Raw genomic sequence first — 57,671 nt, 5'->3', positions numbered from 1 at the left:
TTGAGCATTGATATTTGTATTAAAACCAATAGTAATATTTGTGTCTACTTTAGTGTTTTGGTGCATAGGGCCATAACTTATAACCGTAGGTTCAGAGTTAAACCACATTACTGTTATAATAATAATTACCGTTAATAAAATGTAGTAGAAAGTTTTCATATTAAATCACCCCAATGAAGTTAATATAACATATATATAGAGTTAAAAAAAATAAGAATTATTAAAACGTGTTTAATAATTACCAAATTAAATAAGCTAAGAACTTATAATGTAGTGCTTATTTATGTTATTATAATAATATATCCAGAATAATATAGGAGTGAAAACATGGCTCGACCACCTAAACAAAGAAGAATAGAAACAATACCTCAGTTTATATATTTTAAACCGGCAGGTGTTGCTAAATCGAGACTAAAAGAATACACAGTATCTTTTGAAGAGCTCGAATCCTTAAGGCTTAAGGATATAGAAAATTTAGATAATGAACAGTGTGCTGTAAAAATGAATGTGTCAAGAACAACCTTTCAAAGAATACTAGCATCAGCCAGAAATAAGGTTGCAATGGCCTTAATTAATGGTGGAGCAATTCGTATTGATGGTGGTAATTATCGGCTAGCAGACGAGCTATTGCAGTGTCCACATTGTACATTTAAGTTTAAAGAAAATGTTAGATGTGATAAAGAAGATAAAGATATAAATTGCCCCAAGTTTATTGCCAGTCAAAAATAACAACAGTACTACGTATTAAATATTCAATACCATAAAATCAAACCCCCTTCGTAGTGGCAGGCCTTGTGTCTGCCTATTTAATTACAAAGATTTAATTAATAATTATAGTAAGAATTTTCATTATACGGACTAGCAATGTCAGGCCCTGCAACGTAAAAATTTTGCTCGTAATAAATAAATATATGGACATATGCACATTAAGGCGTTATAATTATAGATGACATATGACTAATATGGAGGTGTAAAAATGAAAATTGCAATACCTGTAAAGGGTAGTAAACTAACAGACGTAATTAATGAACGCTTTGGTAGGTCTGAGGCCTTTATAATTTATAACGATGGTGAGTTTAAAGTTATCAATAATGAGGCCGCTAATGCCCCAGGCGGAGCAGGAGTATCTACTGCTCAACTTATGTGTGATGAAAACGTAGAAGTTATTCTTGCAATGCGCGTTGGGCCTAAGGCCTTAGATGTTATTAATACAGCTGAAATTAAACTATATGAAGCCAAAGAAGGAACAGTAGCAGAAAACATACTGGAATTTGAGGCAAAAAAACTAAAAAAGTGTAACTAAGGAGACTTAAACTATGATAATTGCAATACCAACAGATGGAACCAATGTTGCAGCCCATTTTGGCCGCTGTGAAAAATATACCTTATTTAACTATGCTAATAACACTGTTAGTGATGTAAGAAATTTAGCCAATCCAGGACATGAACCTGGTTTTTTACCAAAGTATTTAGCAGAGCAAGGAGTTAATTGCATTATAGCTTCTGGCATGGGTGGAAAGGCTCAAGATTTATTTAACCAATATAATATAAAAATGATTTTAGGATGCCAAGGTGAAATAAACAACGTTATAGAATTGTACTCAGCTAATAAATTGGTTGCTGGCGAAAGTACCTGCGATCACGACGAGCATGAGGATCATTGTCAGTAGAGGGTGATTATAAAGTGCGCATTGTAATTGCTAGCGGCAAGGGGGGTACAGGTAAAACATTTATCTCTACCAACCTTGCTTATAGCTTGGGCCAAAATAATAGAGTTCAATTAATTGACTGTGATGTAGAAGAACCAAATAGCCATATTTTTATACCAGTAAGTGATAGCGAAACAGAAATTGTAAAAAGCTTAGTGCCTGTTATTGATAATGATAATTGTTGTCATTGTGGCTTATGTGCTGAGCGTTGTCAGTTTAATGCTCTATCGGTACTAAAAAATAAAGTACTTTTGTTTACAGATATATGTCATAGCTGTGGGGGCTGTATATTATCTTGCCCTAATAATGCTATAACTGAAGGAAGCAAAGAAATTGGCACAATTGAGTCGTATCATAATAAAAATATAGATATGGTAATTGGAAAACTTAAAGTAAGAGCGATACAGGCTCCAGAGGTTATTAACGAAGCGTTAGCTAAACAGCAAAAAAACTATTTAACAATAGTAGATGCTCCACCAGGAACATCCTGTACAGCAATAGCTGCTGTTAGTGAGGCAGATTTTTGTGTATTGGTCTCTGAACCTACTCCCTTTGGATTACATGATTTAGAGCTTGCTGTAGATATGGTTAAGGCACTTAACGTTAAAGTTGCTGTTGTAATAAATAAATATGAAACCAGCGATAGCTTAACAGAGCGTTATTGCAAAAGAAATAATATACCTGTAATTGCCAAAATACCTCAAAAAAGAGAAGTAGCACAGGCCTATGCTAGTGGTAAGTTAATTACTGAAGTTAACCCTAAGTACCAGCTTAAGTTTCAAAATCTTTATAGCAATATAGAGAGGATGATTAAAAATGACTGAATTAGTAGTGTTAAGCGGTAAAGGTGGAACAGGCAAAACTAGTATTACAGCAAGTTTAGCAGTTATGGCAAAAAATTCAATATATGCAGATTGTGATGTAGATGCAGCCAATTTACACTTATTATTAAACCCCCATATTCACGAAACATATAACTTTGTGGGTGGAATAAAGGCTCAAATAAATCAGGACAAATGTATAAAATGTAATGCCTGTGTGAATAATTGTCGGTTTCATGCCATAAAAGACTACACTGTAAATCAAATTGCTTGTGAGGGTTGTGCTGTTTGTTATTATAGTTGTAAAAATAATGCTATAACTATTGAAGACCATGAATCTGGAGAGTATTACTTATCGGAGACAAAGTATGGTCCTATGGTTCATGGTAGATTGGGTATTGCAGAGGGTAATAGTGGTAAACTCGTAGCAAAAATAAAACAAAAGGCCTATCAGCTGAAAACTAAAGATACCGAACTAATACTTATTGATGGTCCGCCAGGCATTGGTTGTCCAGTGGTTTCAGCTCTTACAGGTGCAGATAAAGCACTAGTTGTTACAGAACCAACTCTTTCAGCAATACATGACTTAGAGCGAATTTTACAGCTTATTAAACAGCTTAAGGTTGAGGCCTTAGTATGTATAAACAAAGCCAACTTACACCTAGAAAACTGCAAACTAATTGAAGATATATGTACAAAAAATAATATAAAAATAGTAGGTAAAATTGACTACGATAAAATATTTATTGAGTCTGTTGTAAATAATACTCCTGTTGTAGAATATGCACATAATACATTAATAAATAAACAGCTTGAAGATCTGTGGATAAACATTAAAAAAAATTAAAAAATAAATTCTTTTATTGTTGACATATGCACATAATAGTATTATAATGTGCATAAGCACATAAAAGGGAGGTTTTATAATGCCTAGATTTGATGGTACTGGTCCTAATGGTGAGGGCCCAAAAACAGGACGTAATAGAGGAAATTGTGAAGGTAGTGTAGCATATGGTTTCGGTAGAGGTCGAGGTTGTAGAGGCAATCGAACACGTGGTTTAGGTTTTGGTAGAGGCTATAACAGCTTTAATAATAATGAACAAACTTTAACAGAAAGAATTAGCTCATTAGAGAATCATCTAAGCCAACTTAAAGAATTAAATAAAGAACAAAAGAACTAGTGACTAAATATTAAGTACTAACTTTAGCAGGATTTTATTAAAGTTAGTACTTTAATATTTTAAAGCAGTTTGTTATGTTATAATTTAAATAAAGTAGGCAAATTTTAAAGTAGATTTTCAAATGACGTAAAGGCTAATAAACTAAAACTATATAGTAGTTAATTGAATAATTGCTTTAGGTTACAGTAACAATAAAACGTAGATTTTAGTTAATACTAATCTTAAGTTTAACGACTAAGGTTATGTAAAACATACATGTAAGGAGAGATAAATATGATTAGTGTTGGTAAACCAGCCCCTAACTTTTCTGCCCCTGCTTATATTAAAGGTGAGTTATCTAAAGTTGATTTTAGTTCTTATAAAGGTAATTGGGTATTATTAGTTTTTTACCCAGGAGATTTCACCTTTGTTTGAGCAACAGAAGTTGCAGCAGTTGCTGACAAATTTAAAGAATTACAGAAACTTGGTGTAAAAGTATTAACAGTTAGTGTTGATAGTATTTTTGTACATAAAGTATGGGACGAACAAGAGCTAAGCAAAATGGCAGAAGGTGGAGCCCAGTTTCCAATGTTATCTGATCAAGGTGGTAAAATTGGTAGCATGTACGGAGTATACGACGAAGAAAAGTTTGTTAATAATAGAGGCAGATTTATAATTGATCCTGATGGTAATGTACAGGCCTTAGAAATAGTAACACCTTCAGTAGGTAGAAACCTATCAGAAACAATTCGTTTAATTCAAGCCTTACAGCATGTAAGAAATAGTAAAGGAAAAGAAGCGACCCCAGCAGATTGGGTACCAGGTGAAAAAACCTTAAAACCTAATGCCGAACTTGTAGGTAAAGTGTGGCAAGAATGGAAAGTAAAAAAGTAAACAAATAAAAAGTATAAAGGGCAGTCAGCTAATGGATTTTTTATTACTGGCTGCTTTACTGTTTACATCATATTATGTGTTCAATACCTTAGTACAAAGCAATAACACTGAGTTATTTGTGCCTTATAGCTTTTAAGTATGTTGAGTTTTTAAATATGTTATAATTAATTTATGTCAATTAAGTAGTATAAATGTCAATCAAAATGTGAGCATTATTACAATCTCAAATTAAGCAATTATTATAATAAACTTAAAGCACAAATCAGCAATAATCCTTAACACAACAGATTCACCTCGTCCTGACTATAAGGTGTTAATAAATCTCCCTAAAGCATGATAATAATTAGCTTGATAACATTTGTTTATAAAGATATTTCTTTTTTTATATTTTGAGATATAAAAATATAAATTCTCACTGCTATTGAATTTGAGTTTTGTTCAATTTGAAATAAAAATTTACTATTAGGAGACACACATGAAAATTACTGTTATAAATGGAAGCCCTAAAGGCAACTATAGTGTAACCTATCAATCTGCAAAATACTTGCAGGCTTTAGCTAGTACAAAACATTGCTTTACAGTGCATCATGTGGCTCAGCGTATTATTAGCTTAGAGAAAAATAAAGCATATTTAAACGAGGTTTACTCTTCTATGGTAAACAGTGATGTTGTTCTGTGGATTTATCCTGTATACACATTTTTAGTACCCTATCAGCTAATTAAGTTTATTGAACTTTTAACAGAGAATACCGATGTTTGCAAGCTTAAAGGCAAGTATACTAGCCAGTTATCTACATCTCGCCATTTTTATGACCACACAGCCTATAATTATTTACTGCAAATATGTGAAGACTTTAATATGAACATTATTCCAGGTCATATTTCAGATATGGAAGATCTTAAACGGGTTGAGGGTCAAAAAAATCTAGCTACCTTTTTAAAAGAAATTGAACTACATGTAAATAACAATTTTACATCTAGTAAAAAATATCTAGCGGTTCAACACGATATAAATAAGTATCAATCAAATAATCTAAAAGAAATTACGCCAAAAGAAAAAACGTATAAAATTACACTAATAACTGATTGTAATGAAGCAAACTCTAATTTACAACAAATGATAGATACATTTATTAAGTTAATGCCAAATAGTGTTCAAGTTTTAAACCTAAATAATGTAGTTATCAAAAGTGGATGTATTGGGTGTATGCACTGCACTATTGAAGGAGTTTGTGTTATTAAAGATGATCACAAAGAGGCATTTAATACCTATGTGACAGGCAGCGACTGTGTCATTTACGCTACTAACATAAAAAAACATTCTTTTGGTAGTTTATTTAAAAAGTTTACAGACAGACAATTTAGCAATGGTCACCGTATTAGCTCTATGGGAAAACCTATAGCCTATTTAGTTTCTGGAAACCTAAGTGCGGAGCCGAATCTACGAGAAATTATAGAGGCTCGTTGTGAGGTAGGAAAACTATATTTATGCGATATAGTTACTGATGAAAATAATTCAGCTACTATAAGCCATAATATAGAGTCATTAACAAAGAAAATAATGTGGGCTTTAAATAATAAAGCAGAACGCCCTGTGAATTTTTTAGGGGTAGGAGGAATGAAGGTTTTTAGAGACTTAATATACTCTATGCAGGGTCTTATGTTAGAAGATCATAGGTTTTATAAACGGTATAAACTATACGATTTTCCTCACAAAAATAAGCTTTCAATTATGCAATCCTATTTAATAGGTTTAATGATGAAACCTAAAGCAGTTAGAAAAAAAATTATGCCTCAATTAAAAAAACAACTTATTAAAGAACATCAAACAATAATAAATAAAGTAACCAAAGATAAATCAACAATAAATAAAAAAGACTAGCTTAGCTAAAGCTAGCCTTTTAAACCTAACCGTTCTTTTTCATGCAATACATATCATACATTGACATGCAGTGACGATAGTGCATATTCATATCTCTATTCATATTCATCATCATATCTTTTGAACACTTTGTTGGAGACATATTCATGATTTCCTTGCACTTACTCATCATCTTTTGCTGATCCATCATATATGATTTCATCATTGAGCAATACTTTTTCATTGTGATAATCTCCCTTCTAGGTATCAGCCCTCTCGTTGCATAATATGAGAGTTTGTACCAAAAGGTGATAACCCAAAAAAGCTTTATCAAGTAGCATCATTAAACTTGGCAGTGCTTTTTAGCTAAACACTTTAGGGCTAAATAACAGTCATATTCATTTTTAGCATATGTAAGCATTTTCTTCTTAACTTTTTCATTAGGGGCTGAGCCGGCAATTTTGCAGTATTTTTTATATGATTCGTATTGTTGCTTTTTAGCTTCTTTTAAAAGTGTACAGAATTTGCTCAAAGCATAAACCTCCCTTAGTCTTAATTTAACTCTTGTTTATAAATATGAGTTAAACATAAATTGGGTGAATGACTTTAGATATACTAAAATATAAGATATAATTTAGATAAAAATAATAGTAAGTTTTTAGTAGTAAAATAGGGAGCCTTCTTATGCAGAAAAATAAACTCTTAAAAAAATACTTTGGATACGATAAATTTCTAAAGGGTCAAGAACCACTTATAGATAACATATTAGTAGGAAGAGATTGTTTAGGAATAATGCCCACTGGTGGCGGTAAATCGCTTTGTTTTCAGCTACCATCATTAATGTTTAAGGGTGTGACTTTGGTTATCTCGCCCCTTATTTCACTGATGAAAGACCAAGTAGATAGTATGAGTGAAATGGGTATTAGTGCAACTTTTATTAATAGCAGTGTTAGTGGTGAGGTCTTATATAAACGAAATAGAGAGATAATTGAGGGTAAGTATAAACTAGTTTATGTTGCTCCAGAGCGCTTAAATACTATGCAGTTTTTGGAGTTAACTAGGCTTATTGAGATACCTTTTGTGGCCATAGATGAGGCCCATTGTATTAGCCAGTGGGGGCATGATTTTAGACCCAGTTATGCTCAAATACCCAGGTTTATTAGTAGTTTTGCAAAACGCCCTGTTGTAGCAGCTTTTACAGCTACGGCAACCAAACACATTGTTAGTGATATAAAAAGACTACTAAACCTAATTAATCCCTTTGAAATAACTACTGGCTTTGATAGACCTAACCTGTTTTATAGAGTGATTAAGCCCAAAGATAAATTTAAATATACCCTAGAGTACTTACAGGAGAATTTTATAGAGCAATCGGGAATTATTTATTGCTCTACTCGTAAAACAGTAGATACCTTGGCGGAAAGACTCTTTGAAAAAGGCTTTAGTGTAGATGGTTATCACGGTGGTATGAATACAGAGATACGTAAACAAGTACAAGAAAACTTTATGTTTGACAAAACCCGTATTATAGTAGCTACCAATGCCTTTGGTATGGGTATAGATAAACCAGATGTACGGTTTGTAATTCACTATAATATGCCTAAAAATATGGAGGCTTATTATCAGGAGGCAGGAAGAGCAGGGCGTGATGGTGAAAGAAGTGAGTGTTTATTGCTGTATTCTCCTGCCGATATAGTTAAACAAAAGCTCTTAATAACTAGTAGTTGTAGTGATGAAAATCGTTTAGAGATAATGAATGCTAACCTGCAGCATTTAGTTAATTACTGCCATACAAATAACTGTTTACGTAAGGCAATTATAGAGTATTTTGGAGATTTAACAGACTATGATAAATGTGATAATTGTGGAAATTGTTTAGATCAATCTGAGCTAGTAGATGTTTCGGTTGATGTCCAAAAAATACTATCCTGTATTTATAAAACAGGGCAAAATTATGGGGTAACAACAATCATAAAAACCCTTCGTGGTTCTAAAGAGAAAAAGCTAATGCAAATTGGACTAAATGAAAACTCAACCTATGGCATAATGCAGCAGCGTAGTGTTGGAGAAATACGGGAGCTAATTATGACCCTAATTGCAGAGGGTTATTTGCGCATGACTACAGATAATTATCCAGTATTAAAGATTTTAGAATCTGCCAGAGATGTGTTAAAAGGACATAAACAGGTGTATTTAAAACAGGCTCGTTTAAGCCCCCTTAAAGAAAAAGCAAGAGATAAAGCTAAATTACCTATGGCAGATGACTTAAAATACAATGTGGATTTATTTATTAAGCTAAGTGCCTTAAGAAGAGACCTAGCCCTAGACAAAGACATACCTAGCTTTATGATTTTTCATAATAGAAGCCTGCAAGCAATGGCCTATTATTACCCCCAAACAAAAGCAGAAATGCTTAATATTAAGGGTGTGGGTGACCAAAAATATGAAAACTATGGTGAGCAGTTTTTAGGGCTAATTCAAGAGTTTTGCTTAGAGAATAATATTATAAAAACGAACAATGAACAGCAAGAATTACAAAAAGCTAAAACTTATAGATCATTAGCTACCGAGCCAAAGCAGGACAGATATGAACAGACCTATCAGCAATACTTAACTGGTAATAGTCTAGAGCAAATTGCCAAAGAGCGTAATTTAACTGTTAATACAATCATAAAACACCTAGAAGTTTGTTTAAAAAAAGGTTATGAACTTGATTTCACTGAGTTTGTAGCTATAGAGAAAATGGAGCATATTCAAGATGTATACCACAAACATAAACCTCAATCACTCAAACAATTAAAAGAACTTTTACCAGAGGTTTATAGCTACAACGAGCTTAAATTAGCCCTATTGCAAAATCAATTGCATTAAAGAGCAGGAGATAAAAATGAAAATTATTCATACCAGTGATTGGCATATCGGTAAACTAGTGCACGGTGTCCATTTAACTGCCGATCAGCAATACTTGCTTAACCAACTTACTAAATTAATAGAGGAAGAAAAACCCCAAGTTTTAATCATTGCGGGAGACATTTATGACCGCTCTGTTCCACCTATTGAGGCAGTTTTATTGTTAGATGAAATTTTATCTCAAATACTGTTGCAACTAAATACCAAGGTAATAATTATAGCCGGGAATCACGATAGCCCTGATAGATTAGGTTTTGCTAATAAAATACTAAAATCTAAGGGACTAACTATTGCTGGTAGTTTACCTTACACAGTTGAGCCAATTATTATAAATGATCAATACGGTGAGGTGCATTTTTACCCTATACCTTATACAGATTACCCAGTAGTACGTAACTTATATGAGGATAAAAATATAAAAAGTCATGATAGCGCAATGTTGAAAATACTGAGTCATATAAATAAAAAACTTAATCCTCAAGTACGTAATGTATGTATAACTCATGGTTACTTACTTGGAGGCAGTGATCTAATTACAAGTGATTCCGAGCGTCCTTTGGCTATTGGGGGCTCAGAGTATATAGATGTTGAGTATTTTAAACACTTTAATTATGTGGCTTTGGGTCACTTACATCAGGCTCAAAAGGTAAAATATAATCATATTAGATACGCAGGTTCTCTGATGAAATACTCCTTTTCGGAGGCAAAACAACGTAAATCAGTTACCATAGTAAACCTAGCAGAAAACGGTGAGGTTAACATAGAGTTAAAGCAGCTTAAACCCTTGCGAGACTTAAGGGTAATTAAAGGTGAGCTAAAGCAACTTTTAGTCGAAGAAAGCTATAAAAATACTAATATTAATGATTATATTAAGGCTGATTTAACAGATAAAGGTGAGTTAATAAACGCTATGAGTAAGCTACGGGCTGTTTATCCTAATATTCTAAAACTGGAGAGAAAAATTGCCAATGATGATGCTGGTGATAACAAAACCTCAGCTAGTAGCGATATTTTTAAAAAGAATAGCTTAGAATTATTTAAAGAGTTTTATGAGAATATCAGTAAACAAGAGTTTACTGAAGAAAAACAGCAAGTTATAGCCTCTGTAATTAATGAGCTAAATATTGAGGGGAGGCAGCAATAATGAGACCCCTAACTCTTACTATGACAGCCTTTGGTCCTTATGCCAATAAACAAGTTATAGATTTTACAAAACTACAGAGTAAAAATCTTTTTTTAATATCTGGAGCAACTGGTTCTGGAAAAACTACAATTTTTGATGCCATTTGTTTTGCCTTATATGGTGAAAGCAGTGGTTCAGCTCGAACAGCAGAAAGCCTTAGGAGTCATTTTGCTAGTGCCCATACTTTAACAACAGTAAGCCTATTATTTGAGCTAAATAATGTACAGTATCTTGTTGAACGTATTCCTAAACAGCTTAAACCAAAATCCCGTGGCGAAGGATTTACCGAGCAGAGTGTGCAAGCAAACTTAACAGTTATTAAAAATGATGAAAACAAAGTATATACAGGTTCTACTACAGTAACCAAAAAGCTACAGAGTATTATTGGCTTAAACGCCGAGCAGTTTAAACAAATAATGATGATTCCACAAGGTGAGTTTCGTAAACTACTAGTTTCTGATAGTAAAGAGCGTGAAAAGGTTTTACAAAAGCTCTTTGATAGCAAAGTATATAATCGTATTCAGTTTAAACTTGAGCTACAAGCCAAAGATATTTACGCCTCAGTTAAAGAAAAAACAATTAGAAGACAAGAAGCACTTAAAAACATAGATTATGGAGATAATTATGTACTAAAAGAGCTTATTGAAAGTTTTGAAAAGGTAAGTTTTATTGTAGAGCTCACAAATAAAGTAATATCTCAAGATAATATAATACTCAAAGAGCTTAAAAATAATATAAATACTCAAAATAATTATCTTAAACAACTCGAAAATGAAAAACGAGAGGCAATAGAGAATAATAATAAACTACTAAAAAAACAACAACTTATGAGCTCTGTTATGCAGCAACAACAGCAGCAAAACAACTATAATCAACTGCAAGTTAAAGCCGAAAAAGCTGAAAAGGCCTATAGATTAATAGCCCAAGAAAACAACTTATTAATTCAAACAAAAGAGCTAAATGAACAAAGAGAAAAGCTAAGTATTTTGAATCAACAACTGGATACTGTAAAAAGTAATTACCAAGTAGCCTGTTCTCGCTATGAAAAAGAGCAATCTTGCAAGGCTGTAGAGTTTCGCAAAAGTATCTATGCCGATATCTTATCTTTAGAGTCATTGGTTGAAAAAGTAACTAATTTAGCCAGCTTTGAACAAGAAAAAGAAAAAACAGAAGATAAAATTACTAGCTTAAACCAACAAATTATGATTACCGAAGCAAAAATAACTAACACTAAACAGCAAAAAGAGAAGACCCTAAAAGAGTTAGATATTTGCAAACAGAGTACTATACAGCTAGAACAAAATAAAAATGAGCAGTTAAAAAATACAAACTTATTAAGCTTAGTAACTAAAACCCTGGCTTTTAAAAATGATTTTAGAAACTATAAAAGCAAAGAGCAAGAGTTTATAAATAAAGTAAAATTAACTCAAAATATCTTAACGGATAAAGTCAATTTTGTTAAACAGCAAAAAATTAACTTTTTACTCAACCAAGCGGCTGTTTTAGCCAAACAATTAAAACAGGGAGATAAATGCCCTGTATGTGGCTCAGAAAAACACCCTCACTTAGCACAGTTTTCAGCTGAGGTTGTTAGCGAACAAGAGCTAACAGAGCTAGAGAAAGAGCTTGAAGTTTTTACTAAAATAGCCCATAAAGAAACTGAAGAATTGGCCCAAATTAAAGGGCAACTACTACAAAAACAACAGCAGTATAATAGTGCTTTTGAAGAGTTAAAGAATAGCTTAACCATGAATATTCTTACAGACATAAAAGAGGCATTTAAAATTAAACAAGATCTTGAAAGTAAACAAAGCATTTTAAAATCTACTGAGAAAAAACTAATATTAATTGTTAATAACACCAATAGCCTTAATAGTAAAAATAATGAACTAAGTAACAGACTAATAGTTGACGAAAAGAAGCTTAAAAGACTTAATCAAGAGCTCTTAAGTAACTCAAATATATTAGCAAAATTAAAATCTACTATAGAGAATATTTATCAGGATTTACCCCCAAATGTTAGAGATTTAGCTAGTTTAAATAATAAGCTCAAGCATAAACAGCAGCAGTATAAACAGTGTGAAATTAACTTAGAGCTTGCTAACAATGCCTATTTTAAACTAAACAAAGAACTTGCTTTAGTAAGTTCTCAAATAGAGCAACTAAATACGGTCATTAGTGGTAAAACTGCAAACCTACAAGAGTTAAAACAAGATTTTGCTTTACAGATAACTAAACACGGGTTTTTAAGTGAAAGTGAGTATCAACAGTCTAAATTAACCGAACAGCAAATAGCCCATATAAAACAACAAGTTACAGACTATTTTAACGAGCTATACTCCTTACAGGAGCAGTTAAAAGATATTAACAAACAAACAAATAACATTGTAGAAGCTAATATTACAGACTTAGATCAACAAATACTTACTCAGGATAAAAAACTGCAGGAATTACGAGAAAAAACAAGCCAACTAAATCACAAAATAAACAATAACAGCAAGGCTTTAAAACAAATTAATGAGATAACAGAGCAAATACAACAGCAAGAACAGCGTTATGAGCTAATAGGACATTTAGCTAAAATAGCAAATGGAAAAAGCAATGAGGTTGCTAAAATTACTTTTGAAAGATATGTATTAGCGGCATTTTTAGAAGATATTTTACAGGCAGCTAATTTGAGATTGCAAAAAATGACTAGTGGTAGATACCAGTTAGCACGCACCGAGGAAATTGACCGTAAAAACAAACAAAGTGGATTAGAGCTAGAGGTTTTCGATAACTATACAGGCTTAACTCGCCATGTAAAAACCCTTTCGGGTGGAGAAAGCTTTAAGGCCTCACTCTCAATGGCCTTGGGTCTTTCGGATGTAGTACAAGCCTATGCAGGTGGTATAAAGCTAGATACCATGTTTGTAGACGAGGGCTTTGGCACACTCGACCCCGAGTCTTTAGATAACGCTATAAACTGCTTAATTGATTTGCAAAATAGTGGTAGATTAGTTGGCATAATATCTCATGTACCCGAGCTAAAAGAACGGATAAGTGCTCGATTAGAGGTAACAGCAAACAACACAGGTAGCAGTGCTAAGTTTATTGTTTTTTAATAACATAGTAAATAGTGTATTATGGGTAAGGTTTTTTATATTGAGCAGTGAGTAGGGAGTATAAATGATAGATACTAAAAAGCTAATTAATAAAGATAAACAAATATTTAAATTCAGTTTGTATGGTTTACTTAAAAACTTAAAGTTCTTTGAGCCATACTTAGTAATTTACTTAATGTCTTTGGGATTAAACTTATTTAAAATAGGTGCGTTATACTCTATAAGAGAAATAATTGTCTATTTATTTGAGGTGCCTTCCGGATTAATAGCAGATAACTATGGCAAAAAGAAAGAACTAAAAATGTGTTTTGTGTTTTATATTATTTCATTTGTCTTATTTTTCTTTGGCATTAATTACTTTATTTTAGTAATAGCCATGGTTTTTTTTGGGTTAGGTGATGCCTTTAGATCTGGTACTCACAAAGCAATGATTTTAGCTTATTTAGAGCAAAAAAATTGGTTTCAGTACAAAGCCTATGTATATGGTAGAACTCGCTCGTTTTCACTAATTGGCTCTGCTCTATCTGCATTAGTATCAATTATATTTGTTTTAAATCTGCCTAATATGAAGTGGATTTTTTTAATTTGTATCTTACCTTATATTGCAGACTTTTTGCTGATAAGTTCATATCCAGATAGCCTAGATGAACGGCATAAGTCAACTATAGATATTAAAGAGTTTTTTATAGGCGGAGTTAAACAGTTAGCCAGTATATTTAAAAGAAAAGAGCTACGTAAAGTACTAGTGAGTTCATCATTATATGACAGTATCTTTAAGTGTACTAAGGACTATATCCAACCCATATTACAGGTTGCTATCTTAGCAAATTTAGGTTCTTCAATAAGTACAATAACAGCTGAAAAAACTCTTAAAATTTGGCTAGGTATTATCTACGCTATATTTTATGTTTTTAGCTCTTTTGCCTCAAAAAATGTACACAAACTAAGTGAAAAATATAACTCTCAAACAATAATGAATATCTCTTTTGATATTACCGCTGTTTTAGCAATAGTTATGGCTTTAGGCATTAAAAATAATATAACTATAGTAGTTGTATTTATACAGTTTATATTATACCTATTTAAAAATGCTCGCAGACCATTAGTAGTTGATGTTTTAGGTGAATACATGCACAAAAAAGAGCGAGCAACTGTTTTATCTGTAGAGAGTCAATTTAGATCCTTTTTTACTATAGCTTTAGCACCCTTATTTGGCTTTATTGCAGATAACCTATCATTAACTAGTTTATTTATTATAATAGGGGTAGGAAGTTTTATTATTAATAGAGTTGTTGCAATACAAAAATTTCAACAAAATGAAAAGCTCCCTATCTAGTTAATAGGGAGCAGTGTAATAAAGAGAATATGTTTACAAACCACGAAGTCAACCCCGTATCCCAAAGGGATAGCTACACCGCGAAGCCCGCAGGGGAGCCCACTCCGTAATTGCAATACGTTTTATGGAATGCAATGTAATAAAACTACATTATAGTCCAATAGGCAATTACCCAAACCAAGGAGCGACAGCTCCTTCACTACCTTTTTTTACTAGGTTTTTTGCTACTCTTATTTTTACTTCTGCGGGTTTTACTTTTTTTAGGTTTATCAGTTTTATTTCTTTTATAAGGTTTTTTATTAAGTCTTTTTTTAGGCTCTTTTTCATCTACCTCTTTTAAAGCAGTTTTTTTACGCCTTAAACTCTTAGGCTGAGGAACTCCCGATACAGAAATTTTTCGACTAGGAATATCAAACTCAATATCTTTTTCAATATTGCTGAGATTTATACTATCTTTAGGGGTAACAAAGGTTACTGCAATTCCCTGTTTACCAGCCCGGCCGGTTCTACCAATGCGGTGAATGTACCATTTTGTGCTATCTGCTATATCGTAGCTATATACATGTGTTACTCCATCTATATCCAAACCCCTAGCAGCTAAGTCTGTGGCCACTAAGAATTGAGTTTTGGCACTTCTAAACCTTTTCATAATAGCTTCTCGTTTTACCTGTGATAAATCTCCATGCAAAGCCTCACAATTATAACCCTCTCGATGTAGGTCTTCATCTAACTTCATAGCTCTTTTTTTAGTGCCACAAAAGATTATAGCCATAAAAGGATTATGAGAGTCAATTACAGACTTTAAGTCATTATATTTATTTTCATCTACTGTTTCTATTACTAATTGTTCAATGTTTTCTAAAGTAACTCGCTCATTTTCAACTGAAATATATAAGGGATTTTGCATTATTTTTTGGGCAAGTTTTTTAACATGATTACCCATTGTTGCAGAAAAACAAAGTGATTGTTTTCTTGTTGGTGATTGCGCAATAATAGTTTCAACTTCGCTTAAAAATCCCATATGCAACATTTGATCTGCTTCATCTAAAACCAAAGTATTTAAGTGATTAAAATTTATTGTACCTCTAATAATATGGTCTAATAATCTACCTGGAGTGCCAATAACTAATTGTACATTACCTTTTAGTTTATGTAGCTGAGAATCTATACTCTTTCCACCATAAACAGCTAAAATATTAAGAGGTTTAGCTTCAGTTAACTTTTCTGCTTCATTGGTAATTTGAATGGCCAACTCTCTGGTAGGAGTAACAATTAAAGCCTGTACATAATTTTGATCTACAGACATGTTCTCAAACATCGGTAGTAAAAAGGCTAAAGTTTTACCTGTGCCTGTTTGTGCTTTTGCGATAATGTTTTTGCCGTTTTTAATTAACCTAATCGTCTTTTCTTGAATTGCAGTAGGTGTTGTTATGCCATGTTTAGCTAATACCTCAACTAAAGCAGTACTAACCCCTAATCTACTAAAATCATTCATGTTATCACCCTTCTATATATAAACATATAATTGTTATTATTATTTTTAGAACTAATTAAGTATACCAGAATTATAGAAATATGCAAAAAAACTTTGTAGGTATGGGAATAATAGTGTTACTTTGTAACATGAAGTCGCTTTGGAGCTGTAGGAATTAATACTACAAAGTGAGACCTAATTAAAAGTAAACATGAAAAGGAGTTAAAAGACTACCAATACTAATCTAAATGATAGATAAAAGAATAGTACAAGAATACTTAAGGGGGCAAGTAAAAGGTTTTTAATACATGGTACTTACGTATCCACAGAAATTACCTAGATGTGATTCCCTACATACGGACAAGGGAAAAAATATAATTTAAAATTTAATGTAGTAATTTAATTTAGTAAATTATTTGCCTTTTGCAATTTTTTAAAAACATGAATGGACTATTGATGAAGGTGCTGAGGCACGGAATTATCGATAAGCAATACCATCTTCTTTTCTCTTTGTGTGCTTTGTGGTTAAACAAAAAATATAACAATTATGAAAAGATATACTTAAGCGATAGCTCCTGATATTGTAGCTTAAGACGATTGCCAAGTTATTAATAGGGTTACATATAATTTTGAGGCCAGACCCCACCGTGAGTTAATTCAGATGTTTTTAGGTGGAGGTGCTACTTGCAAGTTGTAAGGATTTGCAGAATTGCATTGCATTTTAAGCTTTAAAACAAAAAAGACGCACAAGGTACGTCCACATAAACAATTCTAATTCTCACAAATCCAACCAAATGATTGTGTTCTTTTAAACCAACCCCACTTGTAAGTGACTGTTATTAATCCCGGAACTTTAGCAGGATCTTCTGTTATCTTAAAGACAAATACTAGGTATTCAACTTCACCTTCCTTGCGCGGTAATGGAAGCAATTTTTGCCCTTTATAATCCTTAAGTAAAAGTAGCATATCTTGATATTCCTTTTCATCTGCAATCATAAATGGTAAATCATCATAGTTACCTTTATAAAATGAGATACACTCTAACTCTGCACCAGCATATCCTTCAACTTTAATGTCCTCTAAAGTAATTGCACTACTTTTATTTGCGTAGGCTTTGAGGGTGTAGACTCTGTATTTACCAATGGAATTTGTAATTTTATTTTCATAAGTACATAGGTCTAATCTATCTCCAGCTAGAAAATTGCCAACTCCTAAAATTAATAAGATTATAATAAATATAAAAACTAATAATAGTAGGAATCTGTATTTGTACATGTAAATTCCAAGTTGTTTTTTCAACATTAAATGTATTCCTCCTACCTAAAACTATTACTATTTCCTGATTAATTAAAACATTATATATATTAGCTAGTTATCTAGTCTAACATTACAACATTATTATACAATACAAGTATCACAACATAAGCAAAAAAATTATTTTTTAGTTTGACAAGTCCTATCTAGGACTTGTCAAAAGACGGTAGTTTAATTTTTCAAACGAGATTAAGCAAATCTATTAAAATCTGTTATTCACTTTTTAATGATATGTACCAAATTAACAGATTGTTTTCTGGTGCATAAAGCCAGAATGATTTAGTTGCATGATCAGTAGAGTATGTCAATTTAAAGTTAGAGTTATATGATGCTTGGATTTTAATTCCGACCCCATCAATTTCCCAACCAGCTTCATTAATATAGGTGCCCATTAAACTTTTGCTCCATGAATTACCTTTAGTAAGGGTACTTATATTATAAAGACTATTACTTGGATCTGATATACCATCTTGATTTGTACTAGAATCAACGCTTGAACCCTTTAATAACCCTCCATTATAGGATAAGGGAACCATCTCCTCCCATTTATCTACTTCAACCCATTTTTCATACACATCATCATGCAGTTCTTCTCTAACCCAGTATTCATGGGCGAATGAATGAGGGGCCTCAATATAAAATGAATTTTCTGTAGATCCCGATTGTAAGGTTCCTCCCATTGAGCCTTTAATAGCTACCGAGGAATTAACATTGGGAGCCCAAGAATATCCACTTTTAATTGCTGTTGTTATTTTGATTTTTTTTGAGTTTTCATACTCACAGAAACCTTTTGAGTCAGGCATAACATGCATCTCACCAATTATTACATTTTTATTTGTATGGGTAGAATAAGCCTTTCTAACTCTAAATACTCCTGTTCCACTTCTCATTTTTATTGTTTTATTTCTTAATACAGATTTCATAACAATTAATTCAGTATTATTAGTCGCTTTACTTGTTGTAACTTCATTAGGATTTACAGACCAATGCTTAGAAACCATTTGTTTACCATCAGCGAATGCCTTAATATTAAAATGTAATAAATCATTATGTATATATTTATTTAATATGGAGTTACTAACAACTAACTCAAAAATGCCATCTTTAGTCTGGATAATATTTTGTAATTGTGTAGCATTACCATCTATATCATACACATACGCTACAACATCAACATTATGAATTGACATATTAGTAGTGTCTTCGAATCTAAATCTAGCAACATATCCATTCTCATTATATGCAAATGCTGTCATACTACATGTTACCACTAAAGCTATTACAATAATTAAACTAATCCCTTTATTTATCATATTATGTTTCTCCTTCTAAGTATTTTTACTTTTTAATCACGTTACTAACTTAATAACATTATTTACCTATTAATCCGTTATATAATTAAACTACCACTAATACAGTATTATACAATAATTGAATGTGTGTGTAAATATAATATTAATTTACATTAATATTATATAGATGTTGTCTTAAAAGATAAAAATACAATTTTCTAGTTCATAACAAAGGATAATTTATGCTATTATTTATTAGTGTTGCATATTAAAACATTTACCCAAGCATTAAAAATAATAATCAGGCATTTTACATACAACTAATCAAGCAAAATAGATGACCATATGTCTAAAAAAATATTGACTCTACTAGAGCACCTTACTATACTTATAGGTAGGGAGTGATACATAATGGGAGAAAAAATTAAAGTTGCTATTATCATCTGTAACAGGTACCATACCTGTGCTGGTGGAAAGTGTTTTAGAGCCTTGCAAAACAGAGAAGGTGCCTTTAGCTTGTATAAAGGTCAAGATGTAGAATTAGTAGGTTATACCACCTGTGACGGTTGTCCAGGCGGTAATATTGAGTATGCCCCTGCTGAAATGAAAAAGAATGGGGCTCAAGTTATTCACTTGGCAACTGGTTTAGTTGTTGGTTACCCACCATGTCCAAGAATAACTAAATTTAAAGAGTTTATTGAAACAAAGTATGGCATAAAAGTAGTAATAGGAACCCATCCAATTCCACAAAAATATTATGACACCCATAAAGAACTAAAAACATGGCAGTCAGATAGGTGGCAGGAGCTTATTAAAGATGTTATTTGTGATGAAAAAACAAGGTTAGCTTACAACTAAATAGATAGGTATTTAAACTAAAATATGCTGTAGTGCTTAGATTCTATATTTAGAAGCTAAGCACTTTAGTTTTTCATGTAATCTTTTAGCTTAACAATTTAAATATATTGACAGTTTATAGTGGCAGTGTTACTATATAAATGACTCATAACTGAGTTTTGGTCATAGCTCTTATTTTTTTATGCAACCAATGACTTTATTGTAGCTATTGGTCATAGTATTACGATGAATAACAAGAGCTTAATTGAGGTAGTGGGGGGCAGTTCTATGGCAAGAGCATTTACCGAAATAGAAAAAGCTGAAATTAAACAGAAAATCATTACAGTTGCAAGTGATTTATTTAAACAAAAACCCTACAAAGAAGTTAAGATAAGTGCTATAACTAAAAAACTAGGTATTGCCAAAGGTAGTTTTTATAATTTTTTTAGCTCTAAAGAGGAGCTATTAATAACTATTTTTTCGGAGTTAGAGAAACAGTTTCATAATCAAATAATTGTAACAATGAGTAATTCAACAAATAAAAAGCAATTTTTAATAGAAATTATGAGCAAGCTAACTTTAGAGTGTCGCCACAATGAACTATTTAAAGCTATACTACAAGGAGATGTTATTCAAGATGTACTGCAAAATATTCCTAAGGGTTTAAAACAGCAGTTATTAAAGGCAGATCAACAGCTTTTAGAGCAATTAATAGAACAAGATTTAATCCTTAAAGTGACACCACAGCTGGCAATTGATATGTTGAGATCTTTATTCTATTTACAAACAACAGCAACTGAGCTTAATAGCAATATAGATATTTTTAATATGCACATGATAAGAGCTGTAGTAAATGAGATATTTGAGTAGGAGGCAGGGCGATGAATGCAATAGAAATGAAGTCTTTAACAAAGTACTATGGAAAAACTTTAGGAGCCAAAGATATTAATTTAACTATCCCAAGTGGTAGTTTTTATGGATTTATTGGACCAAACGGTGCAGGCAAATCTACCACCCTTAGGATGTTGATGAATATAATTTTTCCTACTAGTGGTGAGGGTACTATTTTAGGTAAAAACATTGTTACCAATGCTTTAGATATTAAGCATTTTGTTGGTTATTTACCATCATCAATAAATCTTTATAAAGAACTTAAAGTGTTTCAGCTAATAAAGCAAAGCCTTGAGTATTATCAACATACCTCATGGCTAGATGAGAGTATTGCCCAAGATTGGCAAGATTGTATCTATAAATTAACTCCCTTAAAGCGAAAAGAAATGATGAATACTAAGGTAAACTACCTTGTAGATACTCTACAGCTAGATGTTAATAAAAAAATAGCTGACTTATCATTTGGCAATACAAAAAAAATGGGTATTATCTTAAGTATGATACACAGCCCCAAAATACTCATTTTAGATGAACCTACAGGTGGGTTAGACCCCCTAATGCAAGACAAATATTTCGATCTTTTAAAAGAACAGCATGATTTAGGCTGTACTATCTTTTTCTCTTCTCATATTTTAAGTGAGGTTGAAAAGGTATGTGATAAAGTTGCCATAATTAAAAATGGCGAAATAATAAGAGATGAAGGAGTAGAGCATTTAAAACAAAATAACCTAAAAAAGGTAGCAATATGGGTAAATCAAAGCCATATAAATAGTTTATTAACATCATTTAATTTAACAGTTAACTCTCAGAGCCTTACTATTAATAAAGTGAATAATACTACAAGTAAAATTAGCTTTAATTACTCAGGAAAAGTAAATGACTTGGTGAAAAAGTTAGCGAAATATAGTATTACTAATTTAACTGTAACCGAACCAACACTCGAAGATATATTTAAACACTACTATGAGTAGGGGGGCAATAAATAAATGAATAATCAGTTTAAATCAGAGCTTAAAATGAATTACAAAAAAGTACTCTTTACCGTTTTAATTTTAGGTAGTATGATTTTTTTTAGTATGACATTTTTTCCTACTATTGCAGAAAACATGGATATGTTAGAGGGTTTTATGCAAAATGAGTTTATGAAAAATATGATGACTGCATTTGGCATGAATGCTAATGCCTTTGGCTCTTTAATGGGCTTTTATGCTGCATATTCCTCTATGTGGATTGTATTAGTAGGCTCTATATTCTTTAGCTATTTTGCTGCCGAGCTAATTGCCAAAGAAGAAAAACAAGGCTCTATAGAGTACCTCTTATCACGACCAACAACTAGGTCAAGAATATATGCAAGCAAGTATCTGGTATTATTAGTTTTAATTTTAGTGTTTTCGGTAGTATTAGCTACAGTTGGCTATGTTTCATTAGAGGTTCAAAAAAAGGCGGCTCCTTATCAACTAAACATAAGTAAACATACAACAGAAATAGAAACTAACATACTAAAAAACTCTCAAACTGTTTCTAACTGGCTAAGTTTTATAGAGCAAGACTTTAACGGCTTTGCTTATGACATGTTATTAACAGAGTATAAAAGTAACGAGCAAGAAATAAAAGAGAGTGGTATAAAAAAGCAAGACATAGATGAAATGCTTAAGCAATTGTTAGATTCACCCGAGAGCATTTTTATAGCTATTAAGCAAAACCCTACCAAATTTAAAAAAATGTTTGGGATAACTGATCTTAGTGATGAAGAGTTTTTAGCTTCTGTAAGTGAAAGTGAAACAGAGTTTATAGCTTTTAAAAGTCAATTTTTAGCCTCTAAAAATCTAGTAAAAGACTTTTATGCTATATCACCAAGCTTCTTTTTAAATAAAATAAATAATGAAAACAAAGTAGATGAACTTAATAAGCTACTAAATGGTACAATACTTAAACAAGGGTTATTTACTAAGTACAATCTTAATAGTTTTATTGTGTTAAATATTTATATGTTGTTACTAATAATAGTGTTAGCCAGTTTGAGTTTTGCATTTTCAGCAATAGTTAAAGGCTCTTTTAACAGCTCACAAGTAGCTATGGTTATTATATTAGTTATGTATTTCATGGATTCATTTGGAGGTATTTCTTCAAAAACTAAAATACTAACACAAATAACCCCTTTTGGTTACATTAATAGCAATGTAACAGAGGTTGGCTATGCTTTACAGTCTTCAAATGTTGCTGTGTTAATATCAATAGCTGTATTATCATATATTGTAGGATTAATTAAATATAACAAAAAAGATTTTAGTTAAAGGATAGGAGAACAATGAAAGTAAGTATTTTATTTGCTAGTTTACGCAATAACAGTAACACAAAATTATTATTACAACCATTTATAACAGAGTTGCAAAATAACAATGTAGAGGTAGATTTTTTAACCATAAAGGATATGCACATCGAGCCATGTACTGCATGTTGGCGATGTCAGGATATCTTTGACAAACCTGGCTGTCCTAAAAAAGATGATATGCATCTTATTTATAGCTCTGTATTAGAGTCTGACTGCATTGTGTTTGCTTCACCTATTTACTCATGGTACTGTACCCCACCACTTAAAGCAGTTATGGATAGGTTGGTATATGGTATGAATAAATACTATGGCGAAGAGCCAGGACCTTGTTTATGGAAAAACAAAAAGTTGGCTTTGGTAACAACCTGTGGTTATGAAATAGAAGAGGGAGCAGGGGTATTCGAAGAGGGAGTAAAACGCTACGCTAAACACTCTAATTTGCACTACTTAGGAATGTTAGCAGTGCAAGACTTAGATAGTAAAACAACTTTTACAAATGATAAAGCAGTTGCATTGGCAAAAAACTATGCCTATAAAGTAATTGAATCGCTAAAATAAAAAAAACTGTACACTGCTTTAAGCAAGTGTACAGTTTTTTTATTTACTGTGAACTTATATAACGATTTGTTTTAGCAGTAGTTTTACTTTACGAACGCTGGGGACGGGTGATTTTGTTCGGATAACGAACAAAATCACCCGTCCCCAGCGTTCGTTTCCCTTTCAGTTATGCTAAATTACATAAAATAAGTAATTACAAAAAACGCTTGACAAATTCTCAACTACAAATTAAACTAAAAACATGATATATGTAAATAACATATATATGTATAAAGCATATATATGTATAAAGCAGTTGAGCAATCAAGAAAGGCAAGTGATGTAAATGAATGGCTCAATTCTGTATGGCATAGCAGTCATATTGCTAATAATATCTTTGGTAAAAAGCCGTGAAAAAACCAAAAAAGCTTTAGTTAAAGCAGGCAAATCTGCCTTAAAGTTAGCACCAACCTTAATACCAATGATGATTATGATGGGTGCAATATTAGCTATTGTTAATGCCCAATTTATTTCAAGAGTTTTCGGAAGTGGGTCAGGGGTTTATGGCGTAATATTAGGTTTAATATTAGGGGCTGTTGCTTTTGTACCGAGTTTTGTTGCGTTTCCTTTGGGTGCCAATTTACTGCAGTATGGTGCAGGATACCCACAAGTTGCAGGCTTTATCTCTACCCTAATGGCTGTAGGAGTTATTAGTTTTGGAGTAGAGAGTAAGTATTTTGGGGTTCGGACTTCAATTATTCGTAACTTACTTGGTTTATTTGCTTCAATAGTATTTGTAATTTTAGTATGGGGGTTAATGTAATGAAAATTCTTAAAAAATACAAATGGACTCTTCTAACATCTTTAGTTATTTTAGTTATGTATTTAGTTAATCAACAAAAAGGCCTAATGGCTTTTAACTTATCTATTAGTAATGTTAAAACTGTATTAACTTTATTGCCTCCTATTTTTGTGATTATCGGTTTAATAGACGTTTGGGTGCCCCGTGAAACTATGATTAAATACATGGGTGACAAGTCTGGTTTATTCGGAGGAATTATAGCTGTTTTTATGGGAGCCATAGGGGCTGGACCTCTTTATGTAGCTTTTCCAGTAGCAGCTTTATTACTTAAAAAAGGTGCTCGCTTATCTTATGTATTTTTATTTGTCAGTACTTGGTCGAGTATGAAGTTACCAATAATTATGTATGAATGGGCTTCTTTGGGAGGTAGATTTACTATTATTCATATACTAAGTAGTTTAACAGTGTATGTAACAGGTAGTTTGTTAATGGAACGTTTATTATGTAATAAAACAAAGACTGAAATATATGCTAAAATAGAAGCAGCTTAAAGTATTACTGTAGTGAGAGGGTTAAAAATGAAAAAACATAAAAGAGGTAGGCATGCTCCTGCATTTGTATTATTAATACTGGCTAAAAAGCCTGCCTATGGCTTAGAAATTCTAAATAAGCTAAATAATATATGTACTGAAAATACTATAGATAGTGCTGCAATTTATAGAGCTTTAAAGGCCTTAGAAAACGATAAAAGACTTACTTCGCAATGGATAGAGAGTGAAAGTGGTGCCCCAAAAAAAGTATATAGTATAACTGCTTTAGGTATAGAACTTTTAGCGGAGTATAAAGAAGATATTGTGGCTTGTATAAATAATTTAAATAGTTTTATTTGTTTGTATGATGAACTTAAATTAAATTAACTAGCTTTAAAATAAAACAATATTTTTTACTATTACAAATTGAAATGTAACACTTTAGTTAGATAGCTTTAACACTAATAATTTTTGAAGAATATCCATAAAGAACTCATTTTTGTGTTCTTATGTTTAATTTTAGTAATTTTATCTTAGATATAAACATAAAAAAGCCACTTTAAGTGGCTTTTTTATAAATAAATATAAAAAATATGAGTGCATAACTGTCTTATGCAAGGCAGCCATATATATAATATAACATGTATATGGCACAGAAGCTATATTATTTGTCGTATAAGTTAAGTTTTTATAGTCTCTACCTAAATATTAAGATGTTACTCTTTTTATACTACCATTTCAGTCATAACTTGCCATAATATAGTATATTAAGTTATTATAAATACTAAGATAGTTAAGTTTCTTTAACTAACATACACATATAATAATTATAAGTGATTTATATATAGCTGTGTTTTTTTAGGGAGGTTATAGCTTTTTGCTTAAAATAAAGAAATGTAAATGGCAGATAATTGGGTTATCTATAGTTATATTTTTATTTACGATTAGTTATTTTTTAATAACCTTAAAAGGGTTTAATTTTTATGGAATATACGATAAACATTTGGCTACTTATGATGAGTTTAAAAGCGATAGTGAAAGATATGCTGCAGACTTAGAGTTTTTATATCAGGAAATTAAAAATAACTATGTTAACCTTAAATATAAAGAAGAACTATTTAATTTTAGCTGGCAGCAATTGTATGAAGAGGCTATTAATGAATTAAAAAATATAAAAACAGAAGCAGATTTTTATGAGTTAGCTTGCCAAATGTTATATAAACTACGTGATGGTCACTCTTCTTTTAACGTTTTAGTAGAATATCCTTATAACTTTAATTACTCAATCACTAGTTTATTTAAAGTAAGATACATAGAAAATAGACCGATTATAGTTGCGGCCTCACCTCACTATACCTTAAGTAGCAATAGTGTATTGGGTAAAGAAATAATCTCTATCGATGGTATCAACTTTAATAAAATTGTAGATAACATAAACGAAAAGTATGGTAGATTTGAGGATAAAACATTGGGTCGATCTGATATCGCAGTATTGGGGACTTTTTGGCGGTATTTTTATGAAGATAATTACAAATTACCAAAGACATTAAATATTGAACTAAGAGAATTTAATGGTAGTAAAAGCATATGGCAATTAGACACAACTAAACAATATAATAAGGTACCTCTTAATAATATTCAAGGTGTTAATTTTGGAGTATTTAAATCTCAACTACCCTCCTATAGAAAAATTAATCAAGACATAGCCTATATAAAAATCCCAACCTTCATAAGTGAAAGAAGATTTATCCGAAGAAGATTCGAAGACATAGTTAAAGAGCTTAAAAAAGATAAGATAAAAGCTGTTGTAATAGATATAAGGCATAATAGGGGAGGTAACAGCAGTTTTAGAGATGTACTAAGCTTTTTAGTAACCGAAACTATTGATATTGCTTACTACCGATTGCGAAAATCTGAGCGATTTTTAGATATGTATTATTTTAGAGAAATATATGAAAATATGCGAAGTAGAACAGTTAAAGTTTTTGCTGAAAAAGGTTATAGCAAATGGTGGGCGTGGTCAGTTAAACCCAATGATGAGCAGTATTTAACTTCAATACCTGTTGCACTTTTGGTTAATGAACGTATTTTTAGTTCTGCTTCATTTTTTGCAAAAGCTTGTTTAGATTACGATTTAGCTACAGTTATAGGTAATACAATACCCTTGTCGGGATATGGCTTGCCAACCTCCATAGCTTTACCTAGTGGTAAATATGCGGTAACCTATGGTTTTTTTGAAACTAGAGATATAAATTATAAACATTTAGAGAACACCTATAGCTCTATAGATCTTTATGTAAACTTAAAACTAAGCGATGTTTTACAAGAAAAAGATAGCCAACTAGAGGCTGCAATATGTTTTCTTAATGAAAAAATTAAGTAAATCTAGTATACTAGATTCACACAGACAAATTAATTGAGGAGATGTTAATGAATAAGAATATAAAGGTTTTATTAGTTATAATTTTTCTTACTGTTTTAGTGGGTACTTTTGTTTTTAACCCAATGATGAAATGGTTATTTAGTGGTTTTAATCAAAACAATATTTACAATAACGATAAAATTATTGCTGGTTCAGCAGACTCCTATAGCTACCTTAGTAGGCAAGGTCAAGTTAAAGATAATGTTGCTGAACTAAGCTTTCAACTAACAGGGGTAGATACTATTTGGAGTTTTTCTACAACAGAAAGCAAAAACATGACTTTGCATTATGATATAAAAATAAAACAAGGCCAGTTTAAAGTGGTACTTGTAAATGCCAATAAAGAGGTTATTACTCTACTAGAAGAAGAGGGTAAAGATTCTATAGATTTTAGTTTAGAGCCAGGTAAAAACGTAATAAAAATTGTTGGTAAAAAGGCTTTGGTTGAACTATATCTTAAGACAAATGAGTAAAAAACAGGGTTCACTTTTCAGTGAACCCTGTTTTTATTCTTCATTAATATCTGTATCTTTGGCTATCTCTTCAACTTTTAGGGGCTCAAATGACTTTAAGATAATTAACTTAACCTTAAATAAATCACCATCTATCACAATATTAAACTTACCATGTTGTAATTCTATCAGGCTTTTAGCTATGTTTAGGCCTAAGCCACTGCCTTCACTTGTTCTTGATTCTTCTCCTCTTGTAAAGCGTTGCACTAATTCGTTAGCATCTAAATTAAGCTCGTATTTAGAAACATTTTTAATTATTAACTCAACAGTTTGACTATTTTCTTTTATATCTATATAAACCCGTGAGTTTGGCATAGCATACTTAAAAGTATTAGACATTAAGTTTTCAATTACTCTCCAAAGCAATCTACCATCGGCACTCACCAGTATTTTATCTTTTTTATAATTCAACCTAAAGTCTAAGCCTGAGTCATTAATTTTATCCTCTAGCTCACCCATACCTTGTTTCACCAATGAAATAATATCAATAGTTTCTAGCTCAACTGGAATATTACCTGTCGAGGCTTTAGAGGCCTCAAATAAATCATCGGTAAGATTCTTTAAGCGTAAAGATTTGCTCTCTAAAACCTCAAGATATTTTTCAAAGTTTTCTGAATTAAGACCCTCTTTTTTTAGCAAATCAATATACGTAATAATTGAGGTAAGTGGTGTTCTAATATCATGAGAAACATTAGTTATTAACTCAGTTTTTAGGCGTTCACTTTTTAACTCACTATTAATGGCAGTTTTAAGTCCTTGGCTAATATTGTTAATATCATTAGCAATTTCAGCATAAACGCCATTACCTCTTGTCTTTATAACATAATCGAGTTCACCATCTTTAACCTGCTTTATTCCATTGACAATATTCTTTAGATTATTAGCATTATTGGGGGTTGGTAACATTTTAAATGCTATTGGAAAACTATTTAGTATCATTTTTATTAACTCTATTGCTTTTGAGGTTATAAAGTAAACACCTAAAAAGTTTAAAAAGGATTTATTCTTAATATGTTTTGCTACAGCCAATGATAAACCTAGAACTAGGGTAATTAAGCCAGCTAAATACGAAAACATAAGAACATACTCTGTTTTGGAGCCTAAGTTTAAATAACATGCCTCATTACATATTCCTGCAAAAACTAATGTTATAACAATACAATGTAGTTCAAAGAAAATTTTATCATACAAGTTTAAATGTATTTTATCATCATAAAAACGTTTACCACTTACAATAAACAAATAAATTAACAGTACTAAAAAAATTGCCATTTTCCAAGCAATATTTCTATATAAACCTGTGGTAGCCCCTCTATCATTATCCCAATCATTAGTATAAGCTCGTAGATAATTTTCATCAAAGCTAACGTAAAGTTTATCTTTACGGTTAAAGTCGGAGAGATATCTATATTGATATACTGTATATCTACTTATACTTATATTTGAATATGAGTCATTATTTTCATAGTAAAAATAAATTGGCTTCGTTTTTAAGCTTGATATAGATAGCTTTGCATTATTTGTGTACTCTATACCATTATATAACATATAAAAGTTTATATTTTCAAGCTCCTTCACCTCAACAAGGGCGTTATTAAAATATTCTAAGTGCTCAGCAATTAATTCTTTTTGGGCTTCTTCTATTTCAGTAGCTCGTTCTTTAATAAATAACTGCTTTAATTCAGATTGACTTGAATTTGAGTATTTATCTGAATCAGACTTAGATAATTCATCTTTATATTTATCAAATAAATCTCGGGTCTCAGTATTATATTCAAATATATCTGGTAGTGTATTACCCTGCTTTATATATTCTTCACTTCTATATTTTTTTAAGGGGTATACTATATGGTGTATTTTTGACATTACTTCAGACTTAAACTGAGAAGTCTCTAGTAAGTTTTTATTAATCAGTGCCTCCGGGTAACCTATATCTTTTACAACTTGTATTGTATTTATAATACTGCTTGTTAATAAAACAATAACAAGAATAAAGGCAATTGTTTTTAATAAAGGGTTGTAAAAAATTTTTTTAGCAAGCATGTAACTCGCACCTCCAAAAAATTAATTAAGATAAGTTATTTAACTATGTCTTAATTAATTTATAATTAATACTTTTCAACTTTGTAACCAACACCCCAAACCACCTTAAGATATTTAGGGTTTTTAGAGTTAATCTCAATTTTTTGACGAATTCTTCTAATATGCACTGCTACTGTGTTTTCGGGATTAAGAGCTGGTTCATTCCAAACATTTTCATAGATTTGGTCTATTGAATACACTCTTCCAGCATTTTTCACTAATAGCTTTAAAATATTGTACTCTATAGGAGTTAACTTAATTTCATCACCGTCAAGAGTAACTTGTTTGCTATTATCATCAATAATTAAGCCTCCATTAATAAACTTATTAGTATTAGGAGTCATTGCACCAAGATTAGTATAGCGTCTAAGCTGAGATTTAACTCTGGCCAGGAGCTCTAAGGGATTAAAGGGTTTAGTTATATAATCATCAGCCCCCATATTTAATCCCATGATTTTATCAATATCTTCAGCTTTGGCAGATACCATTATAATAGGAACATTTTTTGTTTCACGAATTCTAGTGGTGGCTTGAATACCATCTAGTTTTGGCATCATTATATCCATAATAATTAATTGAATATCTTCTGTTTCCAGAGCCTTTATCGCTTCATAACCATTGTAGGTTTTAATTACGTTGTAACCATCATTTTTAAGATAAATTGATATTGCCTCAACAATTTCCTTATCGTCATCGCATACCAAAATATTCATTAACAATCACCTCTAGAGTTTTTATGTCCATATTATAACACTACCATAATCTTTAATGTAATTTTATTGTAGCAACTACTTATTACAAAAAAGATTAACAAATCATTAAGACTTTCTTAAAGAGTAATGTATTAATTTTTAAGGTAATAAATTAACCTAGTTAAACAACATTATCTTTGAAAGTATTATTGACAAAATACTTAGATAAATAATATACTTAGTATTACTAAGTACTAAGGAGTGCTAATGTGAATAAAATAGATAAACAGCTAAAAAAGGGTGTACTGGATATACTCATATTATCTTTACTTAGTAAAAATGAAAGTCTCTATGGCTACAAAATAATAAAAATACTAACTGCCAAAAGTAATGAATTTTTTAGCTTAAAAGAGGGGTCATTGTATCCAGTTTTATATAGGTTAGAGGACAAAGGTTTAATTGAAAATGAAATAATATATCAGCAAACTAAACGCTCTGTTCCTCGTAAGTATTATTCAATTACTAAGTTAGGCCTAGAAACCTATCAAGAATATTTAAGGTCTTGGCAGGACTTTGTTTTTGCAACAAATCAAGTGTTAGAGGGGTAGGGGTTATAAATGTATAATAAAGATAAAATATATATCAATAAAGTTCTATCACATATTAATTGTTCAAAAAAACTAAAGAATCGTATAAAAGAAGATTTATTAATATCTCTTGCTGAAAAGAGAGAGTATAGCTTTAACAGAAGTGCAGAAGATCTGTTAGGTAATCCTTACGAGGTTGCTTTAGAGTTTATTGAAAATCTTAATTTAAAAGAAAATAAGCTAATGGGTTATGAATATATTTCAAATACTAAAGTATTTGGTATTCCTTTGGTTCATGTAAATACCAAAAACCGTAGAGTTGCCAAGGGCATAGTTGCTATTGGTAATATTGCAGTTGGCTTAATAAGTATAGGTGGATTTTCTTTTGGCTTACTTAGCATAGGCGGTTTGCCTTTAGGGATAATAGCTATGGGAGGAATATCTTTAGGTATTATCGGTGCATTTGGTGGAATAGCACTATCTTTGGGTTTTGCCATAGGTGGTGTCGCATTCTCTTACTTAATAGCCGTTGGTGGTTGTGCTATTGCCAAGGTATTTGCAGTTGGAGGTGTTGCTTTAGCAGATATGACTATAGGTGCTGAGATTAAAGGAATAGTAGGATTTTATAACCAAAATGGTACAGGTATGTATATGTATGAATACAGCAAGCTAAATTGGCAAAATATCATAAATGTTTTTAGATATAGCATTAATTCAGCTAAACATGGGGTACCATACTTACATGATTTTGTATTACAGATATTAACAAAGCTTTTTATATAACATAAATAAGGGGTAGTACAAAAAGTATTGTAGCAACCCCTTATAGCTTGCATTTAATTATATGTGTTATTGTTTATTAAATTAGATTTTTTTGTATTGTATATTGCTCTTACAACGATAGTAAGTACCACAATGGTTCCACCCATAAGGGCATTTAAGGTAAGTTTTTCACCAGAAAAAATAAATACCCAAATAGGATTAAGAATAGGCTCAATCACAGTTATTAAAATGGCCTCTACTGCTGTTACATGTTGAACCGCAATGCTGTAAACTACATAAGAGATACCTAACTGAAAAATACCTAACACCATTAAATTAATAATATCACCATAACTAAAGTTTGCTTTTATAACAAATATAAAACAAGTTATAAAGGTTAAACTGTTGCCTAAAAAAGTAGTAGTAATTGCAGAGTCACTTCCTGTGAGTTTAAAGCATATTACCACACTAGCCAGTGCTACTCCACTTAAAACAGCTAGGCTATTACCTAAAACTTGAGTAAATGATAAATTCTCAATAAAGAAAATGGTTAAGCCACTTATTACTAAAATAATAGCTACTAAATCTTGTTTTTTAATATCTTCATTTAGAAAATACTTAGCTAAAATAGCAACCCAAATAGGTGCAGAAAATTGCAATAATATAGCATTAGCAGCAGAGGTTAGTTTATTGGCAATTACATATAAAACAACCATTAACATATACAACAATGCTCCTACTAAATTATTTTTAGTAGGGTAGGTCTTTATTTTTTGTTTATGCAAATAAATAAAAATTACACATGCGGCTATACCACTACGGGTTCCCGCTATTACAAAGGCATTTTGATTTATGTTTTTAATTAAAATACCACCTGTACTCCATAATACAGCAGCGATAATAAGCATTATTAAAGCTTTTTTTCTAGCCACGTCATTATACCCCTGTTAAAATGGTAGCTATTTCATCACATAAAGCCAATATTTGTTGTTTAGTAATTAATAGAGTAGGATAAAACCTCAAAATATTCTCAGTGGGGTGGTAGCCAACTAAAAAGCCTCTTTTAAGTAACTCTTTATACATTAAGCTGGCTAAATTTTCTTTATTTAACTCTAAGGCTAACATTAATCCCCTTCCTCTTACACCCCTAATTTGTTTACTATTAATAGTTTGTAGACTTTTTATAAAAAACTGACTTAGCTCTTGAGATTTTTTTAATAGCTCTTGCTTTTTAAACTGACTAATCACTTGGCAAGCAATTCTACAACCTAAAGGGTCATTTTGGTGTGATTGAGCATAGGTAAATTTTTTATTTTCTACCTCAAAAGCAGTGTTTTTGTCCATAACTACGGCACTTATGGGGTAGCCATTACCTAAAGCTTTGCCCATTGCAATAATATTAGGTTTTATGTTGTAGTGATTGTAACCAAACCACATGCCAGTTCTTCCAAAGCCAGTAGTTACTTCATTTATAACAAGTAAACCTCCGTTATTTTGAACTTGATGTACTAAAAATTCTACAAGCTTGTTGTTTGGTAAAATCACTTTTCCTGAGGTATTACCTGGCTCGAATACAAAGGCAGCAATTTTACTAAAATCTATGTTCTTTACTACAGGGCAATTAAGACATTTATAGTGTTTGTTACAGCTATTACAGTGTCTAAAATCTATTTCGGTAAATATTTTTTGAGATCTAGGCATACTCATATGACTATATGCTGATAAATAAGAATTATTAAAGCTTAATAGCTTTGACTTGTTAGTAACTAATTTAGCCAGTGTAATCGCCATTTCTACTGCCTCACTACCCGAGCTTAAAAAAGTGGCTTTACCATGGTTAAGACCAGTAATTTCAGTTAACAAATTAGCCAGTTTTTCAGCCCAAGGACTTACAAGACGAGTGTTTAAATGACTTACCTTTGTTATTTGATCTGCAATAACTGAGTTAATTGCCTCATTATTATGACCTAAAGCAGTACACCAAATTCCAGCTTCAAAGTCTATAATTTTTTTATTGTTACTAGTTGTTAATACTGCTTGGGTGGCCTCAATAATATCAATATCTAATATTCCGTGGCATTTTAAAATATGTTGTTTGTTATTCATTTTTATTCCTCCTAGTTTGCTTTTATAATTATTATATGGCTTAATAAAGACAGGACACCTTTTAAAATTTAGTTCTGTACGGGTACAGGTAGATAGTAGTGGTAAGTCTATTTTTGATTTTATATATATTAGAGGAGTTTTTAGATGAAATATGAGCAAATAGTTAGAGATATTAAAAACTTAATTTTAAACAGTAAGCTCAATGCTGGAGACAAATTGCCTTCTATTAGACATATGGCAACTAAATACACTTGCAATAAGGACACGGTGATTAGAGCCTATAAAGAATTAGAACTAAATCACTATCTTTATTCAATACCTAAAAGTGGCTATTACGTAGTAGATAGCCTCACCAAGAATAACAAGAGTAATAGTCAGTTAATTGACTTTAAAACAACCCTGCCAGATTCCCGTTTATTACCCTATAAAGAGTTTAACCATAGCATTACTAAAGCCATAGCTGTTTATAAACAAGAGCTTTTTACCTACGGAGAGGTAAAAGGCTTAATGCAACTTAGAGAAATTGTTCAAAATTTACTTTGGCAAAATAATATATATAGCAAAACAGAAAACATTTTTATAACCTCTGGAGTACAGCAGGCCCTCAACATTCTAATGAATATGCCAATTAACAATAAATATAATATTTTAGTGGAACAACCAACATATAATTTAATGCAGCGAATTGCAGAGTTAGGTAAAGGTCAAGTTTATGGCATTAAAAGAGACAAACAGGGCATAGATATGGCTGAGCTAAAATATCACTTTGCCAATAATAATATTAAATTTTTTTACACCATACCTCGCTTTCATAACCCCTTAGGTAGTTCTTACACAGACAAGCAAAAACAGCAAATAGTTGAACTTGCCAATATCTATAATGTATATATTGTTGAAGATGATTACTTAGGAGATTTAGCTACTAGTAACAATAATCTTACTTTGTTTAACTACGATACAGGTGAAAAGGTAATATACCTAAAAAGTTTCTCTAAATCATTTATGCCAGGTTTACGAATAGGTGCTATTATTTTACCAACAAAGCTACAAACAAGCTTTACTAAATACAAAAAATATGATGATATAAACACCTCTATTTTAGCCCAAGGTGGCTTGGCTATTTTTATTAAAAGTGGTATGTTTAACAATCATTTATTAAAAATTCGGTCTGAATACAAAAGCAAAATGAACTATGCTAATGCCTGTTTAAAAACTAACTTAGTACCGGGTTTAGATTTTATAAAGGCTGAAACTGGGTTTTTTGTGTGGCTAACGTTGCCAAAAAAAATAAATGTAAACAAATTAGAGTTAAGGCTTCTTAACAAAAATATTTTAATAAGTTCAGCTAAGAACTTTTATGCTAAACAAAAGAGTGTACAAAATAGCTTAAGATTATGTATCTCAGCTTTATCAAAACAGCAAATAAAACAGGGTGTGTTCACAATACTTAATGAAATAAAATATATGAACAAATGATCTAAAATTTATTTTAACAATGTAGAGGCTTTATGGTATATTGGGTTAGTAAAATAAAATACTTTAGGGGGACCAACACATGAAATTCGAACACATTGGAATAAAGGTATTAAATCTACCCGAGTCAATTAAGTTTTATACTCAGGTATTGGATTGCTCAGTAATAAATAAATTACAAAAACAAGAAACCCAATTAGTGTTTTTAGATGCTCATGGAGTAACAATTGAGTTAATTTATAAACCTAAAAATAGCTTAAGAACTATTGGTCCAGTAGAACATTTAGCATTTAAAGTGGATAATTTTGAAAAAAAAGTACAGGAACTTAAAGATTTAAATATAAAATTTGATGGACCAGCCCGCAATACAGAGATTGGTAAAATAATATTTTTTAGAGGACCAAACAACGAACGTATTGAAATTTTAGGGCTTTAAAACTAAAGAAATAGGTATAAATATGAATCTAGTAGCGATTGAAAACTTAAGTAAAAGCTATCTCGATAAAGAGTTATTCAGTATGATTACATTTGGCATAGTTAGTGCTGATAAAATAGGTTTGATTGGGGTAAATGGAGTAGGAAAATCTACCCTATTAAAAATTATTGCAGGTAAAGAACAAGCTAACTCTGGCAAAATTACTAAAAGAAAAGAAACTACCATTAAGTATTTAGCTCAAAACCCAAATTTAGACAATGATCTTACAGTTTTAGAGCAAATATTTAATTGTAACGAGCCATTATTTGAATTAGTTAAAAGGTACGAGTTAGCAAACATAAAGACAATAGAAAACCCTAGCGATGAAAAACTGCAAAATACATTAATGAAGTTAATTTCCGAAATGGATAATAAACACGCTTGGCAATTAGAGAATGAAGCTAAAAGCATCTTAACCAAGCTAGGAATTTACGACTTTAATAAAAAAATAGGAACACTATCTGGTGGACAAAAAAAGCGAGTAGCTTTAGCGGAGGCTTTAATTCAACCTTCTCAACTATTAATATTAGACGAGCCGACCAATCATATAGATAACGAAACTATTGAATGGCTAGAAAAATACCTTCTAGAGCGTAAAGGTGCCTTATTAATGGTAACCCATGATCGTTATTTTTTGGATAGAGTAACAAATAGAATTTTAGAGCTTGATAGAAGCAAAATTTACTCATATGAGGGTAATTACTCTGTTTTTGTTGAAAAAAAGGCAGAAAGAGAATTAGAGTTACTGGCAACACAAAGCAAAAAGCGAAATATTTTTAGGCAAGAATTAGCTTGGATGAGGCGGGGTGCTAGGGCACGAAGCACTAAACAAAAAGCCAGAATAGCTAGATTTAATGAATTAAAAGAAGACCTAAACAGCTACGAGAATAAAAACGATTTGAGCATTAATGTAGGGGTGAGCCGTTTAGGTAAAAAGGTTATTGAAATAAATAATATTAGTAAAAGTTATGACAATAAAACTGTAATCAAAGACTTTACATGTTCCATACACCCTAACGACAGAATTGGTATTGTTGGTGTTAACGGAGCAGGCAAATCAACCTTATTGAATCTGATATCAACTAGTATACAGCCGGATAGTGGTAGTATTGAGTATGGCTCTACAGTAAAATTAAGTTATTATAAACAGGATTATCAGCAAATAGATCCCAAGAAAAGAGCAATAGACTATATAAAAGAAGTTGCAGAGGTTATGAGTACTGAAGATGGTAACTTTATAACTGCCTCACAAATGTTAGAGTTATTTTTATTTACTGCGAGTATGCAATACTGCCCTATCAGTAAATTATCTGGTGGTGAGCGAAAAAGACTTTATTTATTACGAGAGTTAATGAAATGCCCTAATGTTTTATTATTAGATGAGCCGACTAATGATTTAGATATTCAAACATTAACTATTTTAGAGCAGTATATAACAGCCTTTAAGGGTGTTATTATTGCGGTCTCACATGATAGATACTTTTTAGATAAAATTGCCAATAAAATATTTTCTTTTAATAATAGTGCACAAGTTAAGCAATTTTTTGGAGGTTATGCCGAGTATTTAAAATTAACCAGCAATATAGAAGTTAAAACAGCTAAAGAAACAAAAAAAACTGAAAATAATAAGAAATATAAAAAAGAACCAAATTTAAAATTTACCTATAAAGAAAAACAAGAATATGAAGAAATAGAAAATAAAATTGAAAACACAGAGCTGCAAATTCAAGATATTAATAATCAAATAAATACAGCAGGAGATAATTATACCCTACTTCAAGAGTTAGCAGATAAGCTAACAACGCAAGAGAATCAACTAGATCAGTTGATGATTAGGTGGGAATATTTAACCGATTTAGCAGAGAAAATTAATAATAATAATAAGTAACGTATATAAGTATGTACAAATATAAAAAAACCTTATATAGTCCCAATCTGCCACATAGCTGACACACAATAAAGCTATATTAAGACAAGATGGGAGCGGGTAAAATGAGTAAAATATCAAATGCACAAAAGCCTAAAAGAAAATCCCTTAGGCTTGTTGTGCAATTTTTCTTTTTCATACTTGTGTTGTTAATAGTTATTAATAAAGCTTTAGTAGAAAATGGACAGGGCATACCCTTTTTAGGACATATGTCATTACATGCTATATGTCCATTTGGTGGTATTGAATCATTATATAGTTTATTTACAGCTGGCGTATTTGTTCAAAAAATTCATGCATCTTCAATGGTTTTGACAGTGGCGGTATTTATTATATCAATCTTATTTGGTCCAGCTTTTTGTAGCTGGATTTGTCCTTTTGGCACTGTACAGGAGTTTGTTGGAAAAATAGGTCGTAAAATTTTTAAGAGAAGATACAATAACTTTATACCAGTAAAATTGGATTATTACTTAAGATATATACGCTATTTTGTTTTAGGGTTAGTGTTATATAATACGGCTGTTACTGCAAAGTTAGTTTTCCAAAACTATGACCCCTATTATGCATTGTTTAATTTCTTTACAAACGAGGTTGCTATTACAGCTTATATTGCTCTAATAATGACACTTGTACTGTCTTTATTTATTGAAAGACCTTTCTGTAAATATTTATGCCCTTATGGAAGTATTTTAGGTCTCTTTAATTATATAAGAATTTTTAAAATACGTAGAGCTGAAAGTACATGTATTAATTGTGGTGCCTGTGATGTTAGTTGTCCTATGAATATAAAGGTTTCCCAAAAAAATTCAGTTAATGATCACCAATGTATATCCTGCATGCAGTGTACTAGTGAGGCAGCTTGTCCAATAGCAAACACTGTTACTTTATCAACAAAGCTAAAACAGGAGGCTAAAAAATATGAGGGTTAGAAAGTTTGTTTTAGCAATATCAGTAGTAACTATACTTTTTGGAAGTATAGCTTTATCTTCTGTATTTGGTTTATGGAACACTCAAAGTAGTAAGATTCCTGTAAAATTTAAAAATGGTGAGTTTGCTGGAGAGTATAATCCTTTAGATATACGCGGTTCTTATACCTTTGAAAATATTAGTAGTTTATTTAATATTTCCTTAAATGACCTAGCAACTGCTTTTGCAGTACCAGAAGACCAACCAAAAGCAGAATTTTTGTGTAAATATCTCGAAGAGCTTTACGCTGAGTCAGCTGAACAAGGTAAAGAGGTTGGTACCCATTCAGTAAAAGTTTTTGTGGCTCTATATAAAGGGCTACCAATTGACTTAGATGATGACACTTATTTTCCTAAGTCAGCTGAACAAATTTTATTAAATAATGCAATACTTAATGATGAGCAAATAACATATATACAAAGCCACCTTGTAGAGCCGATACAAGTAAGTGAAGTGAATGAAACAAACAATAATGAGCAGAATAATGAAGAAAAAGTTGTTAATGGAAAAACAACTTTTAAAGAGATCATTGCAAAAGGTGTTGAGGTTGAAGAGCTTGAGGAAATTATTAAAAGTAAATTAGCTGATGAAAATCAAACAATAAGAGATTATTGCATTGCAAATGAACTTCAATTTTCAGAGGTAAAGTCAGAACTTGAGCAACTTATTAAAGGTGAATAAATAATAAACACTTATGTTTATAAAAGTAACTTCTTGAGGTTAATAAAATATTTAAAATGTGTTATAATGATAGTAATCCAAAAACCGCGTTAGGTGAGGTTCCTGTACAGATATATGCTGCTACCCGGAAACATCGAGAGATGCCAATGGGTTAACAGGTATTGCCGAATATAAGGCTCTACTTAATGTAGCTGGTTTATCCAAAGCTGTGCAGTGCTAAAGCTCAACGGGTGAATATGTAGCTACGGTTGCTTTAAGGCAATTGAATAGCATAATTATTTTGCAACGATTTGCAGAATATTTGAGTTATTGTAAAACCAAGGCTTCTTTCACTTGTTGAAAGAAGCCTTTTTGTTTTTGGAGTTTTATGAGGGTAACAATTTGCTTTAGCTACCCGTATAATAAACTGCTGACTATGCTTGTTTACATCGTTATAAGATACTATAAAATACACATACTATAGTATAACGTTATATACAAACAAACATTTTCTACAGCTTAGCATTGTTAACTTAGTTAGCAATATAATTTCGGAGGTGATGGAATGGACGGCGACCCTAGTAAATGGGGCTTAGTGAGTAACATAACCAATAGAGAAAGCTTATTTTGCCATACATTTTATTGCCATAAAGTGAGTGGCAAATAAGGTATCTCTTCGACTAAAAGGGAGGGATAACCATGTTACAGATTTTAAAAACTGTTGACAATAATCTTAAAGAATTACAGGACTTTGAAAACAATATTTGGATTAATTTAATTAACCCTACAGAGCAAGAGATTGACCGTGTTGGCAAGCTAGGTATTGATACCGACTATATAAGGGCTGCCCTAGATGAAGAAGAAAGATCACATATTGAGTCGGATAACGGTCAAATTTTAATTATTATTGATATACCTCTTATTAGAAAACAAGAAGACGATGACAATTTTCACACAACAATTCCGCTGGGTATAATACTGTTTGACCAAGGTGTAGTTACAGTTTGTTTAGCAGAAAACACCATTATAAAAGACTTTATTAAAAGAAGAATAAGAGGATTTTATACTAATTTTAAGAGCCGTTTTGTATTACAAATATTGTTACGAGCTTCAACTCGCTATTTAATCTATTTAAGAAGAATAGATAATAAAAGCAGTAAAATAGAAAAAGAACTGCATAAATCACTTAAAAATAGTGAATTAATAGAGCTGTTAAAACTAGAAAAATCACTGGTATATTTTTCAACATCCCTAAAATCTAATGAGGTAGTGTTGGAGCGTTTACGTAGAATGGGTGAGTTTAAGTTATACGAAGAAGATGTTGAATTATTAGATGATGTAATTATCGAGAATAAACAGGCCATAGAAATGGCAACTATTTATAGTAGTATTTTAAGTGGCACTATGGATGCCTTTGCCTCGGTTATATCTAATAACTTAAATATGGTAATGAAATTTTTAGCCTCTATAACAATTGTATTGGCTATACCAACAATAGTTTTTAGCTTTTACGGTATGAATGTACCGCTACCATTGCAAAACAATCCATGGGCATTTTTAGTGACTATAGGGGTATCTATAGTTTTCTGTGGAGTATCTGTGTATTTGTTATTAAAGAAGAAAATGTTTTAGTTACAATTATAAGACATCAACAGGGCTACTCTACAAAGAGAAGCCCTGTTTTTTACATATAATTAACGCATAAAAGCAAAGCCAAAGTAGGGGATGGCCTTGTGCCATCCTGTATCTGTTATAACGTAAACCTATCAAAAAAACTCCCACCCAAAATGACTGGCAAACCTCACGGTGGGGTCTGGCCTCAACAGGACTAGCTCTACCTTAATCATTTAGAAACATTATGGCTGAAAGAAATAACTACATTACCAGCACGAGGCCTGACCCCTGTTACAATTAACCGTTAGGCATTAATAAAAGGCTTAGTTAAAGCCTTTTTACATATTGCAGTTTAATTGAAACGTTATTCCGCAGAGCCTTACGGCTTTCTAATTGTTAAATAACCCACGGCTGTCAATTTCGCCGTACCAAAAAACCCGTCACCCAAAACGACAGGCAAACCTCAAGGTGGGGTCTGGCCTCAACAGGACTAACTCTACCTTAATCATTTACAAGCATTATGGCTGAAAGAAATAACTATCTCACCAGCACGAGGCCTGACCCCTGTTACAATTAACCGTTAGGCATTAATAAAAGGCTTAGTTAAAACCTTTTTACATATTGCAGTTTAATTAAAACGTTATTCCGCAGAGCCTTACGGCTTGCTAATTGATAAATAACCCACGGCTGCCAATTTAGTCGCACCAAAAAACCTCTCCCCCAAAACGACAGGCAAACCTCAAGGTGGGGTCTGGCCTCAACAGGACTAACTCTACCTTAATCATTTAGAAGCATTATGGCTGAAAGAAATAACTATCTCACCAGCACGAGGCCTGACCCCTGTTACAATTAACCGTTAGGCATTAATAAAAGGCTTAGTTAAAACCTTTTTACATATTGCAGTTTAATTAAAACGTTATTCCGCAGAGCCTTACAGCTTGCTAATTGTTAAATAACCCACGGCTGCCAATTTCGCCGCACCAAAAAACCTCCCACCCCAAAATGACTGGCAAACCTCACGGTGGGGTCTGGCCTCAACAGGACTAATTTTACCTTAATCATTTAGTAAGCATATGGCTGAAAGAAATAACTACTTTACCAGCACGAGGCCTGTGATAGGATTATTAAAAATTAATAAACTCATATGGTACCATGGTTAAAAGAAAGAGAGGTATTTATGATGAGTTATGAAATTTTAAAAGGACTATTTAAAGAATATGGTCATGAAAAGATACTGTTTGTAGGAATAGATATTGGAAAGTATAACCATGTAGTGAGTATTTGGAATGGGTATAGAGACGTAATCCTAAAATCTTATGAGTTTAATAGTAAAGAAAGTGGTTATAAAGAGCTAAGAAACAGACTAGATAGAATAATCAGCTTAGAAAACCCAAAGAAAATAATTATAGGGTGTGAACCATCAGGACATTACTACTTAAACCTAATGTATAAACTAAAAGAAGATTACTGTAATGCCTACTTTAGACTAATAAATCCTAAAGCAACAAAGTCACAAAGAGATACGGCTATGGAAAGAAATAAAACAGATTCTATCGATACCCAAGCCATCTTAGATTTATTAATACAAGGAAATTCATATAAAATGCCTTTTAATGACCATATTTTTGAAGAGATAAAAGAGGTAGTTAGAAGAGTAGATAATTATACTAAGCATAAAACAATATTAAAAAACCAGATACATGTTTACTTAGATGAACTTTATCCAGGGTTTGAGAAAAAAGGATGTCCTTTAATTGAAACCGTTTCAGGTAGTCAATTTCTTAACATATTACCTGAACCAAAGGAACTAAAAGCCATGTCAGCACAAGATATATTAGATATGTTTAAGGAACATGGCTACACTTTAAGAAAAGCCTATGCTATAAAATTTAGTGAAAGAGCTAAGCAAATGCTATTGCCACAGAAGCCTATTATTAAATCCAAGGTTCAAACCCTTACAGAATACATTGAAAGATATCTATTGCTTGAGAAATATATGAATGAGGCAACTATTATTTTGGATACCTTGTTAGCTAACTTTGAATTCACTGAAAACATTATGGAGCTAAATGGTATGGGCGTTATTACTTTAAGCAGAATAATTGCTTATCTTAACAACCCCTATAGGTTTGAAGATGGTAGTAAAGCTGCTCAATTTGCAGGGCTTACCCCTACAAAAAACCAGAGTGGCACTTCTGAAAAAAGAGAGAAAATATCTAGGATAGGACATACTCGTTTAAGAAGTGTTATGGTTCAATTAGCTCACCAACTTATTACTACAATAGGTTATTTTACAGCTTATTATAATAGACTTGTTATTGAAAAGGGTAAGAATATTAAACTTGCTATTACTGCAACAGCTCATAAAATCTTGAGAGTTATTATAAAAATGATTCATTCTGGTGAAAAGTTTAATCCCCCCTACTGCTAGTAATCCTTTATTTAATAGCAAAGTTAAAAGGTTTACTAAAAAATGTTTAATTGAAAGCCAAAATAAAAAAGTCCGTACAGGGACTCATCATATGCTAAATGCATACTTAACTCGAGTTTGATGGACTTTCACAGGCTTTTTTATTATAACATATTTTTGTAGGTAGTACTATGAAGGAAATTCGTTAGAGGAATTGTGTTTTTAAGCACGTGGGTCAGATTGTCTCAACCTTCATATCTCTTTTTAATATTGAATAGTACAATAAGTCACTGCTTTGCAAACTAGTAGCACACAGGCTAATACGAGACATGTTCGGTTTTTTGAATGTTTATATACTACTTTTACAAAAAATTTGCTGTTAATTTTTTAGGGTGTTTCTTTTTAAATTTTTTCAGCTTGACAATTCCATAGTATCTGACCCCTGTTGTAATTAAAACAAAAGAATTAAAGCACAGTTTAGTAAAGTGTTTATTTAGGCTCCATATTTAAGTATTCTTTAAACTTTTCGTCATTTTCAATAACACCTTTTAATGATTCATTAATGTTTTGAAGAGTTATTGAATACTCTTTTTTCATTTCATAAAGTCCAATAATTGGTATTTGATAAATACTTTTTGCGCTTAGTTTGTCATGTAGAGCTTTAATTTCTTTTTCAATATATTGCAGTGACTTAATAATTGTCTGTAGTTGCTCTTCATTTTTATCAATAACTGATTGAGTTAAGGAGTAGTCTAATAGACTCATATAATAATAGAAAAGAGTAGCATCATTATTATCTATTAAAATTGTAGGTGAAAAAGAAGTTTCAAAGCCATTATGTAATTTCTTTGCAAATTCCATATATGGAGTAGACTGTTCGGTCACATTATTTAAACGAAATATTCTATGATAAGAACTAGTTATTCTTTCGCTATTTATTAAATTATGTAATGTGCTATATAATAGTTTCTTATGAACCAAAACAGAATTAAATACAAAAACAAAGAGCAAAATACTTAAAATTATTAAGATTAAAATAAGTTTTTGTTTTTTCATTAGTATACTCCATTTGATTTTACACATTAGACTTGCTATTATTGACTTTAGTTCCCATACACTATATCAAAATTTACTTTAGCTGTTGGAGATGTAAAATATTCAGATATAATATAATCATTATAATCATCATTATTTAGTTTTATTTTTACATCATACTTAAAATATGCTCCAGCTTCTCCTTGTCCAGGAAAGTCATTTTCTGGATCTGTAGTGTTATGGTTCATTTCAGCTTTCCCACCGTGTCCATTTTTTGCTTTAGCATAACCAGAAGTTGTAGTACTGCAAAAATCAGTTTCTTTATTCATGTTATAACCATTGCCATGCCAAGCTACATATTCATTAAAACCAGTACCATCTAGGCTTTCAATTGTTGATGTAACCTTATAATAAGTGAATGTTAATGTTGATCCTCCCCATGGAGTGTAGATTGGTATTGTTAAAGTTTTTACTTTATTGTTGGGTAAATGGGAAAACACATTAGCACCAATATTTTCAGATTTAAAATCTATGTAGGTATATGACTCAATAGTAGAGACGCTAACAACTTCTTCTTCAGTCTCTTGACCTGGAGCATAATATTCGTACGTTTCATCATAATAGCTTTTTACTCCGCTAGAGTTAGAATTACTTTTAACAAATGTATCTAATTCATCATTAACTGTGTAAGGTTGTTTGTAAAAAGTAACTGTACAAACTTTATAGGAATTAGCATATTTATGTTCAATACCATAATATACAGGATTAACAACACTATTCTTCATAAGATTGCTTTCTAATTTAGTGTTATCTTCTATTATTGTCTTTTTGCTTGTCTCCATAATTTTTTTGTTAGCAATACTCATGTCTTCCACTGCTTCACCAAAATATTGTCGATATAAAGTACCATCATCCTTATTAGTCATAACACATGTAACTAAAGCTTTATGGTGTTTTTTTGAATAATGAATGCCTAAGTTAATCCAATTATTGTCCCATTCTATACTAGCAGGACCAACATATACTATATTATCATTGACAATTATGCTATCTAAAAGAGCAATAGTATCAAAACTTATGTTGTTACCAGCAATACGCAATATACCCTTTATTTTCGCTTTAGTTTTATTGGTATCTTCATCTTTTCCAATTACACTAAAGGAAAATTCTAAATTATTGTTGATTTCACTTGTATTATCTGTAGCCTTTAATACGCTGTTTATATTATTAGAAAAATTTACATTTTCAAGCGGATTAAGACTAAACTCCATTATTTCATTACTCTGTGCACTAGAGATTCCACTAAATACAACTAGAATTAAAGCAATAATTTGGATAGTTACAAAACTTTTTTTTAGCATGATATTTCTCCTAAATTTTATTTTTTAGTTGTAAAATGTTAACAACATATGTAGATTATATATAAATAATTAGTAAATATCAACTTTAAAAGTAAATATATCCTAAATATTTTATTAATTAATTATGTTTTTTACTATAATTATAACTATTTTTCGTAAAAATAATTATAATAAAAATATTATTCTATAATTTAGTATACAGTTTAACTTCATATCATATGTTTTAATCTATATATGTCAAAATATAGATTCACAGAACTAACAATTTATTTAATGGTTATTTAAGCAAAAAAACACGTATATACTAAGCAATAAACGCAAACTAACTACCAATATCATCTTTTTTAATTTAATTTAATAAAAATTAGGCAAAATGCATATCAATAATACAGGTAATATATTATAATAAACGCAAAGGTGGGGATAAATTGAATGAAGCCAATATCAAATAGTATAAAAATAAAAATACTAACTCTGTATGCATTTTCGCTTGTAGTATTCGGGTTTATTATGGCTACTCCTAGTGAAATTTTATTAGGACTAAAAAATATACTAACACAAAGCGATACTCTTATTACCGACTATATTGGTGTTGGTGGAATGGGAGCTACTTTTGTGAACTCTGGTTTGCTTACCTTGATTTTTATTTTTATGATTTATAAGTTAAAGGTAAATGTAAGTGGTGTTACAATAGCCTCGTTATTCACAATCTCAGGTTTTGCGTTTTTCGGTAAGAATTTATTAAACGTTTGGTTTATAATTTTGGGTGTTTATTTATACTCACGTTACCAAAAAGAAAAGTTTACTAAGTATTTGTATATAGCTTTATTTGGTACTGCCTTAGCTCCCTTAGTAACTGAGGTAATGTTTTCGGATTTTTTGGTACCTAATTTAAGAATACTATTGGCGGCTTTAATTGGTACCTTTGCTGGTTTTATTTTAGCTCCACTTTCCACCTTTTTGTTACGTGTTCATCAGGGTTATAACTTATATAATATTGGTTTTACAGCGGGCATAATCGGTACTATTTTTATATCGGTATTTAAATCCTATGGCTTTTTAGCAACCCCACGCCTAATATGGACTACCGGAAACAATACGGTATTAGGGCTTTATTTAATCTTAGTGTTTTTATTTATGATGGTTTTAGGCTATATTTTAGATAAAGATGCTTTTAAAAAATTTACAAATATACTAGAATACCCTGGTAGATTAGTAGAAGACTTTGTTTTTTTAGAGGGATTTGCAGCAACTTTAATTAACATGGCAGTAAACGGCTTGTTAGCAACAGCCTATGTTATTATAGTAAAAGGTGACATAAACGGACCAACAATAGCAGGTATTTTAACAATTGTAGGCTTTAGTGCTTTTGGTAAGCACTGTGCTAATATTGTTCCAATATTTTTAGGTGTTTTACTAGGATCAATTACTAAAGTATGGGCTATAAATGAACCAGCTATTTTATTGGCGGCCTTATTTGGTACAGGTTTAGCACCTATAGCGGGTGAGTATGGCTGGTTTTATGGTATTTTAGCAGGATTTATCCACTCCTCAGTCGTATTAAATGTAGGGGTATTACACGCAGGCACAAACTTATACAATAATGGATTTTCAGCGGGATTAGTAGCGGCATTTTTAGTACCTATAATTAATGCATTCAGAAAGGAAGAAGTTGAGTGAAACACGTAAATAAAAGACTGTGCAAAATAGTAGATGAGCTATTTACCTATTTTTTAAACATAGGAGCAAATGACATTACCGTAAATTTAAAAGACAATGATGACCACTATGCTTTAAACCTAACCTGTAACTACAAATTTATGGATCAAAAAAAGCTAGATAAACTTATAAAATACCTCAACTACCCTAAATCTGAGGCAATGGAAGAATACTATTGGGAGCTAGCTGGCGAGAGCGATACGGATACTGAGCTAACTATAGTAGGAATGATGACCGATGATAAAGTAATAGAGGTAAATGAAGATACAATTGAAATTAGGTTAAAGCGATTTAAGTGCTGTTGAAGGCAGGGGCTGTACTATAGCCCTTTTTTACGTTAATTAGCTTAATTATTATTGTTTTGTAGTGGCAGGTTTCCTGCCTTGGTTTGGGCTTACTGCCTATGGCTTCGCGGTTTAGGTATTTGACAAGTCAAATACGGAGTGGATTTGAGCTTCGCTCTACATGGTATGGTTCGCAATTCTGCTCACGGAATAATTACATTCACGTAAGCAAAGCGAAACGTATATTCACCATTTGCATAGCAAATCAATAACACGAGCTTTAGCGAGTCCACTCCATATTCCTAACAGGAATATCCACCCCGCGATGTTCAAAGAACGAGCTCACCCCTTCTATTTTTAATCAGTTAATTCATTTTTAATTAGCTCATCAAGATTATAATAATCAAAATTAATAATCCGTTTATCGTTTTCTATTGACTTGGTTGTAATAGCCAAAATATTGTTGTCAAACGAATAGTTAAACTTATCTTTACTCTCAAATAATACCACTGATTTTAGCGGACTTATTGCCATGATATTATTATCTGTGGCAATAAACAGAATGTCTTTATAGTAGTATTTTTTGTTAAAGTTAGAGAGCAAATTATAGGTTTTTGATTCACTAGTTGCAATATTAAATATATCAACTTTATTTCCTCTATAGTAATAAATTAACATATTATTAGTGTCTACTTGGTAGTTATTAATGTACTTATATTCGCCATTACTATAATAGTAATTAAGGTTTGTAAAATCTTTAATAAACTGTACCTTCATATTCTTTAAGTTAATAAAACCAATTATATTTGTAATAGGCTCTAAACCATTGGCTCTATCTTCTATGCTAAGATATTGCCAATCAACACTAAAATAAAGAAAATCATTTACATCATTTTTAGCTACATAAGGTAAAAATCTTTTAATATTTTGAGGTATTTCTAAGTTATGTTCTTTAAACAACTCAAATAAATCTATAGAGGCTAATTCTTTATTTTCTTTATCAAAGATTTTAAGTATAGAACCCATAAAATCCTCTGGATAGCTAGGATCACAACAACTATCATATTTTGATTTAAACTCATCTCTAACAGGGTCATAAATCTCAAATCTTAATCCATTATTATTTTTAATTAAACGTGGTTTGTTATTTACCCATTTAATCTTATCTCGAAAACTTCCTTGTAAGCTGGTCAGCTTTTTTTGCTTTATATTGTAGTATAAATATTCACCCTCAGTGCTTTCAGAATATCCTTGGTGAATTCTATAAAAAGCTAAGCCAGAGCTATTAGCTGCCCAGGTTATTTTATCAAACCAATTTTTTTGAAGTCCTCCAATAACAGTGAATTTTTTATTAGTAGTATTAAAAATATAAAATTTTGCCTGAGAACCGGTATTTAAAAACACCCCCAAAAGATATTTTTCATTAGGAGACCAGTTTAAACCCTCACATACTACACTGTCTTTACCAAAGTAAGTGCGAGAAATTAACATACCATTATTATCTCTTATAACTAAATAGCTATTATCTAAGTAGGCATATTTTTTACCACTGTTCGATTTAGCAATTTTTAGATGGTTAGGGTAAATAACAGGTTGTATTTGAAAGTTTTTATTAACATAAGCCAGAGTATTGTTAGTATCTGAAACAATAAATTTTTTATTACTCAAAGAGCTAACCGATAATTGAGAGTTATTAGGTATCTCTACTTTGCAACCCAAATTGGTTTTTTGAAATTTAAGATCTTTTAAACTTTTATAGTTCATTAAAGATTTAACTTTTATTGTGTCATTATTATTAAAGCTTTCAAAATAAAACTCTTTAGAGAACCCTTCACATTTAACTGTAAAGCTTTCATCATAGTTTACTTCTTTTAACAGGATATACTCATTATCTCCAATAAAAGTTTTATCTCTAAAACTAACAATTGCTCCAATAGGAACATGAATAGTATAGGTTTGGGGTTTTGCAGGTCTTACTTCAATTGGTATGTTTACCCTAATTAGCTCATTAGCTAATGAACTAAGCGGTATGTTTGTAGTATTAGAGTAGTTATTAAAATTATAATCTTTTTCATATTCTTCTGTAATTAAATGAAACTTCTCAGTTTTATCATTAAAGCAGTATTCTAGTTTTAAATCTTGTTGGCTATAGCTTTTATCTTGATACTTAAAGCTAAAACCTTGGGGCAGTTCATTTAAATCTACTACGTATCTATATACAGGTTGTGGAGGTTTAGGAGGTTGACTTGGTTCAGCAGTTTGTTCAGGTAATGTAACACTTTTTGCACAAGCTGTTAACATAATAGTTAAAGCTAAAATAATAAGTAAAATTGAACTCATCTTGTTTATAATAATCAACCCCTATGTATATAAAATCTCAAAACAATCATTATTTTCATTATATCATATTTGGTCTGGTAATATATTTTTTCTAAGTTTAATAAGTTTAGATATTTCAGGTAAATATATGTAAATATTATGAAAAAATTTCTTAATCAATGGTATTCCACCAAATATTTAGCTATGTATACATATATTTTATTTCAAATAAACTAATAAAGCTATATCTAAATGGTTATTTATAAAAAACTACTAGTAAGTATAACTATACTTTATATTTATATTATGAAACAAACATATTTTATGAAAGATTTCAATAATCTTTAACAAAAATATATAAAATATTAAAGGATTTCATACGTTCAATATCAAAGAAAATACTGGAAAACAATTTACGAAGGTGATAATTAATGAACTAGTATTACGCAAAACATAATTTTAGGTGAATAGAATAAAAATACTATTAAATGTTGATTAATTTATTAACTCAGAAATGGAGACTATGTGTAATGATAAAATCTAGGTTATGTTCTTGTATGATGCACAAAATAAACAAGCAAATTGAAGATGATTGTAGACAAAAATTAAATGATTTATGTACTGACCAAAACATTAGCTGTGCTTATATTATTGAGAATAAAACAAAATATTTAAAAATTTTGCACACTAATAAAAACAGTAGTTTTATGTTTTTAAGCAATAATTACCCTATCAGCAAAGACTTAGATATAGGCTCTTTAACTAACTCTAGTAAATTAATTGATATCGTAAAAAAATCTTTTATTAAAGCAAGTGAAATATCAAACTTTAATAAGCTAAAATACTATCATCAGGCCCCTATATTAGGACCAGAGGGTGATCTATATGGCTTTTTTGTGGCAATGAATAAACAAAATAATTTAAAAGAACATAAAAAAGAGTTAGATACATTTGTGAAACTGCTTAATGGTAATTTGTATATTAGCAAATACACTAGTATTGCACTGGGTATTATTAAAAAATGTAGTGAGATTAATAACTGTAATGAGTTTCTTGTCAACGCAGAATCTGAATGCCTCTATTGTGATGAACAAATGATAATAAGTGATTTAAACAATAGATTAACTAAAGCAATAAAAAGAAGTGAAAAAATTTTAACTGAAGGTAAGTTTATTAATTATATTGGTTATTGGATATGGGAGGTTGGTACTAAACATATTCATGTCTCAGAGGCTGGTAGAAGAATATTAGGTCTTAACTACAATCAAAAAATTATATCGTTAGAGGACCTAAACAAAAAAATACATCAAGAAGATAAAAGTAAAGTTACCCATTCATTACAATTATCATTACAAAATAAACAACCTCAATTTTTGGAATTTAGAGTTTTAAATCAAGAAAACAAATATATGTTATTACAGTGTCGAAGAGAGGTTATAAGCAATAGTAAAGGAGAAGTGATACAATTAGTATCTTCTGTACAGGACATAACCAAACATAGAATCTTTGAAACAGCTTTTGAAACGGGTAACAATAATAGAAGAGACTTATTTGAGTCTGCTTGTGAAGGGTTCTTTTTTTATACATATTCTAATGAAAATATTTTCACTTATGTAAGCCCGGGAGCGCAAGTCCTATTAGGTAAACCTATTAGTGAAATAATTGGAAGTGATTGGAGAACGTCAATAAATTGGATAGACTGTGATGAGTTATTTGATTGCAATTATTTTGCTAACGATAGCTTTTCAGAGGTTTTAGAATATGTTCATCCTAATGGTGAAAAAAGGGCATTATTATGTTCATCTATTTCAGTAAAAGATGGAGATGGAGAAGTTCTATACCATCAGGGATTGGCTCAAGATATAACCAAACAAAAAGAGCTAGAGAGTGAAATTTTAATTGCCAAAGAAAAAGCCGAATTTGCAAGTAATGAAAAGAGCCGAATTTTAGCAAACTTAAACCACGAATTAAGAACTCCCTTAAATGCTATAAGTGGCATAGTTCATTTATTAAATGATCCTAACCTTACATATCAACAAAGAAAATACCTGCAAAAACTGCAAATAGCTTCAAACTGGTTAAATGATATTATTAATAATACCCTTGATTTTTCTAAAATTGAAGCAGGAAAAATATCTTTAGAAAAAATACAGTTTAGTTTAAGGACTAGTTTAGCTAAGTCAGTGGAGCTTTTTGAGCAACGAGTAGGTCAAAAAAACCTAGTTATTAAGGTAAAAGTTAATGATGCTGTTCCGGATTTAATTATTGGAGACCCAGTAAGAACTATTCAAATTATAAATAACTTAGTCTCTAATGCTATTAAATTTACAGATTCTGGGGTGATTATGTTAGAGATAGATGTCAATAAGATTAATGGTAATGTAATAGAAGTTAAATTTACAGTTAAAGATACTGGCATTGGCATAGCTGCAGATAGTTTAGATAAAATATTTCAAGCATTTACGCAGGCAGATGATTCTACCACTAGAGAATATGGTGGTACAGGGCTTGGTTTAACAATATGTAAACAATTAACAGAGTTGATGAAAGGTGAAATTTGGGTTAATAGCACTGTAGGAGTTGGTAGTGAATTTAATGTGGTTTTACCATATTTAATAAGTAAAAATAATAAAGAAGCAATTAAAACCTTAACCTTAAAGAGTAATAATAATAAAAATCAGGTTTTAATAATTGGAAAAAAGGATACAGGTTTTTTACTTAACTCAGTATTAAATAGTTTAGATTTGTCGGGGGAAATATTAGATACCTCCATTGAAGGTTTAGGTTTATTAAAGAACATTAATAGCAGTGATTATATTTTATTTATTATAGATTTAAGCGAAAAGGATTTAATGGTCTCTAAGCTTTTTGATTTTATAATTAAAAGTGGAATTCTTAATGCTCCTACAATTATTATTAAAGATGACTATAGTGAATTAGATAATCAATTAATGGTAAATAAAATGGATAAAGTTAAGGTTATACATAAACCTTTAAATACCCAGAAAGTTGCAAAAGTTATTTTACAGCTAATTACAGAAAAAAATAAAGACCCCAACCTTATTAAAAATCAAATAAATGGTATAAAAAAAGTAGCATATAATAGCTCTATTTTAGTTGTAGAAGATGTTAAAATAAATCAACTTGTAGTACAGGAATTACTAAAAAAATGTAGCTTAAACGTAGAGATTGCTAGTAATGGAGTTGAAGCTTTAGAGTATCTTAAACAAAATAACTATAGCTTGGTACTAATGGATATAGAAATGCCTATAATGGATGGTTACACTGCAACAAAAAAAATAAGAGCGTTAGATAAAGAAAATGCCAAAAAAGTACCCATAATAGCCATGACTGCTCATACCCTAGATGGAGACAAAACATTTAGTGAAAGAACGGGATTAGATGATTACATAACAAAGCCTATTAATCCTAAAATATTCTATGCCGTAATTCGCAAGTGGTTAGCAGTTAATAAGCTAATAAAATTTAAACCCAAAACAGCAATTACTACAGAGTTATGGTTTGAAAAGCTTAAGCAGATACCTTTGTTTAAACTGAGTGAGGTAATGGAGGTAGTTGAGGGTAACTATAAGTTGTATAGAAATTTATTGTTATATTTTTTAAGCTACTTAAAAGAATCTAAAGATAAATTATTAATAGATATGTATAATCGCAATGAGAGCAATATTAGTCACACAATTCATGATTTAAAGGGTATCTCTGCTACTATTGGCGCATTTCAATTAGCAGATAAAAGCGCCTTACTAGAAAAATGTTTTAAAAATAAATCAGACGACCTGCTTTATGAATTAGCTGGCTACGGTATTTTAATGAAGAAATACATAAATGAATTAGAGCAACTATTTGCTACTAAAGAGCAGAATGTAATCATAGTTTAAAATAAATCAGAGTAGCGCATAAATTTTGTTAGTTTAATATGTGTTATAATAAATAAAGGCAAGCTAGTAGTAATTTCTTAATTTATAGAAATTAATTACAATTAAATTAGTTATTTCAAGGATTATGATATTAAACGAAATGATAAAAGACATATTTAAGATTGATATGATTATTTAGGAGATGGATTTATAATGAGATATCCTTGTATTAAAATTAGCAAAAGTAAGATTTTTGATAATGCCAAAATTATAGTAGATAAATGTAAAGAGATTGGAATAGATGTATGGGGTGTAACAAAGGTATGTTGCGGTGACCCTACAATAGCTAACATAATGAATGATGCAGGAGTTGTGGCTTTAGCAGATTCGCGTATTAGAAATATTGTTAGATTAAATAAAGCAAATTTAAATAACTTAGTATTATTAAGGATAGCAATGATGTCTGAAATTGATCTTATAATTCAATATGTAGATATTTGTTTGGTTTCAGAAATTAAAATTTTAAGGGCCTTAAATAAAGCCGCAAATTTTTATAAAACACAGCAAAAAGTAATGATTATGATTGATGTTGGAGACCTAAGAGAGGGAGTTTATTATAAACGTGTTACCAAATTTTTAAGTCAATTACCCAAAATGAACAACATAGAGATAGTAGGAATTGGCACAAACTTAACATGTTTTGGGGGTGTTGTTCCTACAGTAGAAATTTCTCAAAGACTTATTCAGGTAGCACAATTGTTTAAAGAAGTGTTGAATATTGATATAAAAATTTTATCTGGTGGTAATTCCAGTAGTTTAGGATTAGTATGGCAAAATAAAATGCCTGCTGGTATTAATAATTTACGTATTGGTGAAGGAATTATGTTGGGCAGAGATACCGTACACCAAGGAGCTATTGAAAATACTCATAATGACACTTTTATTTTACAAGCAGAGATTATTGAACTAAAATACAAACCCTCTATTCCTGATGACAAAACTGGTTTTGATGCCTTTGGCAATATACCTGTGTTTAAAGATATTGGCTGGCATTATCGGGCATTGTTAGCTATTGGTAAACAGGATGTTTTTCCAGAGAGATTAGTTCCTATAGATAAAAGCCTAAAAGTATTGGGAGCTAGCAGTGATCATCTTTTGGTAAGTATGCCTAATAATCATGTTTATACTGTAGGTGATACTATAGAGTTCACACTTGATTATGTGGGGGTTTTAAATACTATGACTTCTCCGTATGTGAAAAAGATTATTATATAAAAAAACAGGCGTTTTATTAGAGCCTGTTTTTTTATAAATCTAAAGTTATGAAGATGCAACAATAAAATCAGTATTTTTACTTTCAGTGAGCTTAGCTATTCTTTCTTGTTCGGATAATGCTTTTTGGTTGTGCTGATTAACTGTCAAACACTTACCATCTATCAAACTAGTATAAATTTTACCTGCGGCATAAACATTACCTTTTAAATGGGGAGCATCAAGAAGCCCAATTTTTATAGCCTTAGTAATCACATTTGGGTCAGTATAAGGGTCTTTACCTGCTACAGCAAGCTTAGCTATTGCAGCTAAAAGAATTTTTGCTTCTTTTAGCAATTCTTTTTTTCTCTTAAAAATGGCTGGATCTAAAGCCACGTAAGGTAAACCAGTTAAAGTATTGTTAATAACACCCTGTACTATTTTACAGCTTTCGATAACATCCTCGGGCTTGGCAGCATGATTGGCTTCAGAAAAACCTACAACATGTACAATATCGGGATTTAAACTCATGGCTAAATGAATAGAGGAGGCCAGTTGACCTTTAGCTATATTTAAATCAGTTGATAAACTAGCTAACCCGGTGCGTACTTGTTTAATACTGCTAAAGTTGGTATCATGCAAACTATTTATTAAAGATATTTTAGCTAGCATTTTAGCTATATCCATATTATAATGGGTGCCATATGGAGTATTTAACATGTACTGAGCAATGTAGTTTTTAACTCCTAAAGCTTTGGCATTATAGGCAGCTAAATAGGCCATAACAACTGCAATAACATCTGGGGCATGTCTTAAACTCCAATGATGAGACTCATTGACCTCAACAGGTATGTTTTTCTTAGCATGCCATGCTATAGTAGCTTGATTTTCAGTTATTGCCTCCACCAGTGGTCTGTTTGATCTACCATCTAAAACACTATACCAACAAAGAGGTATGGCAGCCCAAGCATTGTGAATAGTTGTAGCATTTAGTTCGGCCCATTTTTTTAAATCTCTAGTACCACTATAACAACGAAGTAACGGATAGTTTCCTTGTTGAGCTGCTTGATATAGTTGCTTCATGTGTTGCTTTGTTCTAATTGCTACTCCACCACCACCCTCTAACATACTATCCATTTCAGTGGGTCTAAAAAAAGAAAACTGAGCATTTTGGTCTGGGCCAATAGAAATAATATCTAAAACTTTAGCTTTTGCAATCTTTTCTATGCCTTTAATGGTTTTTTCTACTTTAGGTAAACCAAAATGATGTCTTAAAAGTGGAAAAGGCTTTTTATTTTTAAGTCTAGTAAGTAAATCACTGCCTAATAACTGCTCACCCTTTGTAGAGATGTCTGCATTTAAGAATTGCATTATTTCAGAGACTTGTTCACTGCCATCAAATATCTTTGTGAAAAAATTAAATTTACGTGCTTCAACAGCAACCGATGGAGTGCAACCACAAAGAAATTGGCACTTATCAATTAAGCCTAATTCAGTAGCTTTAATCTTTAATAACTTAAATAAACGAAAAGCAGCATTTGGATCCAAGCGATAGCTTACTCCAACAATATCGGCTTTAGTTTTTTTAGCTGTTAATAATAACTCATCAATGTTAATTGCAGGACCTAAAAAGCGAGTTTTATAGCCATTTTGCTGTGCTAAATTTAAAAAGTTTATGGATCCTGCCACGTGAACGCAGTTTCCAATGGCGGCAGCTATAATTTTAAGCGGATTCTTTTTCGTCATCACTATTCCTCCCATTAATAACATAATTTTCTATTGAATTTTTATTTAAACTATTTAGACCCATATCAAATATGGTTCTGCCAGTTAGAGTGAAATCTTTATTGCAAATAATTGATGCAATGTTGATTAGGGAGTTGATGGTTGTAGTTTTTACTTCTAATAGCTTGCCAATGCTGGCTAATGGAATTAAACCTGTTGGTACATCTTCATATAAGTAACGAGTTTGTAAGCTACTTGGGGCTATAATGCCTTTATATGAGTGGGTATTATGAATAGCTGAGTATAAATCTTTACCTTTGGAGCCATAGGCTTGTAGTAGCCATTTATGTGCAGATATAACATTTACTCCTAAGGATTTAGCAATGGCAATACGTTCTTTATCTACTTCTTCTATTATACTAGC

General features: G+C 31.1%; 49 protein-coding genes, 2 pseudogenes and 1 riboswitch (2 of these 52 cut by a window edge). Of the genes and pseudogenes, 35 read left to right on the top strand and 16 right to left on the bottom strand.

Annotated elements, in window-relative coordinates:
• A protein-coding gene (locus IMX26_RS07860; RefSeq protein WP_195161121.1) for a CapA family protein crosses the window boundary here: on the bottom strand, positions 1-159 show its start. The gene continues 1,161 nt to the left of window position 1, outside the view; the window shows 159 of its 1,320 coding nt (coding positions 1-159); it begins with the start codon at positions 157-159; the stop codon falls past the left edge of the window.
• Positions 160-327: 168 nt separating this feature from the next.
• On the opposite strand from IMX26_RS07860, the gene IMX26_RS07855 reads away from it, so the two are divergent.
• From IMX26_RS07855 to IMX26_RS07820, 8 genes and pseudogenes are all read left to right on the top strand, one after another.
• Positions 328-729 (top strand): DUF134 domain-containing protein, encoded by a 402-nt coding sequence (locus IMX26_RS07855; protein WP_195161120.1) that lies wholly within the window; start codon positions 328-330, stop codon positions 727-729.
• A 247-nt stretch (positions 730-976) separates the two neighbouring features.
• Positions 977-1,303, top strand: coding sequence for a NifB/NifX family molybdenum-iron cluster-binding protein (locus IMX26_RS07850; protein WP_195161119.1), 327 nt, complete (start codon positions 977-979; stop codon positions 1,301-1,303).
• A gap of 13 nt (positions 1,304-1,316) precedes the next feature.
• The gene (locus IMX26_RS07845; RefSeq protein ID WP_195161118.1) at positions 1,317-1,670 is read left to right on the top strand and encodes a NifB/NifX family molybdenum-iron cluster-binding protein; all 354 of its coding nucleotides are present in this window, start codon (positions 1,317-1,319) and stop codon (positions 1,668-1,670) included.
• Entirely contained in the window at positions 1,661-2,533 is an 873-nt protein-coding gene (locus IMX26_RS07840; protein WP_195161117.1) for an ATP-binding protein, read from the top strand. Before IMX26_RS07845 ends, IMX26_RS07840 begins: the two co-directional genes overlap by 10 nt.
• Complete coding sequence (locus tag IMX26_RS07835) at positions 2,526-3,377, top strand: ATP-binding protein (RefSeq protein WP_195161116.1); 852 nt, start codon at positions 2,526-2,528, stop codon at positions 3,375-3,377. The genes IMX26_RS07840 and IMX26_RS07835 overlap by 8 nt, the downstream gene beginning before the upstream one ends.
• Before the next feature lie 79 nt (positions 3,378-3,456).
• Complete coding sequence (locus tag IMX26_RS07830; RefSeq protein WP_195161115.1) at positions 3,457-3,711, top strand: DUF5320 domain-containing protein; 255 nt, start codon at positions 3,457-3,459, stop codon at positions 3,709-3,711.
• 270 nt (positions 3,712-3,981) lie between these two features.
• Positions 3,982-4,584: pseudogene (gene prxU / locus IMX26_RS07825) on the top strand (thioredoxin-dependent peroxiredoxin); the annotation flags it as partial.
• A gap of 475 nt (positions 4,585-5,059) precedes the next feature.
• Positions 5,060-6,466, top strand: coding sequence for an NAD(P)H-dependent oxidoreductase (locus IMX26_RS07820; protein ID WP_195161113.1), 1,407 nt, complete (start codon positions 5,060-5,062; stop codon positions 6,464-6,466).
• A gap of 25 nt (positions 6,467-6,491) precedes the next feature.
• Here IMX26_RS07820 and IMX26_RS07815 read toward each other — a convergent pair whose 3' ends face one another.
• Together IMX26_RS07815 and IMX26_RS07810 are read right to left on the bottom strand one after the other, a co-directional pair.
• Positions 6,492-6,689: a hypothetical protein gene (locus tag IMX26_RS07815; RefSeq protein WP_195161112.1), complete on the bottom strand. Its 198-nt coding sequence runs from the start codon at positions 6,687-6,689 to the stop codon at positions 6,492-6,494.
• A gap of 99 nt (positions 6,690-6,788) precedes the next feature.
• The gene (locus IMX26_RS07810; RefSeq protein WP_195161111.1) at positions 6,789-6,977 is read right to left on the bottom strand and encodes a hypothetical protein; all 189 of its coding nucleotides are present in this window, start codon (positions 6,975-6,977) and stop codon (positions 6,789-6,791) included.
• A 152-nt stretch (positions 6,978-7,129) separates the two neighbouring features.
• Between IMX26_RS07810 and recQ the strand changes: the two genes are divergently transcribed.
• The 4 genes from recQ to IMX26_RS07790 all read left to right on the top strand — a co-directional run bounded on the left by recQ (position 7,130) and on the right by IMX26_RS07790 (position 14,978).
• Entirely contained in the window at positions 7,130-9,316 is a 2,187-nt protein-coding gene (recQ, locus tag IMX26_RS07805; protein WP_195161110.1) for a DNA helicase RecQ, read from the top strand.
• 16 nt (positions 9,317-9,332) lie between these two features.
• Entirely contained in the window at positions 9,333-10,499 is a 1,167-nt protein-coding gene (locus tag IMX26_RS07800) for an exonuclease SbcCD subunit D (RefSeq protein ID WP_195161109.1), read from the top strand.
• On the top strand, positions 10,499-13,642 hold the full coding sequence (locus IMX26_RS07795) for an SMC family ATPase (RefSeq protein ID WP_195161108.1): 3,144 nt from the start codon (positions 10,499-10,501) through the stop codon (positions 13,640-13,642). Before IMX26_RS07800 ends, IMX26_RS07795 begins: the two co-directional genes overlap by 1 nt.
• Before the next feature lie 64 nt (positions 13,643-13,706).
• Entirely contained in the window at positions 13,707-14,978 is a 1,272-nt protein-coding gene (locus tag IMX26_RS07790) for an MFS transporter (RefSeq protein WP_195161107.1), read from the top strand.
• Between the two features lie 394 nt (positions 14,979-15,372).
• Here IMX26_RS07790 and IMX26_RS07785 read toward each other — a convergent pair.
• The 3 genes and pseudogenes from IMX26_RS07785 to IMX26_RS07775 form a co-directional block, all read right to left on the bottom strand.
• Positions 15,373-16,473 (bottom strand): annotated as a pseudogene (locus IMX26_RS07785) (DEAD/DEAH box helicase); the annotation flags it as partial.
• Positions 16,474-17,223: 750 nt separating this feature from the next.
• Positions 17,224-17,754, bottom strand: a complete 531-nt coding sequence (locus IMX26_RS07780) for a hypothetical protein (protein ID WP_195161105.1) — start codon at positions 17,752-17,754, stop codon at positions 17,224-17,226.
• 224 nt (positions 17,755-17,978) lie between these two features.
• Positions 17,979-19,079 (bottom strand): hypothetical protein, encoded by a 1,101-nt coding sequence (locus tag IMX26_RS07775; RefSeq protein ID WP_195161104.1) that lies wholly within the window; start codon positions 19,077-19,079, stop codon positions 17,979-17,981.
• Between the two features lie 390 nt (positions 19,080-19,469).
• On the opposite strand from IMX26_RS07775, the gene IMX26_RS07770 reads away from it, so the two are divergent.
• From IMX26_RS07770 to IMX26_RS07725, 10 genes are all read left to right on the top strand, one after another.
• A complete protein-coding gene (locus IMX26_RS07770; protein WP_195161103.1) occupies positions 19,470-19,916 on the top strand; it encodes a CGGC domain-containing protein in 447 nt (148 codons plus the stop codon).
• A 225-nt stretch (positions 19,917-20,141) separates the two neighbouring features.
• Positions 20,142-20,765, top strand: a complete 624-nt coding sequence (locus tag IMX26_RS07765; RefSeq protein WP_195161102.1) for a TetR/AcrR family transcriptional regulator — start codon at positions 20,142-20,144, stop codon at positions 20,763-20,765.
• 11 nt (positions 20,766-20,776) lie between these two features.
• Positions 20,777-21,757 carry an ABC transporter ATP-binding protein gene (locus IMX26_RS07760; RefSeq protein ID WP_195161101.1) on the top strand — a complete coding sequence of 327 codons (981 nt, stop codon included), beginning with the start codon at positions 20,777-20,779 and terminating at the stop codon, positions 21,755-21,757.
• Between the two features lie 15 nt (positions 21,758-21,772).
• Positions 21,773-23,080 (top strand): ABC transporter permease subunit, encoded by a 1,308-nt coding sequence (locus IMX26_RS07755; protein ID WP_195161100.1) that lies wholly within the window; start codon positions 21,773-21,775, stop codon positions 23,078-23,080.
• Between the two features lie 14 nt (positions 23,081-23,094).
• Positions 23,095-23,676, top strand: coding sequence for a flavodoxin family protein (locus IMX26_RS07750; RefSeq protein ID WP_195161099.1), 582 nt, complete (start codon positions 23,095-23,097; stop codon positions 23,674-23,676).
• Positions 23,677-24,001: 325 nt separating this feature from the next.
• Positions 24,002-24,478 (top strand): permease, encoded by a 477-nt coding sequence (locus IMX26_RS07745; protein ID WP_195161098.1) that lies wholly within the window; start codon positions 24,002-24,004, stop codon positions 24,476-24,478.
• Positions 24,478-25,008 (top strand): permease, encoded by a 531-nt coding sequence (locus IMX26_RS07740; RefSeq protein ID WP_195161097.1) that lies wholly within the window; start codon positions 24,478-24,480, stop codon positions 25,006-25,008. The genes IMX26_RS07745 and IMX26_RS07740 overlap by 1 nt, the downstream gene beginning before the upstream one ends.
• A gap of 27 nt (positions 25,009-25,035) precedes the next feature.
• Positions 25,036-25,374: a PadR family transcriptional regulator gene (locus tag IMX26_RS07735; protein WP_195161096.1), complete on the top strand. Its 339-nt coding sequence runs from the start codon at positions 25,036-25,038 to the stop codon at positions 25,372-25,374.
• A 490-nt stretch (positions 25,375-25,864) separates the two neighbouring features.
• Positions 25,865-27,370: a S41 family peptidase gene (locus IMX26_RS07730; protein ID WP_195161095.1), complete on the top strand. Its 1,506-nt coding sequence runs from the start codon at positions 25,865-25,867 to the stop codon at positions 27,368-27,370.
• A gap of 47 nt (positions 27,371-27,417) precedes the next feature.
• Positions 27,418-27,882, top strand: coding sequence for a hypothetical protein (locus IMX26_RS07725; RefSeq protein ID WP_195161094.1), 465 nt, complete (start codon positions 27,418-27,420; stop codon positions 27,880-27,882).
• A gap of 33 nt (positions 27,883-27,915) precedes the next feature.
• Here IMX26_RS07725 and IMX26_RS07720 read toward each other — a convergent pair whose 3' ends face one another.
• A complete protein-coding gene (locus tag IMX26_RS07720) occupies positions 27,916-29,964 on the bottom strand; it encodes a HAMP domain-containing sensor histidine kinase (RefSeq protein WP_195161093.1) in 2,049 nt (682 codons plus the stop codon).
• 65 nt (positions 29,965-30,029) lie between these two features.
• Positions 30,030-30,716, bottom strand: a complete 687-nt coding sequence (locus tag IMX26_RS07715; RefSeq protein WP_195161092.1) for a response regulator transcription factor — start codon at positions 30,714-30,716, stop codon at positions 30,030-30,032.
• 248 nt (positions 30,717-30,964) lie between these two features.
• Here IMX26_RS07715 and IMX26_RS07710 point away from each other — a divergent pair, with 248 nt between their 5' ends.
• Positions 30,965-31,303, top strand: coding sequence for a helix-turn-helix transcriptional regulator (locus IMX26_RS07710; RefSeq protein ID WP_195161091.1), 339 nt, complete (start codon positions 30,965-30,967; stop codon positions 31,301-31,303).
• Between the two features lie 9 nt (positions 31,304-31,312).
• The gene (locus IMX26_RS07705; protein ID WP_195161090.1) at positions 31,313-32,065 is read left to right on the top strand and encodes a hypothetical protein; all 753 of its coding nucleotides are present in this window, start codon (positions 31,313-31,315) and stop codon (positions 32,063-32,065) included.
• Positions 32,066-32,118: 53 nt separating this feature from the next.
• On the opposite strand, the gene IMX26_RS07700 is transcribed toward IMX26_RS07705, so the two are convergent.
• Together IMX26_RS07700 and IMX26_RS07695 are read right to left on the bottom strand one after the other, a co-directional pair.
• Positions 32,119-32,976, bottom strand: coding sequence for a DMT family transporter (locus tag IMX26_RS07700; protein ID WP_195161089.1), 858 nt, complete (start codon positions 32,974-32,976; stop codon positions 32,119-32,121).
• 4 nt (positions 32,977-32,980) lie between these two features.
• The gene (locus tag IMX26_RS07695; protein ID WP_195161088.1) at positions 32,981-34,150 is read right to left on the bottom strand and encodes an aminotransferase class III-fold pyridoxal phosphate-dependent enzyme; all 1,170 of its coding nucleotides are present in this window, start codon (positions 34,148-34,150) and stop codon (positions 32,981-32,983) included.
• A gap of 144 nt (positions 34,151-34,294) precedes the next feature.
• On the opposite strand from IMX26_RS07695, the gene IMX26_RS07690 reads away from it, so the two are divergent.
• The 5 genes from IMX26_RS07690 to IMX26_RS07670 all read left to right on the top strand — a co-directional run bounded on the left by IMX26_RS07690 (position 34,295) and on the right by IMX26_RS07670 (position 39,672).
• On the top strand, positions 34,295-35,626 hold the full coding sequence (locus IMX26_RS07690; protein WP_195161087.1) for a PLP-dependent aminotransferase family protein: 1,332 nt from the start codon (positions 34,295-34,297) through the stop codon (positions 35,624-35,626).
• Between the two features lie 79 nt (positions 35,627-35,705).
• Entirely contained in the window at positions 35,706-36,059 is a 354-nt protein-coding gene (locus IMX26_RS07685) for a VOC family protein (protein ID WP_195161086.1), read from the top strand.
• A 22-nt stretch (positions 36,060-36,081) separates the two neighbouring features.
• The gene (locus IMX26_RS07680) at positions 36,082-37,986 is read left to right on the top strand and encodes an ABC-F family ATP-binding cassette domain-containing protein (protein WP_195161085.1); all 1,905 of its coding nucleotides are present in this window, start codon (positions 36,082-36,084) and stop codon (positions 37,984-37,986) included.
• Positions 37,987-38,090: 104 nt separating this feature from the next.
• Positions 38,091-38,954, top strand: a complete 864-nt coding sequence (locus IMX26_RS07675) for a 4Fe-4S binding protein (RefSeq protein WP_195161084.1) — start codon at positions 38,091-38,093, stop codon at positions 38,952-38,954.
• On the top strand, positions 38,944-39,672 hold the full coding sequence (locus IMX26_RS07670; protein WP_195161083.1) for a hypothetical protein: 729 nt from the start codon (positions 38,944-38,946) through the stop codon (positions 39,670-39,672). Before IMX26_RS07675 ends, IMX26_RS07670 begins: the two co-directional genes overlap by 11 nt.
• A 78-nt stretch (positions 39,673-39,750) precedes the next feature.
• A riboswitch (M-box (ykoK) riboswitch) is annotated at positions 39,751-39,912 on the top strand.
• Positions 39,913-39,925: 13 nt separating this feature from the next.
• On the opposite strand, the gene IMX26_RS07665 is transcribed toward IMX26_RS07670, so the two are convergent.
• Entirely contained in the window at positions 39,926-40,126 is a 201-nt protein-coding gene (locus IMX26_RS07665) for a hypothetical protein (protein WP_195161082.1), read from the bottom strand.
• A 224-nt stretch (positions 40,127-40,350) separates the two neighbouring features.
• Here IMX26_RS07665 and IMX26_RS07660 point away from each other — a divergent pair, with 224 nt between their 5' ends.
• On the top strand, positions 40,351-41,283 hold the full coding sequence (locus IMX26_RS07660; RefSeq protein ID WP_195161081.1) for a magnesium transporter CorA family protein: 933 nt from the start codon (positions 40,351-40,353) through the stop codon (positions 41,281-41,283).
• 1,126 nt (positions 41,284-42,409) lie between these two features.
• Positions 42,410-43,696, top strand: coding sequence for an IS110 family transposase (locus IMX26_RS07655; protein WP_195161080.1), 1,287 nt, complete (start codon positions 42,410-42,412; stop codon positions 43,694-43,696).
• 468 nt (positions 43,697-44,164) lie between these two features.
• On the opposite strand, the gene IMX26_RS07650 is transcribed toward IMX26_RS07655, so the two are convergent.
• Both IMX26_RS07650 and IMX26_RS07645 read right to left on the bottom strand, forming a co-directional pair.
• On the bottom strand, positions 44,165-44,731 hold the full coding sequence (locus tag IMX26_RS07650) for a hypothetical protein (RefSeq protein ID WP_195161079.1): 567 nt from the start codon (positions 44,729-44,731) through the stop codon (positions 44,165-44,167).
• 47 nt (positions 44,732-44,778) lie between these two features.
• On the bottom strand, positions 44,779-46,071 hold the full coding sequence (locus IMX26_RS07645; RefSeq protein ID WP_195161078.1) for a hypothetical protein: 1,293 nt from the start codon (positions 46,069-46,071) through the stop codon (positions 44,779-44,781).
• A gap of 432 nt (positions 46,072-46,503) precedes the next feature.
• On the opposite strand from IMX26_RS07645, the gene IMX26_RS07640 reads away from it, so the two are divergent.
• Together IMX26_RS07640 and IMX26_RS07635 are read left to right on the top strand one after the other, a co-directional pair.
• Entirely contained in the window at positions 46,504-47,751 is a 1,248-nt protein-coding gene (locus tag IMX26_RS07640; protein WP_195161077.1) for a DUF1576 domain-containing protein, read from the top strand.
• Entirely contained in the window at positions 47,748-48,095 is a 348-nt protein-coding gene (locus tag IMX26_RS07635; RefSeq protein ID WP_195161076.1) for a hypothetical protein, read from the top strand. The genes IMX26_RS07640 and IMX26_RS07635 overlap by 4 nt, the downstream gene beginning before the upstream one ends.
• A gap of 336 nt (positions 48,096-48,431) precedes the next feature.
• On the opposite strand, the gene IMX26_RS07630 is transcribed toward IMX26_RS07635, so the two are convergent.
• Complete coding sequence (locus tag IMX26_RS07630; RefSeq protein ID WP_195161075.1) at positions 48,432-50,414, bottom strand: hypothetical protein; 1,983 nt, start codon at positions 50,412-50,414, stop codon at positions 48,432-48,434.
• A gap of 509 nt (positions 50,415-50,923) precedes the next feature.
• Between IMX26_RS07630 and IMX26_RS07625 the strand changes: the two genes are divergently transcribed.
• Both IMX26_RS07625 and IMX26_RS07620 read left to right on the top strand, forming a co-directional pair.
• The gene (locus IMX26_RS07625) at positions 50,924-54,292 is read left to right on the top strand and encodes an ATP-binding protein (RefSeq protein ID WP_195161074.1); all 3,369 of its coding nucleotides are present in this window, start codon (positions 50,924-50,926) and stop codon (positions 54,290-54,292) included.
• A 192-nt stretch (positions 54,293-54,484) separates the two neighbouring features.
• Positions 54,485-55,546: an alanine/ornithine racemase family PLP-dependent enzyme gene (locus IMX26_RS07620; RefSeq protein WP_195161073.1), complete on the top strand. Its 1,062-nt coding sequence runs from the start codon at positions 54,485-54,487 to the stop codon at positions 55,544-55,546.
• Positions 55,547-55,591: 45 nt separating this feature from the next.
• On the opposite strand, the gene IMX26_RS07615 is transcribed toward IMX26_RS07620, so the two are convergent.
• Together IMX26_RS07615 and IMX26_RS07610 are read right to left on the bottom strand one after the other, a co-directional pair.
• Positions 55,592-57,268 carry a methionine synthase gene (locus IMX26_RS07615; RefSeq protein WP_195161072.1) on the bottom strand — a complete coding sequence of 559 codons (1,677 nt, stop codon included), beginning with the start codon at positions 57,266-57,268 and terminating at the stop codon, positions 55,592-55,594.
• A protein-coding gene (locus IMX26_RS07610; RefSeq protein ID WP_279324898.1) for an NAD/NADP-dependent octopine/nopaline dehydrogenase family protein crosses the window boundary here: on the bottom strand, positions 57,246-57,671 show its 3' portion. 651 nt of this gene lie beyond the right edge of the window; the window shows 426 of its 1,077 coding nt (coding positions 652-1,077); its start codon lies off the right edge, out of view; its stop codon occupies positions 57,246-57,248. Before IMX26_RS07610 ends, IMX26_RS07615 begins: the two co-directional genes overlap by 23 nt.

This window comes from Clostridium sp. 'deep sea', from assembly GCF_014931565.1.
GTDB lineage: Bacteria > Bacillota > UBA994 > PWPR01 > PWPR01.
The sequence above is the reverse complement of the archived record's forward strand: the minus strand, read 5'-3'. Positions and strand labels throughout refer to the sequence as shown.

Coding starts and splice junctions, on each gene's coding strand:
- IMX26_RS07695 (WP_195161088.1), bottom strand. CDS start 34,150: ATGAATAACAAACAACATATTTTAAAATGCCACGGAATATTAGATATT.
- IMX26_RS07660 (WP_195161081.1), top strand. CDS start 40,351: ATGTTACAGATTTTAAAAACTGTTGACAATAATCTTAAAGAATTACAG.
- IMX26_RS07720 (WP_195161093.1), bottom strand. CDS start 29,964: ATGCTTGCTAAAAAAATTTTTTACAACCCTTTATTAAAAACAATTGCC.
- IMX26_RS07640 (WP_195161077.1), top strand. CDS start 46,504: ATGAAGCCAATATCAAATAGTATAAAAATAAAAATACTAACTCTGTAT.
- IMX26_RS07680 (WP_195161085.1), top strand. CDS start 36,082: ATGAATCTAGTAGCGATTGAAAACTTAAGTAAAAGCTATCTCGATAAA.
- IMX26_RS07830 (WP_195161115.1), top strand. CDS start 3,457: ATGCCTAGATTTGATGGTACTGGTCCTAATGGTGAGGGCCCAAAAACA.
- IMX26_RS07765 (WP_195161102.1), top strand. CDS start 20,142: ATGAATAACAAGAGCTTAATTGAGGTAGTGGGGGGCAGTTCTATGGCA.
- IMX26_RS07615 (WP_195161072.1), bottom strand. CDS start 57,268: ATGACGAAAAAGAATCCGCTTAAAATTATAGCTGCCGCCATTGGAAAC.
- IMX26_RS07770 (WP_195161103.1), top strand. CDS start 19,470: ATGGGAGAAAAAATTAAAGTTGCTATTATCATCTGTAACAGGTACCAT.
- IMX26_RS07715 (WP_195161092.1), bottom strand. CDS start 30,716: ATGAATATTTTGGTATGCGATGACGATAAGGAAATTGTTGAGGCAATA.
- IMX26_RS07690 (WP_195161087.1), top strand. CDS start 34,295: ATGAAATATGAGCAAATAGTTAGAGATATTAAAAACTTAATTTTAAAC.
- IMX26_RS07620 (WP_195161073.1), top strand. CDS start 54,485: ATGAGATATCCTTGTATTAAAATTAGCAAAAGTAAGATTTTTGATAAT.
- IMX26_RS07795 (WP_195161108.1), top strand. CDS start 10,499: ATGAGACCCCTAACTCTTACTATGACAGCCTTTGGTCCTTATGCCAAT.
- IMX26_RS07755 (WP_195161100.1), top strand. CDS start 21,773: ATGAATAATCAGTTTAAATCAGAGCTTAAAATGAATTACAAAAAAGTA.
- IMX26_RS07855 (WP_195161120.1), top strand. CDS start 328: ATGGCTCGACCACCTAAACAAAGAAGAATAGAAACAATACCTCAGTTT.
- IMX26_RS07835 (WP_195161116.1), top strand. CDS start 2,526: ATGACTGAATTAGTAGTGTTAAGCGGTAAAGGTGGAACAGGCAAAACT.
- IMX26_RS07630 (WP_195161075.1), bottom strand. CDS start 50,414: ATGAGTTCAATTTTACTTATTATTTTAGCTTTAACTATTATGTTAACA.
- IMX26_RS07820 (WP_195161113.1), top strand. CDS start 5,060: ATGAAAATTACTGTTATAAATGGAAGCCCTAAAGGCAACTATAGTGTA.
- IMX26_RS07790 (WP_195161107.1), top strand. CDS start 13,707: ATGATAGATACTAAAAAGCTAATTAATAAAGATAAACAAATATTTAAA.
- IMX26_RS07705 (WP_195161090.1), top strand. CDS start 31,313: ATGTATAATAAAGATAAAATATATATCAATAAAGTTCTATCACATATT.
- IMX26_RS07760 (WP_195161101.1), top strand. CDS start 20,777: ATGAATGCAATAGAAATGAAGTCTTTAACAAAGTACTATGGAAAAACT.
- IMX26_RS07845 (WP_195161118.1), top strand. CDS start 1,317: ATGATAATTGCAATACCAACAGATGGAACCAATGTTGCAGCCCATTTT.
- recQ (WP_195161110.1), top strand. CDS start 7,130: ATGCAGAAAAATAAACTCTTAAAAAAATACTTTGGATACGATAAATTT.
- IMX26_RS07815 (WP_195161112.1), bottom strand. CDS start 6,689: ATGAAAAAGTATTGCTCAATGATGAAATCATATATGATGGATCAGCAA.
- IMX26_RS07745 (WP_195161098.1), top strand. CDS start 24,002: ATGAATGGCTCAATTCTGTATGGCATAGCAGTCATATTGCTAATAATA.
- IMX26_RS07625 (WP_195161074.1), top strand. CDS start 50,924: ATGATAAAATCTAGGTTATGTTCTTGTATGATGCACAAAATAAACAAG.
- IMX26_RS07750 (WP_195161099.1), top strand. CDS start 23,095: ATGAAAGTAAGTATTTTATTTGCTAGTTTACGCAATAACAGTAACACA.
- IMX26_RS07740 (WP_195161097.1), top strand. CDS start 24,478: ATGAAAATTCTTAAAAAATACAAATGGACTCTTCTAACATCTTTAGTT.
- IMX26_RS07655 (WP_195161080.1), top strand. CDS start 42,410: ATGGTACCATGGTTAAAAGAAAGAGAGGTATTTATGATGAGTTATGAA.
- IMX26_RS07780 (WP_195161105.1), bottom strand. CDS start 17,754: ATGTTGAAAAAACAACTTGGAATTTACATGTACAAATACAGATTCCTA.
- IMX26_RS07800 (WP_195161109.1), top strand. CDS start 9,333: ATGAAAATTATTCATACCAGTGATTGGCATATCGGTAAACTAGTGCAC.
- IMX26_RS07850 (WP_195161119.1), top strand. CDS start 977: ATGAAAATTGCAATACCTGTAAAGGGTAGTAAACTAACAGACGTAATT.
- IMX26_RS07670 (WP_195161083.1), top strand. CDS start 38,944: ATGAGGGTTAGAAAGTTTGTTTTAGCAATATCAGTAGTAACTATACTT.
- IMX26_RS07650 (WP_195161079.1), bottom strand. CDS start 44,731: ATGAAAAAACAAAAACTTATTTTAATCTTAATAATTTTAAGTATTTTG.
- IMX26_RS07735 (WP_195161096.1), top strand. CDS start 25,036: ATGAAAAAACATAAAAGAGGTAGGCATGCTCCTGCATTTGTATTATTA.
- IMX26_RS07645 (WP_195161078.1), bottom strand. CDS start 46,071: ATGCTAAAAAAAAGTTTTGTAACTATCCAAATTATTGCTTTAATTCTA.
- IMX26_RS07775 (WP_195161104.1), bottom strand. CDS start 19,079: ATGATAAATAAAGGGATTAGTTTAATTATTGTAATAGCTTTAGTGGTA.
- IMX26_RS07725 (WP_195161094.1), top strand. CDS start 27,418: ATGAATAAGAATATAAAGGTTTTATTAGTTATAATTTTTCTTACTGTT.
- IMX26_RS07675 (WP_195161084.1), top strand. CDS start 38,091: ATGAGTAAAATATCAAATGCACAAAAGCCTAAAAGAAAATCCCTTAGG.
- IMX26_RS07685 (WP_195161086.1), top strand. CDS start 35,706: ATGAAATTCGAACACATTGGAATAAAGGTATTAAATCTACCCGAGTCA.